The sequence below is a fragment of the Allobosea sp. 2KB_26 genome, from assembly GCF_052115715.1.
Lineage (GTDB): Bacteria > Pseudomonadota > Alphaproteobacteria > Rhizobiales > Beijerinckiaceae > Allobosea.
This window is the reverse complement of sequence record NZ_JBFRHE010000015.1, coordinates 1-55,426: the sequence shown is the minus strand read 5'-3', so window position 1 is coordinate 55,426 and position 55,426 is coordinate 1. Positions and strand designations below refer to the sequence as shown.

Here is a 55,426-nt window from a genome sequence, read left to right as displayed (position 1 = left end):
CCTCAATCGAGCCCATCTGTCGCTTCGATCGACGAAGCCCAAATGAACGCATTCCTGGACGGCCCATACAAGGCCCTCTTCGATAACGGGCCTTGGGCTGCGACCTGGTCGAACGCCTCCAATCAATCGATCACGAGCCAGATCTCGACATCGGAAGTGATCGAGACCTCGGTCAGTGCGAACGAGAGTGCCGTCCGCCAGCTCGCGATGGGCTACTCGATGATCCTTGAACTCGGGATCTCGAATTTGGGAGCGGACGTCCGGGAAACCCTTTTGGCGCGCGCGATCAAAACGATCGGCGAAGGCGGCAGCGCTATGTCCGACCTTGAGGCGCAAATTGGTATGTCTCAGGAGAAAATCGAACATGCCAACTCGCGGATGGATATCCAAAAGGACGTCTTCAACGAGAAACTGTTCGGCTTGGAGGGCGTCGATCCACTCGAAGCCAAGACGCGCATCGATCATCTGACGACGCAGATCCAGACGTCATTTTCTTTGACCGCTCAGCTCCGCAATCTGAGTCTCATCAATTTCATTTGAGAGAGCCCCCATGAGTTTTGCCGCCTATTTTGAGATGGCCGACGATGATCCGATGGAGTGCCGAAAGCGCGAACGGGACATTTTCGACAGCGCAATCGAGAAGCTGAGGTCGATTGAGCACTGCAATTCGGTATCGGACGAGGTCGTGTCGGCAGTCGCCTACGTCCAGAAGCTCTGGATAGCACTCATTCAGGACCTCAAGACTCCCGGTAATGCCCTTTCGGACAGCCTGAAGTCGAACCTCATTTCAATCGGCATGTGGGTGGTCAATGCCACAACCACGATCGTTCGAGGCGATTTTTCGAAGCTGGAAGAGATCATCAGGATCAACACTCTGATCAGGGAGGGCTTGGAATGAAAGCGAAGATGCGATTTTCGCTGAAGCCGGGGGAGCGGATTTTCATCAACGGGGCTGTGATCTGCGTCAGTCAGAAAGTGACGCTGAGCCTGCTGAACGACGCATCGTTCCTCCTGGAATCGTACGTGATGCAGTTTGATGATGCGAACACGCCGCTCCGGCAGCTGTATTTCATCACGCAGACCATGATCATCGATCCCAGCTCTCGGTCTCAAATGAAGGCTGCGTTCCTGGAGCGCTTCGCGCTCATCGCCGGGGAGTATGCCGCGGCCGAAGAGGCACGGTCACTGCAGGCGGTCCACGATCTCGTCACCGGCGAACGCTTCTTCGATGCCCTGAAATTGCTGCGGACGATGTTCCCCATCGACGACGCGAAACGTCCGGTTGACCGCTCGGGCACTGCCCTTCGCGCCGCTTGAATTACGAGGTTTAGCAACGATGGACGTCTCTTCGATCGTCACTGGAATGTCCGCTCCGCAGCAGCGCGGCCCCACTGAAAAAGGCTCATCTGCGGTGAGCTACGACGCTTTCCTCGGCCTTCTCCTGACCCAGTTGAAGAATCAGGACCCTACAGCACCAATGGAATCGACCGATTACATGGCGCAGCTGGCGAGCTTCTCGCAGGTCGAGCAGCAGACCAAGACCAACGGCAAGCTGGATGCTCTCTTGACGTCGTCCGCGCTCTCCCAGGCTGATACCGTGATTGGTCGCACAGTGACCTCGGCCGACGGAAAGGTCACTGGTGAGGTGGCATCGGTGAAGGTCTACTCCGATGGACTCGTGGCTACGACGGTCGACGGCAAGGAGATCATTCTAAGTCCCGGCATTACGGTGAAGTAATGACCGCAGTTGATGCACTGGAGATGGTTCGGGCAGCGATCTGGACCATCATCGTCGGTGCGGGCCCCGCGGTCGTTGCAGCTATGCTTGTTGGCATAGTAATCGCCCTGGTTCAGGCCCTCACTCAGATCCAGGAGGTCACACTGACCTTCATCCCGAAGATCATTGCGATTTTGCTGGTGACGCTTGTCACCGGCACATTTGTTGGATCCCAGATCTTTTCATTTACAGAGGCAGTCTACGGAAAAATCGCTACCGGCTTTTGAGCTCCGACGTCGTCCCTTTTTCCAAGGAAGAGAGCTTCGCGCAAGCTACGTAGTCCAAGAACGATCCGAAGCATTTTTGTTTTCGGATATATTGGCATGAATTCCAATCAGGCTGCTAAATCGGATCGCGGCCGTGACATCGCATTTGCTGGCGGTGTCGTTGCGATCCTGGCGATTTTATTTCTGCCCATTCCAGCGATTCTTATCGACATGGGCCTCGCCCTTTCGATTGCCCTGTCCGTACTGATCCTGATGGTGGCGTTGTGGATCCACAAGCCACTGGAATTCTCGGCCTTCCCTGTCGTCCTACTCATTGCAACGCTATTGCGGCTCGCATTGAGTATTGCGTCCACGCGATTGATCCTCGCCGACGGGCACAAGGGGGTCGATGCAGCCGGGCATGTGATCGCGGGTTTCTCGCGGTTCGTGATGAGCGGCGACTTTGTCATTGGCATCGTGGTCTTCATCATTCTTGTGACCGTCAACTTCCTGGTCATCACGAAGGGTGCGACCCGCATTGCGGAGGTTGGAGCGCGCTTCACCCTCGACGCGATCCCCGGCAAGCAGATGGCAATTGATGCCGATTTGAACGCAGGTCTGATCGACGAGAAGGAAGCGCAGCAACGTCGCCGCGAGCTAGAGGAGGAGAGCTCGTTCTTTGGCTCGATGGACGGTGCCTCGAAATTCGTCCGTGGCGAGGCAATCGCCTCTCTCATCACGATCGCCGTCAACATTTTCGGCGGCATCATCATCGGCGTAACCCGTCATGGGATGCCTCTATCGAAGGCGGCGGATGTATTTACGCAGCTTTCAGTCGGTGACGGCCTCGTCAGCCAGATCCCGGCCCTTATCGTGTCCCTGGCAGCGGGTCTGCTGGTGTCCAAGGGGGGAACGCGGGGCCAGGCGCAGCAGGCCGTCCTCGGGCAGCTGAGCGCCTATCCGAGGGCCCTCTGGGTGGCGTCCGCACTGATGATGGTGTTCGCCATCATGCCAGGTCTTCCATTTGTGCCGTTTATGGCCCTGTCGCTCATGATGGCGTTTGTCGCCTACACGATCCCGAAGCGCATTGCGGAAGAAGCAGGACGAGTGGCTGCCCAGAAGCAGGAAGCTGACAGGGTAAAGCAGATCGAGGCGAAGGAGTCCGTGAGGGAGTCCCTGAAGACCGCCGAAATTGAGCTCTGCCTTGGCCAGCATCTGGCTTCAATGCTGAACCATTCCCGAGCGGAGTTGCCGCACCGGATTGCGAAAATGCGCCGGCGGTTTGCGCAGGATTACGGCTTCGTCGTTCCCGACATCAAGCTCTCGGACAACCCCTTGATGTCGGTGAAGAGCTACCAAATTCGGATCCACGGGACGATTGTAGCGTCGCATGAGCTGCGACCTGGCGAGGTTATGGTTCTGACGGGTGACGGCCCGGTTCCGGACGTGCCTGCTGAAGAGACGCGGGAGCCCGCTTTCGGATCAAAGGCCTATTGGGTGACGGAAGCCCTTGTCGGTGAGGTGAAGCGACAGGATTTCAAAACGGCCGACTGCAACTCAATTCTTCTCACTCACCTGAGTGAGGTAATCCGGAACAATCTCCCGCAATTCCTATCCTATCGGGACATGCGAACGCTGCTGGACCGCCTGGAGCCCGAGTACAAGCGCCTTCTGGACGATATCTGCCCCTCTCAGATTTCATATTCTGGACTGCAGGCTGTCTTGAAGCTGCTTCTGGCGGAGAGAGTTTCTATCCGCAATCTGCATCTCATCCTCGAAGCCGTCGCTGAATTTGCGCCGCATGCCAGGCGGGCGGAGCAACTCGTGGAGCACGTTCGTACCCGAATTGCCCAGCAGATATGCGGCGATCTCGCTGAAGGCGGGCCGCTCAACATCCTGCGTCTGGGAAACAAGTGGGACCTCGCCTTCCATCAGGGGCTCAAGCGTGATGCCAAGGGAGATGTGATCGAGTTCGATATCGATCCGCGCCTGATCGAGCAATTCGGCCAAGAGGCCTCAGAGGTGATCAAGCAGACATTCGTAAAGGCCAAAAAATTCGCGATCGTCACCTCTCCGGACTCCCGTCCGTATGTGCGGATGATTGTGGAGCGAATGTTCTCCTCGCTGCCAATCCTCTCGCATCTCGAGATTGCGCGGGGCGTTGAAGTGAATTCGCTAGGGGCTATCGCGTGAGCTCATATAGCTCCGATACACTTCTAACCGTATTTCTTATCTTTTGCCGTGTCGGAGCGGGAATGATGATGGCTCCTGGCTTGTCCAGTAGCCGCATCCCAATGAATGTCCGCCTCTTCCTTGCGCTCACCGTCTCTCTGGCAGTCTCTCCGCTTATCATGGGCCGCTTTGCCCAAGGTGTTGGAGCGCTGCCGCCAGCTACTCTTTTTGGTCTCATCGGGACGGAGCTTCTGACCGGGATCGTGATCGGCCTTCTAGGCCGGGTGTATTTCTTCGCTCTTCAAACGATGTCGAACGCCGCGGCCATGGCGATCGGTTTTGGAAACATCCCCGGAGCTCCCTTTGACGATTCAGAGCCCCTCCCCGCGATCACGACGATGATCATGATGGCAGCGACGGCCATGCTGTTCATGATGGACTTGCATCTTGAGCTCATCAAAGGCGTCGTCGCGTCCTATGACCAGTTGCCACCGGGCCAATGGTTCGGTCCGCGAATGTCCCTGATGCGAATTGTCGACCAATCGACCGCAGCCTTCGTCCTCGCTCTCCGGATCAGCGCGCCCTTCATCGTCTATTCGATTGTCGTCAACCTCGCGGTGGGCTTGACCAACAAGCTCACCCCGCAGATCCCCATCTTCTTCCTGGCGACGCCCTTCGTGATGATGGGGGGGCTGTTCATGGTCTATTTCTTGATCTCCGACTACCTGACGCTCTTCCTTGAAGAATTTGCCTCGTGGTCGGTTCACGGATGACCGCGAAATGAAGGATCGCATCAGGAAAATTGAGAGAATTCGGCAGGTGCAGCAGCATATGCATCGTGTCGCCGAACTCCGAATGTCGGGTCTGGAAAATTCCCGTCGGATTAATCAGAGCGAGCAACTCGATTTAATTTCCGCGTTAAATGAAGACAGCAGCTTTCAAGGGCTCTTCGTTGACGCAACGGCCAGACGCCTGAAGTCGCTGGCGCATCAGGGCGACCAGATCGCGACGGAATGTCTGGCCCAACGCACTGTGGTGATTGAACGCGGCCTGCAGCTCAAGCGAACAGAGAAAACCTGCGACCGACTGAAGGAGCAGGATCGGCGAGAAACCGAGAAGCGGGAGCTGCAGAACATACTCGAGCAGATCATTTCTCGTTCACACAAGCTTCCCGCAAGCTAGGGCGGTTACAAGCGCTGAACCGACGATAAGAGGTCACCCAGCAATGGCAATTAGCCCTCCTTCCGACATCATTGGCGATGTTGCGCGGGCTGCGGATCCGGCTCGCGTCCAGGCTGCTGCTCAGAAGCTCAGCGAAGGCGCCAGTTTGGTGGCTGGCGCAGATTTTGGCGACGCACTTAAAGACGCTGGCTTTTCAGCGCCTTCGGGTGGGTTCGATCCCTATGCCTTCCGAACCTCGCTGAAATCGAGCTCTACGCTGGGCGGATCAGCCGAACCCTACAGGAAGTTCGAGTCCTTCGTACTCCAGACGTTCATCGAAGCCATGTTGCCTAAGGACGCAGCGACAATCTACGGCAAGGGCACGGCTGGCTCGATCTGGAAATCGATGATGGCCGAGCAGCTCAGCACCCAAATTACCAAGGCCGGTGGAGTTGGAATTGCGAACCAACTTGCAGCCAAAGCCCTTTCCGCTCGCACTGATATTTAAGGAATACCAGCATGCTTACCGCTTGCCTTGACCGCCTCGAGGAGACAATCGACGCCGAGATGAAAGCTATTCAGGCCCGCGATCTCACCGTCTTGCCGGAGATGACACGGCGGAAATCGCAGTCCCTCCTGGAATTGACGCGACTTCACCGTTCGGTCCTCACTGACCACGAAAAGCACCGAGCCTTCTCTGAGCGTATGTCGCGCATGAAAGTGAAAATGGACGAAAACCTCGCCCTATTGGCACTCCAGGTGAGAGCCACGCAGGAGATCTCATCGATCATCAACCAGGCGATCGTCCAATCCCAGTCGGATGGCACGTACGAGGCGCCGGCGATGGGCGTGCGGGCCGCCACGCGATGATCCGGAACATCGCGACCGGAGCCTGGGTGTGCACCCTTGCATTGGGGGCCTGCTACATGGCGGCCTCCTATGCCGTCGGCAGCCAGTCAAAGGATGAGCAGCCTCAGCATCAGCTGATCGGGGTGCAGTACAAGAAGCTGCCAGCGGTGAATGTGCCGATTATCGCGGACGGGGCCGTTAAGGGATACATCGTCGCCCAGATGGTGTTTACGGCGGATGCGGACACGCTTCGAACCCTTTCCGTGCCGGCCGATGCGTTCATTCGTGATGAGGCGTTCCGCTACATGTATTCGGACACGCGGATCGATTTCGCGAACCTCTCCCGGTACAACGTCAATCAGATGATTGCTGACGTGCGAAGCAATGTGAACAAGCGGCTTGGCGCCGCGGTCGTGAAGGAAATCCTTCTTGAAGGGATCAACTTCGTCGACAAGGCTGATATTCGCCCGTGATCGGAGCGCGGCTAATATTCCGAAAATCGAAATAACAAAAATAATCGACGCCGCGCCCAAAATTCGCTTGACGATATTTTTCGGACCTAATATTCCTCAATTGTCGCCGGTCGGACCATCGACTGGCGCCACGCACGACGGAGCCCTTCCAGGGTTGGCATGACGCCTTCTGTCGTTCCGGAACTGAGCCCGGATATTCCATGAACAGTGAAGCGATTTACCTCGCGGCATGATGCCTTTTTCACTGGGTCGGTTGAATTCCGACATTTCCACGTCTCGTGAAAATTCAAGCTAGGAATATTTAAAATGTCGTCCATCAACACCAACATCGCTGCTATGTCGGCCCTTCAGAACCTGAAGTCGACGCAGACGGCTCTCAACAAGACGCAGGGCGAGATTTCGAGCGGCCTGCGTGTCGGCGAAGCGGCGGATAGCGCCTCTTACTGGTCGATCGGCACGAAGATGAAGTCCGACGTTACGTCGCTGGGCGCGGTGAAGGATGCGATCAGCCAGTCCAAGGCTATGATCGACACCTTCTCTTCGGCAATGGGCAAGGCACTCGATTACCTCAACAAGATGAAGACCGGCGCGATCACTGCCATGCAGCCTGGCGCCGACAAGGCCGCGATCCAGACCGAATACTCCGCTTCGGTGTCGGGTCTGAAGAGCTCTGCGGGCTCGGCTGCGTTCAACGGCCAGAACTGGCTTGCGGGCACGGCTGCCACTGTCAAACTCGTTACGTCATATGACGGCAACGCGAAGACCGTGGGCAAGCTCGACATCGACACGTCGAAGACGATCCTGTTCGCCGACGCAACGGCTGGTACCGGTGGACTGCTCGGCGCTGCTGCAGCGATCGATATTTCCACCAGCACGGACCTCGATGCGGACCTGACCGCGATCGATGCAGCGATCACCGCTGTTACGACTGCGGCTTCAATGCTCGGCGCGAACAAGGCTCTGCTGGGTGCGCAGACCGAGTTCATCCAGGTCATGTCGGACTCGCTGAACGGTGGCGTTAGCGCCTTCGTCGACGCGGATATGAACGACGCATCGACCCGTCTTCAGGCGCTGCAGACCAAGCAGCAGCTGGGCATCCAGGCGCTGTCGATCGCGAATCAGAACTCGCAGAGCATCCTGAAGCTCTTCCAGTAAGAGCCGGCCTCAGGCCTATCCAAACAAGGGCTCCGCCTCACAAAGGCGGGGCCTTCTTTCTGAGGTGGATGTTCGAATGACCGCGAGAGTTTTGACCGCCTCTATCGCCTTCCTTCTTGCCGGTTCCCCCGCCGTTGCAGGGACCGATGCCGGCTGGGCCTACACAGTGAGGGTTGGCGAGGATGGCAAGCCAACGATGGCACTTGCAGGCCTACGCAACCCAAGCGGTGAGACCTTGTGGCTCACCTGCGCCCGCTCCGTTCAGCCAGGAGCAGTTGTGCGCGCGGCGGTTTCCGGTCCGCGCTATCTCGGTGCCGGGGCGATGATCTCGAGAGCAACGGTCATCCGTTTTGATAAGGCGACGCCTTCCGTTGACTACTGGACTTATGGCGAGCGTTCAGGCCGCCTGATGGATAGTGCCAGCGCTCGTGTCTTTGTTGGACGGCTGGCGGAGTCGAGCCAGGTGGCGATCGATCTGTCGAATTACCGACTTGAGACCTCAACAGCAGTTTTCCGTCTTGATCCCGCCGAAACCAAGAATGTGATCGGCCGGTTGGACAGCGACTGCCGGCGCATTGCAGCGGCTCAATCCTAACGGGCGCGGAGATCGGGACATGATCAGCACGACAACGCGATATCAGATTCTGACGTCCAATCCGGTCCGGACGCGTTCGACGATCGAGAATGATCCGGTCGTGAAACGCGACACCGAATATTATCGGGCGAACATCGGGAAAATTAAGACGGTCGACGAGTTCATGAAGGACCACCGTCTTTTTAGCTACGCCATGAAGGCCTTTGGCTTGTCCGACATGATCTACGCGAAAGCGTTCGTCAAAAAGCTCCTGACAGAGGGGCTGGCCAAGCCCGACAGCATGGCCAACAAAATGACGAACGCGCTCTACAAGGAATTTGCAAAGGCATTCGATTTCGCCGGAAAGGGTGACAAGGCCACATCGCAGCCGGGCGCCACCACGGAGACAGTCGATCGTTACGTGCAGCAAACCCTCGAAACGAACGAGGGGAAAGAGAATGAGGGCGTACGATTGGCGCTCTATTTCAAGCGCAAGGCTTCAACGATCACGTCGCATATGGGCCTGTTGGCCGACAAGGCTGTTTTGACGTTCGTTCAGACGGCTTTCGGCATCCCGAAGGAATCCTCCGGCGCTGACCTGGATGCCCAGGTCCGTCAGCTCAAGAAGCTGATCGACGTCGAGGACCTCCAGGATCCGAAGAAGGTCGAGAAGCTGATCCAACGCTTCTCTGCCATGTGGGACATGAATAATGTGAGCGCAGCATCACTGAACCCGGTGCTCAATCTCTTCGGCGCTGGCCAGGGAGAGATCGGCTTCAGCATGGATCTCATGATGAGCATCACCAAGTTGCCGCGAGGGGGCTTCTGAACGGAGTATGCCAAACTGCTGGCCTGAGATCGTTTGAGCCTGATTCTGGACCGATCCTTATCAGGATTATTACCTGAATAATTCTCCCAGGCCGCTTCCAGTCGCGCCAACTTCTCCGCGGCTACAGGCTAGGTCTGCCCGAGCCTGCTCCAGGTGGGCGGGCCCGGTGTTCACGACGTATCGGCTGTGGCAAACGCCGCAGTCAGCCGGGCGCTCAGCGACATATGCTTTGACGGCAGGAGTCGGAATGACGACTGGTGCCCTTTGGGATAAATCCGACCTCGCTCAGTCCTATCGACCGTCAAGAGATAAGAGCGGAGAAGGCCCCGTGTGTTTCTCGAAAGGCAACTTCATCACCCACGGATACAGCGCGATAATAGGCCTCGATCGCTCCGACAGATTGCTCACCGCAGGGGCGACTGGATTGCTAAATCTGCAAGTGACTGATCCCAAATGTGCCGAACCGAGCTCCTGGCGTGCGATACCTAAAGGGTTTTGGCGGGAGCGCTAGGAGCGAACTCCGGGTACAACATCGATTGTGACTTCGCGGGTTTTTCGCGGATCGACGGGGCGCACAAAATTCCCCTCGCATGTCGTTGTGACCGGCCGGATTGCGGTCCGCTTATTGTCGACGCCAGTTAGATAATTGACCTCGTAGTACCGTTCGCCGCCAATGAATCGCGTCTGCGCGCTTTCGTAGACGTAACCCTGTGTGGAGCGAGAAACGCGTGTCACGGGTCGTGGGTCGCTTTGTTCAGCGACGACGGCCGGAACCGGATTACCGATGTACTCACTGCAAGCGAGCGCAAAGGTCTTGTCGGCTGCGCAGCCGCCCAGGAATGGTCCAGCGACAAGCGCCAGCATCAGAAAAGGCAGTTTCGCCATCGTCATCTTCATTCGCGTAGATAGGCTCTCTGGTCTCAGCCACTCACCCCCTTCGAGATGACAGATTGCCCCGCCTCTGTGAGGCGGTTCTCGAGAGAGAAGCTGATATAGACGAGCCGAGATTGGACAAGCTTGGTGAAGCCAGACGTGCTGGCATTTAGCTTCTTACCGTCCGCGACCATTTTCAGCAATTCGAGATCGGTGTCTGAAAGGGCTTCGTCGAATCTTGCGATCGCTTCGTCACCCTGTGCTGCGCGCTTGTAGCCGTGCCCTGTCTTGGAAATATCCCCCGCGGTCGCGAGTTTATTGAGCTTTGCCTTTGTTGGGCCAGCAGCCGGCGTTTGACGTCCTGTGGGTGGGGCTGCGGCATAATTTGACGGGCTCACTTTGGCTCCGACTTTGCGCCGCACAATCGGTCTTATGGTTGACAAATTATGGATAGAGAATTCGGTTAAAGGTTAATTCAATATCCCCGGGGTCGAAAATAGCGCGCAATCGAATCAGGCAACGCGGCATCGCCAATGGGGGCTGGGCAATTTTTGCCGAGTTCGGATATCTTCTGCGAAAACAAGGACACGGCAAATCGCAAGTGTTCACCGGGACAACTTGCGTTTAAACGGTACGAATTCATGAGTTCGGATCGCGTTCGGCATCGACCAAGCCGCGCTTATCTCTAGATTGACGTCGAAGTTGCGAAGTGTTTATTACGTCGATCCGTATGGTTAAGGGAGATTATGAGTCACAAAGCCGCAACACGCGACCAAATGTTCTATACCGGGGCCTAGCTTTCGATTCAGATGTGCCATTTATAGACCTGAGGCAGGCGTAGCAGCTTGTGTGGCGACAGTGAGGCACGTTGATGTTGACCCCGTCTTTCGATCGGCTCGAGGAGGCGATCGATCAGATTACGAGTGCGCTTTTGGCGCGCGATCTGGAAGGGCTCCCGACTCTGAATGCGGCGAGTGATGGTCATCTTGCGGTTCTCTTCACACAGATTTCTCGTATGAATAATGCGGGGATCCGGCTCGATGAAGTAGAGCAGGATCGCTACAACGACCTGCTCGGCAAGATGGAAGTCAACCTCGAACTCGTTCGCGAACATATGAGCGAGACTGCCCAGCTCAAGGATGTTGTGGCGGCGGCCAAGTCCTGGGACGATGTTGCTCATCTCTGCTCGGTTGTGCCGGCGATGCTCGAGGTCGCGTAAACTCGGGACTTCATCTCTAAAGCTATTTCTTGGATTGCAGCTTGCCAGTTCCTAAGGCAAAGCGAATTTATTTGTGAAAATGCCTCGTAAAATCCGGCCGCTGATCGACCCGGAATGCGGAGCTTTCGACATACGCGCGCATCACGTCAGACGCGATATATCGGTGGCCGAGGTCGAGGGCGACTTTGCCAGTCGTGTTCGACCCGGCCATGGGATCATATACGGTCTGACGAGGTTCTGTGGTCAGGGATATGATCCGTCGTGGAACCTCTTCGGGATACCGCGGGGGTGGGCGGTCACTCCGTGTTCACGGAACAGATCGCACGTCGCAAAGGGCGAAAGGTTATGCAGAGAACAGCATCTGCGCGCTCGCGTCTTCTGAAATGAATAGGAGTTGAACGGGCTTTTTGTGAACAGCGAGTCGCCGGACCTATCGTTTTAATGTTCTTTGGTAGCGCATTTGGGTCTGGTCAACGCATCTAGAAAATGTCATGAATTCGCCACTTGTCAATGGATAGGATTTGCTTGCGTCGCACGATATTCATGGCTGTTGCCACCTGATTCGCAACAAAAAGAAGACCTTCGGACCACCAGAATGAATCTAAGATTGAGCTCAGACAATGGGTCGAAGGCTGCGCCTGGCGTACGCCGTCAGCCGGCTTTCCCGGCAATAATTGTCAGAGCCGGTGGTCAAGTCACCAAAGCGACGTATCACGTCAAGTGCTCACGTTGTTCACGGACCGCGCAGAACGACGCCTCAAAAATCAGATCCGACAGCCTCGTATCAGAAAAATTCCAGAAGCGGGGTTGGATTCTCGGGAAGACGCGGGCGGCTGATGTTTGCCCGTCATGCGCAAGTGGAGATCCAACGAAGCCTGCCGATAATCAGATTATCAATAATCCGGGTGAAGTGGTGCTCTCCCTGGGACAGCTAGCGGAGCAATTATTCATGCCCGATAGAAAAGGGGATACTGGCAGGGTGGTGGTTGAGCAGCGGGGGCGTCCAATGTCCCGTGCGCGGCAACAAGCCGAGGTGGTGGCCAGTTCAATTTTCGCGCAGCCCGCGGAACGGCCGATTTTGGGCCTTGGTGGCGCCAGGTCTCCCGCTCCGCCGAATGCGGCCACGGAAGGCGCAAATCCTGCGCCTCAGCATAAGACAGCGACTTCGGTTGAAGGTCAGCGCGATTCTGGCTTCGAGCGGCGAGTTGAGGCTGTTGTCGAAAAGCTGGCAAACGGGATGTCGGCCCTAACTGGGTCGATGGAGGTTCTCGTTGAACAGATGAATAAGATGGCCACGCTGCAAGCCAGCCTGCTCAATGTGACCACCGCGACCAAGGATCAAAGCGCCGAACAGGCCAAGCTTGCCAAACTGAACAATGAGGCGATCGCGCGTTTGGCGCCGATGGTGTCGAACACAACCGATGTCATCCTGGGAAATGTTCGGGAGGCTGTCTCGGATATGCGCCAATTGGCGCAAACGGTGGCTAAGACGAAGGTTGAGACCACTCCTGGCGAGGAGCCTGCTGTGGTCGCTCGTCAAGAGCGGGATGATGTAACCGCCCATGCTGCTCCGTCTTTGCCTGACGTGGTAGGGCGAGCCGCGAGTGAGGGTGCGGCTACTCCTCAAAAGTCGAGATCCCGCAGGACGAAAGCGGAAATTGCAACAGCCCGGGCCGTTGACGAAAGGCTTGTTGCGCTGGGCTTGAAGCGCGGTCGTGGGCGTCCATCGAAGGACGCTCTCACCGACGTAGAACTCGCGGAGGTGCTCGCGAGCACGTCTCCTGAGGCAACCCTTGCGGAGATCAGGAGCCGGCGGGAAGAGGCGGCCGCGGCGGAAACGGCGAAGGCTGCTGGAGAGCCGGCGGCGCCGCTTGTTGCCCGCAAAGGTGATCGGAAGGCGACGACGGCGGAGACGGTAGCCTCGGAGGTTCAGGCCGCGCCAGAGCGGGGGAGTGATCAACCATCTACGGATCAACCTGCAGCTGAGCTGTTTGCACTCGGGGAAGAGTCGACGTCTGTGTCAGCTGACGAGTCGGCTGTTTTGACAAGGCGCCGCAGGACTAAAGCTGAAATTGAGGCTGCGGCGGCGCTGGAGGCGAAGCTTGCTTCACTTGGGCTCAAGCGTGGGCGAGGCCGTCCGGCTAGGGACGCCCTGACCGCGGAGGAGCTTGCTGAAATTGGCGCGAGCTCGCGTCCAAAGGCGACGCTCAAGGCGATTCTTGATCGCCGCGCTAAAGCTCAATACGCGGCTGTCGCGGTACCGGTCGAGTCAGCAGCAGTACCTGTCGCCAAAGTCCCGACGCCGTCCGAGGACAAGCCAAAGCACGGCTGTCCGAAGAAGAATGCTGAGGCGGCTTCTGTCTCCTCGGAGCGTTCGGCGCCTGAAGCCACGCAAGCAGTCCTTGCTCCGGCCGAGCCGGTTGCTGAAAAGCCTAAGCGTGGTCGTCCGAAGAAGAGCGTTGAGGCAGTAGCGCAGCCGGACATCGTTCCGGCCGCTCCGGTAGTCGATAAGCCTAAGCGCGGTCGTCCGAAGAATGCTGAGAGCGCTCCTGCAAGCCTGGCTAAGTCAGTCTCTCAGGTTGCTCAAATTCCCGTTGCCGCGGCGTCGGCTTCGGTGGAGGAGCCTGCGAAGAAGAAAAGGGGGCGGCCTAGGAAAGACGCTACGCCAGCTATTCAGGTGAAGGAAGCGGCGAGGCCGAAGACCACGAAAGTCGAACGGTCGAAGCCCTTGAGCGACGTGGATTGGAGCAGGGTGTCCCAATCTCATGACGTGATGGTGCTGACGATGGAAGGCATCACCACCTTCCAGATAGACCGGTCTGTATGGAATGAAGCGGGCTTTGCCGCCGAAGATAAGATCGGGGTGGAAATCAACGGCGAGGAGTTTCGCCTCTCCAAGTCGGAGACTGGTGTGAAGCCTGCGACGATCTCCAGCGCCTTCGTGGTGGTGAGCTTCTCAGGTCTGGAAGTGCCTTCACTCTGGAAAATCCAGCACGTGACAAAGGATGGGATACTCCTCTTGAAGGGTGCGAAGGCGCTTTGAACCAAAAGGGGGCGCCCGGAAGGCGCCCTTTTTTCATGGCCTGCGGCTCTTGGCCCGGTAGGAAGCAGGATCCTCAAAATGGCCTGACCAGATTCCGGTGTTGTCACGTTAACTGCTGGCCGGCGCCATGAGGCGCATTTGTCCCGGTGAGAGGCTCAGGCGGTGACGCCGGCCACGGCTTTCCAGTGCGCCATGGCGCGCAGACGATGCAGATGGGTGGTGGACCGGGGCGGGACGAACAGATTACGGGCGGCGGTGAACACGGCGACGAAGCGCTGCAGGCCTCCCGGGGTGCGGCATCATCCTTTCCGGAATCGAGATGGTCGCCATGATACACAAACGACAGGCGAGGTTTGCCTTCAATCCGGCCCCGTCCCTTGCCAAGCAATTCGCGGTCCTGGCCGCATAACGCGGCCACATCAGACGGCATCGCGCGTACCCAGGATAAATTCGCGACAGAACCTGTCGAATTTGGTCGACCAGGTGCTAGTTGTGGGACGCTGCGACGAGCTCCGCCGCTTTCTCGGCGATCATCACCGCCGGGGCATGGGTGTTGCCCGAGACGATCGTTGGCATGATCGAGGCATCGGCGATACGCAAGCCCGCGACGCCGTGCACACGCAGCTCGGGATCGACCACCGCCATCGCGTCGACGCCCATCTTGGCGGTTCCGACCGGATGGAAGATCGTCGTCGCGATGTCGCCCGCCGCCTGCGCCGACGACATCCGCCGCGCGCGCAGGCCCCGTACTCATCAGCGCTCCAACCGACGGGCTACATAGAGCTGGGAGGGAACGACGACGACCAACAGCGCAGCCATCAACAGGATAGCCAGGGCGGCCGCGCCCGGCAGGTCCGGGAACTGCCAGAGGTTCCAGAGGGTGGAAGCCGCGACGAGGTTTCCGGTAGACATCAGCATTAGCGGCACAGTTAGATCGCGGGCGCTATGCGCGAACACCCAGAGCCAGCCATTGACGATCTGCGGCCAGACGAGCGGGAAAACCACCTTGCGCAACGACGTCAGCCAGCTTGCGCCGCTGATCAGCGCCGCGTCTCCGAGCTCCTTGTGGATCTGGATCAGCGCGCTGCTCATCGTCCTGACGCCGAACGCGATGTAGATCGTCACATGCCCGAGCACGAGGATCCAGATCGTCCCGTAGAGCGGCGTGTCGAGATAGAGCAGCAAGATCGCCAGCACGAGCACGATCGGCGGGATCGCCATCGGCAGGAAGGACAGGGCGTCGAGGAGCTTGCCCGCCTTGCTGTTCGAGCGAACCGTGAACCAGCCGATCAGGCACGAGATCACCATCACGATCGTTGCGCTCGAGACGACCAGGATGATCGTGTTGAGCACGGCGCGCGAGATCATCGGATTGGTCAGCAGGCGACGGTAGATGTCGAAGGACAGGCCACCGAGCGCCGACAGGCTGGGCGTGGTGTAGGCAGATTGCAGGCTGACCCAGAACAGGATCAGCAGGGGCAGCATCATCACCGCGCAATAGCCGAATGTGAAGGCGAGCGCGGCGAAACGCCAGCGGCCGAGCTTGATCCGTCTTGGTCGAAAGGCCTTCCCCGTCACGACACGGAAGCGCTCGCCGAGACGCGTCGCCCGCATATAGGTCCACATCAGGCCGCCGGCGACAACCAGCAGCAGCACGCCGAAAGCCGAGGCCAGGCCGTAATTGGGCAACCCGTTATCGGGGGACGAGAGCAGGTAGACGCGCGTCGACAGCACGGCCACATCGGCCGAGAGCCCGATGATCAGCGGCAGGTCGAACGCCTGGACCACCGCCATGAACATGTAGATGCCGATGGAGAACAGGCCGGGCGTCAGCAGCGGCAGGGTCACCCTTGTGAGCGTGGCCCAGGAATTGCCGCCATGAACGCGCGCCGCCTGCTCGAGATAGGGATCCATGTTCCTGAGCAAGCCGCTGATCATCACGAACGCGGTCGGTACCACGGCGAAGGAGGTCACGATGATCAACGACCAGAAGGAGTAGATTGTCAGGACCGGACGGAGGAATCCGAACAGCTCCCGGAACATCACGTTGAGGGCGCCATTGCCGGGGTTCAGCAGCAGGATCCAACCGAAACCGACGACCAACGCCGGCACCATCATCCAGGCGAACATCAGGATCCGCACCACGATGCGACCCGACATGTCGGTGCGTTCAGTGCACCAAGCGATAGCGGTGGCGATGGCGACGCCGATGGCCATGCTGGAGAGAGCGTAGACGCCGGTGTTCCAGATCATCGTCAGCGTGCGCGGACTGCTGAGCAATTGCGCATAGTTGAGCAGCGTGACGTCCAGCGTCTCCAGCGGCATCGACTCGGCGGGCGCAAACGACGCCCGGATCAGAACGAGGACCGGCCCGAGAACCAGGATGCTGACGGCCAGCAGAAGCAGGACCAGAACCAGCTTCTGCTGATCGAACCTTCCGCCGGTGCGGCGGGCGGCTGCGACTGAGACGGTGTTCATTACCGGTTCCGCCCGGAAGCCGGTTCGGCCACCGGCACAATGACGCAGCGCTCCGGCGGCAGCTCGAGGACGAGTTCCTGCCCGACCGACAGCGAGGTGTAGGGATCGAGCATCAGCGTCAGCTTCCGCCCGCCGGTCTCCACCTCGGTCTCGACGACATCGCCGAGGAAGGTCATGGCGTCGACGCGCGCCTTGAAGCGATTGGGGCCCTCAACAGTTTCGATGCCGGGAGCGATCACGATCGCCTGCGGGCGAACCACGACCATGACCTGTTCACCGGGACGGAGCTCCGGACCGGCGACGCCCGAGATCGGCCCGATCCCGGTCTGGGCGCGAGCCGTCGCACCGCCATGTTCGAGCGCGCCGGGCAAGAGATTGCTCCGACCCATGAAGTCAGCAGTGAAGACGCTGTTCGGCCTGAGATAGATGTCGCGCGGCGAGCCCTGCTGGACGATCTTGCCCGCCTTCATCAGCACGATCTGGTCGGACATGCCGATCGCCTCGACCTGATCATGCGTGACGAAGATCGTGGTGATGCCCAGCGACTTGACGAGATTGCGGATCTCAGCGCGCATCGTATCGCGCAACTTCGCATCGAGATTGCTGAGCGGCTCGTCGAGAAGCAGCAGGCGCGGCTCGTGCACCAACGCCCTGGCAAGCGCGACGCGCTGCTGCTGGCCGCCGCTGAGAAGCGGCGCCGGCCGCTCGGCGAGGTGACCGAGCTCGACCATCTCCAGCGCCTGCAGCACACGCGGCCGGACCTCATGGCTCGGAGTTCGTTTGACGCCATAGACGAGCGGAAAAGCCACGTTGTCGAAAACTGTCATATGGGGCCAGATCGCATAGGACTGGAAAACCATGCCCAGTTCACGACGATTGGCGGGGACAAGCAGGTTCTCCCGCGACGAATAGACGGTGCTGTCGCCCATCCGGATGATGCCGGTATCGGGATTCTCCAGCCCGGCAATGCACTGCAGCGTCGTGGTCTTGCCGCAGCCGCTCGGCCCCAGCAGCGTGAAGATCGAGCCCTCATCGACCTTGAAAGAGACATCCCTGAGAGCCTGCACCCCGTCCTGGCCATGCTGCCCTGGATAGGATTTGACTAAATTCTCGATCACCAGCATCGGGATTCCCGGCTTTCCGTCGGAAGGATTTGCACGGGAAGGAGCAGAGCCCCTCCCCGTGTTGGAGGCCTGCGCTCAGCGGGTCATCAGGTCGGCGATAGCGTTGCGAACCGAGAGGGCCTGCTTCGTGTCCTCGAGCGAGTTCTCGGTAAGGATCTTGGCACCGGCCTTGACCCGCTCGGCGATCATCTCGGTGAGCGGCGAGCCCTTGTCTCCGGCGCGCGGCAGCGGTTCCTGGGCGTTGGCAACCGTAATGCCCTCGGTCGTCAGCCATGCCGCGAACAGGCGCGCGGCGTTTGGGTTCGGCGCGCTCTCCGGCACGTAGATGTAGAGGTTGTTCAGCGGGATATAGTCGGTGAACAGCTTGAACTTCACGCCCTCGCTGCGGCCGGCGATATGCAGCGAGGAAACGCCGACGGGCGCCTGCCCGACCGAGATCGCCCGCGTCGCCGCCGCCGTGCCGCGCTCGAGCACCGGTTTATTGTCGAGGACGGCCTTCGCCATCTTCAGCGCCTCGTCCTTGCCGAGCGCGAAGGAATAATAGTCGAGCGGGTTGAGCGAAAAGGCATTGATCGCGACGCGGCTGCGCCAATCGCTCTTCAGCAGTTCAGCCCAGGTGTTGGGCACGTCCTCGTCCTTGATCAGCTTCGGATTCCAGCCGATGCCATAGGTCGCGTCGAGAATCGGCAGTGCTGCGCCGCGGAGGTCCTTCATCACCCGGTTGGTGACTTCCTCCATCTGCGGGAACTGCTTGCCGAACACCGCAGCCCATGGGTAGGGCTTGAGGATCTGGCGCTCGAATAGGACCGACGCTTCCTGAGCGCCGCCCGCGCCGACAACATCGACCGATCCACCGGCGCGGCCTCGCTCGGCGATCAGCTTGGTGCCGGTCTGGACCGGGTTCGCCGCGTTCCACTCCACGGTGATATTGAGGCCGAAACGCTCGTTGAAAGCCTTGGCGATCGCGGCGTGCGCCTGCGGCGTCCCCGGACTACTGACCGCCACGAAAAGGCGCCCCTCCTTGCGCGCGCCCTCGAGAATCTGTTCGTAAGTCGGCGTCTGTGCATGCACCGCGCCGGCCGTCAGAATTACTGCCGCCGCCGCGGTTGCTATCGTGAATAGAGCGCGAACCGTCGCCATTGTTTCCTCCTTCGCAGGGTGCGACCCCTGATGGCTTTCCGTATAATTCCATTAAGTGGAATTCTTTATTTTCGTTGATGCGGCGTATCAGGCGCACTTTCGAGTGCGCAGAAAAATTGCGAGAATTAACTCCACAATATGGATCAATAAATCTCGATCAGGCCGGCCGCCCCCATCCCGCTGCCGACGCACATGGTGGCAACCGCGCGCCTGGCGCCGCGGCGGCGCCCCTCGAAGAGCGCATGGCCGAGCATTCGCGCACCCGACATCCCATAGGGGTGACCGACAGCGATCGCGCCGCCATCGACATTCAGGCGGTCGGCGGGCAATCCCAGCTTGTCGCGGCAATACAGGACCTGCACCGCGAAGGCCTCGTTAAGCTCCCAGAGGTCGATGTCGGCAACCGAGAGGCCGGCACGCGACAGAAGCCGCGGCACCGCGAAAACCGGGCCGACGCCCATTTCATCGGGCTCGCAACCGGTGACGGCGAAATGCGACAACGCGCCGAGGGGCGACAGGCCGAGCTTTTCGGCGAGCTTCTCCTCCATCACCACGCAGGCGGCGGCGCCATCCGAGAGCTGGCTGGCATTGCCGGCGGTGACGGTGCCGCCAGTGCGGATCGGCTCCAGCTTCGCCAGGCCCGCAGCGTTGGTTTCCGGCCGGTTGCCCTCGTCCCGGCTGAGGCGCACCGCCTCTTCAGTCGTCGCCCCCGTCGCCTTGTCGGTGATGCTCTTGATGCTGTCCATCGGCGCGAGCTCGGCATCGAAGCGGCCTGCCTCCTGCGCGGCGGCGGTCCGGCGCTGGCTTTCCAGCGCGTAGACATCCTGCGCGTCGCGGCCGATCCCGTAGCGCTTCGCCACGACCTCGGCCGTGTCGAGCATCGGCATATAGACGTCGGGCCGGTTCTTCGTCAGCCACTCGTCATGGAAGCGGTAGCTGTTCTTGTGCTCGTTTTGGACGAGGCTGATGGTTTCTACACCACCCGCCACGACGGCTTGCGCGCCGCGGCTGACGACGCTGTCGACCGCCATGGCGATGGCCTGCAGGCCCGAGGAGCAGAAGCGATTGATGGTAGCTCCTGCCGTGGTGACCGGCAGCCCGGCCCGCAGCACCGCCTGGCGGGCGATGTTGTAGCCGGACGCGCCTTCCTGCATCGCGCAGCCAAGGATCACGTCCTCGATCAGCGCCGGTTCGACCTTCGCCCGGGCAACCGCCTCTGCGATCGCATGGCCCGCGAGGGTCGCCGCATGGGTATTGTTGAAGGCGCCGCGATAAGCACGCCCCATCGGGGTCCGCGCGAACGAAACGATAACTGCCCTGCGCATCACGCCCTCCCCGCGCCGGTTTCGCGCTGCCACAGATCCATCAAGAGTTCGTCCCCGCCTTCAGCGGATTCGAGACGCCGCAGGCCATGCGGGTCGATCACCTCTCGAATCACCCGCAACTCCTTGGCGCTCGGCGGCGGCGTGGTCGAAATCTCGCCTTCGGCATGGACAGCGAAGCCGGTCTTTTCCTGGACTCGCTCCAGCGTGACGCCTTCATGCAGGGATACGACGCGCATCGAGCCGCCCGGCCCCTCGAAATCGAAGACACCGAGGTCAGTTACGACGAGGCCCGGTCTCGCACGGCGCACCGGGCGCCCCGGACCGCCGCCATCCTCATTGCCACGGCCGCAGACGAAATCGACCTTGGCTACGATGGTGCGGGGCGTATGCCGGCGAATGTGATAGCAGAGCGTCTCGCAGCCCCATAGATCGTCGGGGACGCCGCGCGCGCCAACGAGCTGCGCCTTCGGCTTCGCCCAGGAGCCGATCACCGAGATGTTCGAGGCGCCGTACTGGTCGAGCTGGACGGTCCCGATCCAGATCTGCAGCTTGCCGTGGGCAATGAGATGAAACATCTCCTGCCAGCTGAGATTCATCCGGCCCGATTTGGCGAGAGTCCACTCATCCGCCAGCGTCTTGGCGTGCACGTCGCAATCCGCCACCGCGCGCGAGGCTGTGGTCAGAAAGAGATCGGGGACATAGAGCGCCTTGGCGAGACGGGCCGAAAGATCGGACAGGATCGTCGCGCCGACGCCCATCGCATTGCCGCGAAACTCCTTCGCCATGCGGCTGATCAGGAGTTCTTCGAGAGTGTAATCGCTCATGGTCACTGCTCCCGAATCCACGCGGAGAACCATTCGGGATCGGTCGCCCGTTTCTGATATTCCAGTACAGCCTGCAGATCGAAGCGGTAGTCCGGATAGACCGCCGTCATGCCGCCGCCGTCCGGAGCCTCGATCACGCCATCGATCCAGAGGCGCGAGAGGAAGGTTCCGCCAGCGATTTCGGCATCATCCGGTAATTCGTCGACGATCCTCTCGACGGTCACGAAGGTGGTCTTCGCGGCCTGAACCAGCAGCGGGTCGGCATAGCCGTCGCCGATGATCACAGCGTTGCCGTGCCGGTCGGCGATATTGGCGTGGACGAAGGCCACGTCCGGCCTGAGCGCCGGAACCGCCAGAAGCTCCTCGCCGCTGAAGGGACAGGCAATCCTGCGGAACGGGGCAGTCGGGGTGGTGAGGATGTCGGTGTCGAGCCCGAAGCGCGTCGGCAGGAACGGCAGGTTCTTGGCCCCGGCCTCGAAGGCGGCGATGATCGTCGCCTCCGAATACTCGACCACGCTGATGCTGCCTGCCTCACGAGCCCGGCGGAAATGCGGCGCCAGGCCGAAGGCGTCGAAGCCGACGAAGGCGAATTGCAGTTCGCGGACCTTTCCGGCACCGATCAGGAGATCGACATCCGGCCCACCCAGCATCGCCACGACCGTCAGATCGCCGACATCCGCCCCGGCCAGAGCCCGCGCCGCATCCATCGGTTTGCGCTGGATGCCGCCGCCGCCGAACGCGACGGAGCTTCCAGGCGCGACCGCCGCAAGTGCCTTCTCGAGAGTGGTCGTTTTCGTCATTGCTATTTCCCAGTCTGGCGCAGGTCGAGCAGGCGCCGGGACTTGCCGGTGCTTCCGACCTGCGTGAGCGGCAGCAGGCTTGCCGGCGGCACGATCTCGACGGCGACCCGCACGCTCAGATCGCGATGGAGCGCCACCCCGAGGTCCGCCGCAAACTCCGCATCGTCGATCTCGTCCGACTTCTTCTCGACCCGGACCGTCATCTCCTCCCGGCGCGAGAGACCGTTGCCGGAATAAGCGACAACGCAAAGGAACTCGCCGGTCGCGCGCGAATCCGCTGTAACCGCGCTCTGGCACGCCATCGGATAGACGTTGGTTCCGCGCAGCTTCACCATCTCGTCGCTGCGGCCAAGGAACATCGAGAGCTTGCGGGTGCACAGGCCACAGGAACACTCCTTGCGGTCATAGGCGACAAGCAGGTCCCGCAGGTCGTAGCGGATGATCGGCGGGGTGCTGCGGTGGAGGCTGGTCACCACCAGATTTCCACGCCCCCCAGATCGCAGCACCGCCCCGGTCTCGACATCGGCCGTCTCGATATAGACCGTGTCCTCGCTGATATGTTTGCCGTTCTGGGCCTCGCATTCGAACGCGATCTGGCCGATCTCATGTGTGCCGTAGTTGTCGTAGACCGGGCATCCCCAGGCCTCCTCGAGCTGCCGGCGCAGATGGCCGTCGACATCGGGGCCGAGGAAGGAATGCAAACGCCTGGTCTTGAGCGCGCGCAGGTCGAAATTGGTCTCGCGCGCCACCTGGACGAGGCGCGCCAAATATTCGGCGCGACCGTACCAGGCGGCGGTGCCGATCTTGAGCGCGTATTCGAGCTGTCGCTCGCTCGGCGTCACCACGCCCGAGCCGGTTGTGACCGGGATCGCGCCGAGCCAGTGCAGGCAAGCATAGAGCCCGCAATAACCGGCATTCGCCATCGCCAGCGTGTAGGTGATCTGCACCGCGTCGCCGGGCCGGGTGCCCTGCGCGTAGAGTGCCCGCGCCGTCTGGATCGCCTGCACTTCCAGCGCCACGGGGTCGAACAGGGTCAGGCGCGGGAACCCGGTGGTCCCCCCGCTGGTATGGACCTTGAAGGGGGTGCGAGCGAGGTCCTCGGCTGTGACCGGCTGATGGCTGCCAAAGGGCGGAGCGTCCGCAATCGCTTCCTTGAGATCGTCGCTGGTAAATGTCGGCAGCTTCTCGATGTCGTCGAGGCTGCGGATATCGCCCGGCTCGATCCCAGCAGCGCGCCAGCGCGTATCGTAGAACGGCGTGCGCCAGGCATCTTCCACGCGCGCCAGAAAGCGGACGTTCTGCAGCGCACGCAACTCCTGATCCGACATCCGGCCGGTCGTCTGCTGGAAATGCGGCGGCGGCGGATAATCCCGCATCAGCCCGTCCCAATCGACGGACTTCCAGTAATAGGGGACCGCCGGGGCGCTTTCCTCGTCTGTCCGAGCGGGCTTCACCTCGTTTCGCGACACTAGACTACCTCTTCTCTAACCACGCCGGTTTCGCTGACCCCGGCGCTGCCCGTCCTCAAAAGGGTTTCGATGAAACGGTCGCCGGCGCGCTTTCGCAGGGCTGCGGTACCGCCGAAGCTGGCGTGAAGCCGTCGCGCGCGCTTGAGATAGAAATGCGCGTCGGTCTCCCACGAGAACCCCATGCCGCCGTGAAGCTGGATGCAGTCAGCCGTGATCTTCATCGCCGCATCGGCCGCGATGACGCGGGCAATCTGTGCGGCATCGATATCGCCGGGTCTCTGCACCGCATCGGACACGGCGAGCCGCGCATGCGAGAGCAGCGTATAGCCGTCGGCCAGCCGATGCTTGATCACCTGGAAGCGCCCGATGACCTCACCGAATTGCTTGCGCTGCCTGACATGCGCAACCGCCCGGTCGAACGCGGCCCTGGCGATGCCGACCAGTTCCACCGCCGTGAGGATGTGGATGGGCAGCAGGGCCCGCTCGGCCTCGTCATGGCTGCAAAGCGCCCGCGCGATCTCGGCGCCGGGGGAAAGCGTCACGCAAGCGATGGGCGTCGTCGGGTCCATCGCCTGAAGCGCCTCGAAAGTCGCCCCGGCGGCGCGATAGAGGACGAAGCTAATACCCACCGCCTCCCGCACCAGGCAAAGAATATGGCTCGCCCCGGTCGAATGCTCGACCAGCGGCAGGACCGAACGCCCACCGGGTCCCGGCCGCATCTCCATTGTGGCGAGCCCGACCCGCACCGCCCCCTCGGCCAACCCGCGCAGCAGCTCGTCGCCGACCGAACCGAACCGAGATGCGAGCCCGGCCAAAAGCACCGCCGAGAGGGTATAGGGACCGCAGAACAGCTGCGCGCCCATCTCCTCGACGATATCGGCCGCTTCCGGAATGCCGAGCCCAAGACCGCCGTGGCTCTCGGGGACCGCGATCCCGGTCCAGCCCATTTCGGCCGCGAGCTGCCAATGACTTCCGGCGAAGGCAGCGGACACGTCCGCACCCTGAACCAGGGCCGCGTTTGGAGCGGCTTCTGCGAGCGCGCGGGCCGCGGCATCGCGCAGCATCTGGTCGGAATAGGCCGATGAGGCGCGCTGTGTCATCGCGGCAGCTCCAGGCCGCGTTCGGCAATGATGTTGCGCTGAATTTCGGAGGTGCCGGCCAGGATGGTCTCGGCGCGGGTCCAGAGATAGTCGCGATGCCAGAGGCCCTGGGCCGGCGCCACCTTCTCCTGCGGTCCGTATTGGAACTCGGGGCCCAGAACGTCCATGGCGAGATCGAAAAGACGCTGGTGCGTCTCGCTCCAGAGCAGCTTCACGGCCGAGCCCTCGACGCCCGGCGGCACGCCCGCCTCCGCCTGCTTCAGCATCCGGTCTGCATGCAATCGCAAGGCATGGGCGTCACAGAACAAGCGGGCGATCGCGTCGCGGATCAGGGGGTCCTGGATCGCCGGGCGTCCGTCGCGCAAGGTCGCCGCAGCCAGCCGCACCAGATCTTCCAACTCCGTCTGGAGGCGCACGATGCGCGGGATGAAATAAGTGCCGCGCTCGAAATTGGCTGCCGCCATGGCGATGCCCCACCCGGCATTCTCCTCGCCGAGCCGGCAGGCGACGGGCACCTCGACATCATCGAAGAAGACCTCGCCGTAATCAGCCTCGCCGGTGATCTGGCGGATCGGGCGGACGCGAATCCCGGGTAGGCGCATGTCGACGAGGAACACTGAGATGCCGCGCTGGCGCGGCCCCTCGGTCGAGGTCCGGGCCAGCAGGAAACACCAGTCACCGAGATGGGCGAAGCTGGTCCAGATCTTCTGGCCAGTCAGGACGTAGACTTCGCCACGGCGCTCCGCCCGGGTCGCAAGCGAGGCGAGATCGGAGCCCGAATTCGGCTCGGAATAGCCCTGGCACCAGATCTCCTCATTGCCGAGGAGCTTCGGAATGAAGCGGTCCTTTTGCTCCGGGGAGCCAAAGGCGATCAGTGTCGGACCGACGATGCCGTGACCGATCAGGTTGACTGCGAGCGGCGCCTTCGCGCGCGCATATTCCTGATGATAGATCGCCTGGCGGGTCAGCGAGAGCGGACGGCCACCGACCGCTTCGGACCAGCCGAGGCCGGACAGGCCGGAGTGGCAAAGATGGTCCTCCCACTCGCGGCGGAAGGAGAGCCGCTGCATTTCAGCGGTCCCGTAGCGCCTGCCCGCCAGACGCGGCAGCTCTCGCGCGAACCAGGCCTTAATCCCGGCGCGGAAGGCATCGTCGCTCGGAGCCGCGAGGATGGCCGGCGTCGAGAGATCCGCGGCCTCAGTGGAAAGACTAGCCATGGCGATGCTCACCGGCGTCCGCGCTCGATCGCGCTGGCCATGCCGCTGCCGCGCATCTGCGCGAATTCGGCCGAGACATGGGACAGCTGGTGGCTGTCAAAATGCGCCGAAAGCGCATTACGGAAGCCCTGCATGTCCATGGTGCGATTCAGCGAGCGCTTGATGAGCCGGAGCGCGAAAGGCGGCGCCGCGGCAATCCGGTCGGCCATCGCCTGCGTCTCACTCTCGAGATCGGCGCGGGCGACGACGCGGTTCACCATCCCGGCCGCAAGAGCCTCCTGGGCGGTGATCCGGGCACCTGTGAACAGGAACTCCTTCGCCCGCCGCGTACCCATCACCCAGGGATGGACCAGGACCTCGACCGCGGCCGCGCCCATCGAGTGGCAGACCGGGTCCGCGAAGAAGGCATCATCCGAGGCAACGATCAGATCGCAGAGATTGGCGACCATGAATCCGCCTGCAATGCAGGCGCCCTGCACCTGCGCAATCGTCGGCTTCGGGCAATCCCAAATGCGCAAGGGGTAAGCGAAATAGCGCAGCTGTTCATAGTCCCAGCGCTCCTCAACGGTAAAGGATTGCCGCTTGGCTTGCGCCTCCTTGAGGTCATGCCCGGCCGAGAAATGGTCACCCTGCCCGCCGATCACGATGACCCGGACGCTGGCATCGGCAGTGGCAGTAGCAAGGGCCGCATCCATCTCGTCCAGCAGGAGCTGGCTTTCAGCATTCCGGGCGCCTGGCCGCGCATGCAGGATGCGGGCGACCGCCCCCGACACGCTGTACTCGATCTCGCTGAATGCCATGCCGATATTCCAATATATGGATGTCAATTGACAGTGGTCGCAATTTATCTAACCAAAATGCCCGGTCAATAGAGAAATCAAAGGAATTGATATTCCACTAAGTGGAACAATAATACACCCACTCCGACAAACAGGCGCCAGCATGCGCACATCGTCCAGCCCGGCATATCGGCCCGGCGATCCGGCAGTGCGGCCGCAGCTGCGCACCCCCTCCCCACATCACGGACACCGGAGGACACTCAATGGCGCTAAGATGAGCCCAATCGACCAGCGATTTATCGGCGATGCTGACGGTAAAATCGCCACGAGCCGCGATGTTTCGCGCTGCGTCTCTCAACCCGCCGCAGCGACGCATGACGGCGATTCCGATCAGAGGGAACGCCGTCGAGAGGTAGGCGAGCGCACCGAGCTGAGCCAGCTTCGCCACCCCCCTCCGGTGACAGACTCGTCACCCAGGCGATCGGGTGGGGAATGATTGGCACGGCGCCTGCCTGCATGCATGCGATTCTACAATATGGAATATCCACTCAGGAATTATCCCATTGTCCGTTGCTATTGGCAATCTTATGCCGCTATCGTCTCCTTCATATTTCCATATTATGGCGTTCCTAGATCGAAAATGACTGAAAGCCTGCTCCCCACCGTCGCCGAAGTGCTTGCCGCCGAGCTCCAGCAGGCCGGCATCGACCTGATCTTTGGCCAGGGCTCGCCATCTGCCCTCACCCTGGCGGCCGAGCGCCTCGGCTTTCGGCAGATCGGCTTTCGGACGGAGAATGCCGGGACGGCGATGGCTGACGGCTTCGCCCGGGCCTCCGGCCGCCTCGGCTGCATCGCCACGCAGAACGGAGCCGCCGCGGCGCTCGTCGCCGCCGGGCTGAGCGAGTCCTTCAAGGCTTCCGTTCCAGTGCTCGTCCTGGTCCAGGATGTCGAACGGGCCCATGTCGACCGCAATGCCTTCCAAGAGTTCGATCACGCGGCGCTATTCGCCTCCTGCACGAAATGGTTCCGCCGCCTCGACGACGGCGCGCGCGCCCTGGAGTTGCTGCGCAAGGCGATCATCGTGGCGACGAGCGGACGGCCGGGGCCCGTGGCGCTTGCTGTCCCCGCCGACGTGCTCGCCGAGCGCGCGCGCCAGCAGCGCGCGCCCCGCTTCGTTCCGGCCGTTTTCCCGTCGCTGCGACAGCAGCCCGAGCCGGCAGCCATCGCGGAGGCCGCCCGCCTGCTCTCCAATGCCCAGACGCCGATTATCGTCGCCGGTGGGGGGGCCCACAGTTCCGGCGCGCAGGCCGAACTCGCCAATCTACAGCAGCGCTTCGCGCTTGGCGTCGCGACGACGATCATGGGCAAGGGAGCCGTCAGCGAAGGCGATCCGCTCTCTCTCGGAGTGGTGGGCAGCGCGATGGGGCCGGGGAGCCCGTCGCGGGCGATGCGCTCGCTTATCCGCGCGGCGGATGTGGTAATGTTCGTCGGCAACCGCACCAACGACAACGGCACAGCCTCATGGAGCCTGTTTCCGGACAGTGCCGAGTTCATCCATATCGACGTGGCGGTGGACGAGGCGACGCGGAACTATCCCTCGCTACCGCTGATCGGCGACGCCCGCACGACATTGCAGGCGCTCGGCCTCGCGATGGCTGATCTTGCCGATGCCGAGAGCTGCGCGGCGCGCCGCCGGTCTTTGCTCGCGGACGCCATCGCCCAGGCTCGTGCTGCCACCGCAGATGAGATCTCGGCCCTGACGCTGCGATCCAGCGATCCGCTGCGGCCAGAGCATCTGATGCAGGTTCTGCAGGATCGCGCGCCCGGCGATACGGTCTTCGTGGCCGATGCGAGCTATTCCAGCCTCTGGGTCTCGCAATATCTGCAGGCACGCCAGCCCGGCCGGCGCTTCCTGTTCCCCCGCGGGCTTGCCGGGATAGGCTGGGGGTATCCGCTCGCGCTCGGAGCGCGCCTGGCCCTCCCTTCCACACCCGTGGTCGCGGTGGTCGGCGATGGCGGCTTCTCGCATTCCTGGTCGGAGCTCGAATGCGCCGTGCGGCACGGCATCGACGTCAAGCTGATCGTGCTCAACAATGCGTCTCTCGGCTTCCAGCGCCATGCCGAGATGGTGCGCTTCGGGCAGGCAACAAAAGTGTGCGCGATCACCCGGATCGACCACACTATGATCGCCCGCGCAGTCGGCTGCGCCAACGCCACGGTCACCTCCGCCAGCGAGCTCTCCGCCGCGCTCGGTGAGATGTTTGCGGAGAAGGGTCCCTATCTGCTCGATGTCCATGTCGATCCGGACGCCTTTCCGCCGATCGCTGGCTTCGCCAAGCTACTGGCCCACTGAATGGACCAGGCAGATCGCGCCGAGGCCTCGCAGGAACGCCGCACGGACCACGAACGGCTTGCGCCACGAGGCGGCTGCCCTTGTTCGAACGCCGCCACTCGGATCCCCAAGGTGCACCTTCTCAAGGCACTGGCGGAAGGTTATGTGCTCGGTGAGGGCGCGCTCTTGCGCATGGTCCGATGAAGAGACCGGATTCGATCGTTCGAGGCCCCGGCCCTTCAATGGGCAGGCGAGGAAGCGGAGACCTTCGACAAATGGCGCAGGATGGCGAGAGCACGGCGCGGGAGCCCGGCCAGGGGACCCAGGTCATCGACCGCGCCATCTTCCTGCTTCGCTCGATCGCCGGCAACGGCGGGTCCGCGCGGCTCACCGATCTGGCACGCGACGCCGACCTCGCGACCCCGACCGCCCGGCGCATCCTTAAGCGCCTGGTCGACCATGGCATGGTCGGGCAGGATCCCGAGACGCAGCGCTACCATTTGGGCACGCTGGCCTATGAGCTCGGCCTCGCGGCGAGCCACCGGGTCGATGTCGCGGCACGGCTGAAACCGCTGATGCGGCGCTTGGCGGAGCTCTCCGGGGACACCGCCTATCTCGTGATGCGGCAGGATTTCGAGGTCGTCTGCATCGATCGCGTCGAGGGCAACTATCCGATCAAGACGCTGACCCTCAAGGTCGGGGATCGGTATCCGCTAGGCGTCACGGCCGGCAGCCTCGCCCTGCTCGGAGCCCTGCCGAAAACCGAGGCTGACGCTATCGTCGAAGCCAACCGCGCGATGTTTTCCGAGCGCGGGCACCTTACGGTCGAGCAACTGCGCGACGATCTCGAGAAGACGCGGCAGCGCGGATACGCCCTGCGGCGCGACGCGATCACCGATGGCAGCATCGGCATCGGCCTCGCCGTTCCCAACGGATCCCTGCCACCCTACGCCGCCATCAGCCTCGCGATGGTTCTCGAGCGACTGACCGACACTCGACGCGAACAGCTACTTGCGATGATGCGAAGCGAACTGGCGGTCGTTATCGCGAGCGTTCAAAGCTGATCTAGCGGCGGGCGACAACTTGGCCATCCGCATACCTCAAAATGTCGGCAAAGTGGGCTTCTCGCTTGAACAAGAGCGGGAGAGCGCATGGTTTAATGAGATCTCGTCCTAACCGCGGGAGGGCGGAATGTAGAGATCAAGCATCGACATGACTACGTGCGTTGGCCCCGAGAATGCGCTGCGACAGAACCCGTTCATCTCCCAGCTTGCGTCACGGCCACCGCGGCCATGATCATGTCAGGGAGCTTGCCTCCAACTCTGAGATAAGCCCGATTACGAATACTTTAGGAGGTCCAGCTGGCCATCGGCCGTGCAGCACGCTTGAAAACCAATCCGCATCCGCAAGAGCCGATATCTCAACAATCGGATCGAACAGGATCATCGGCGCATCTGATCCATGCTCGGCTTCAGGTCGGTGGTGAGCGCCTAGGTGATCCAGTCCTGCATCGAGACGGTCCACATGATGCGCAAAAGACAGGCGAGATTTGCCTACAATCCGTGCCCGTCAATTCACGAGCTATTCAAATTGCTCGCTGCCTGATCTGTGCCCTCGGGCTCCGCTCTTCCCGTCCAATTTCCGGAATGGCGACAGAGCTCATTTCAAGGTGTTGTGAAAAATGCTGCAGGGAATGTGTGGTGGCGCATCTTCGCGGCGATGTCGAACGATCCGGACATCGAGTATCTGATCGCCGATCCGCGACCATCCGCGCTCACCAGCATGCGCCGGGCGCAAAAATGGAGGCCTGAAGATCAGGCCCTTGGCCGTTCCCGCGGCGGCCTGAGCACCAAGATCCCTATGGCCGTCAGAAGCCTTGGCTGCCCTGTGCGCTTCGTCCTGACCGCCGGCCAACGCGGTGACTGTCCGCAGGCTCACAGGCGCCGGCCGTCCAAGCAAACCGTCTCCGCATCATCAAAGTCGTCTCGGCCTCGCCTTGGCTGAGTAATTCGATCCGAGTGGTCACGCGGCGTGGCGGGCAGCGAGGCGGATCGGCGCTGGCCTTGACACAGATCAAAATTGTATGATGCTATTAACATACGTCGTATTCATATAGAAGACAACATGGCTGTTCGCTCTCTCTCCACCACGCTCAAGACGCTCGCGGTCTGCGATGTCATCGCGGCATCCCCGAAGCCAATGCGACTGCCCGATGTCGTCAAGGCGACAGGCGACCAGCGCGCCGCGGTCTATCAGCGGCTGCGTACTCTGGTGGATGCAGGCTTTCTCGAGCAGACGGTCGAGGGCGCGTTCCGGCTCGCGCTACGCTTTCAGTTCTACGCAGTGCGTGCCCTCGAGCAGGCCAATCTCGGAGAACGGACGACAGAATTGCTTCAGGAGATCGTAGCCGAGAGCGGCGAAACGGCGACGATTTCAGTGCTCGACGGCTATCATGCGGTCATTATCAACCGGGTCGAATCGCATCAGGTACTGCGTGCCGATCTCCGGGTCGGCGCACGCATGGCGCTGGGCGCTAGCGCGTCGGGCTCCGTGCTCGTCGCCTTCGGCTCGCTGGAAATGCGTGAACGGTTGCGCGAGCAGGGCATCGCGCTCCCTGACGACATCGCGCTGGCAGAGGTTCGCGAACGCGGCTTTGCCCTCTTCGCACCGACGGACCCGCAATTCGTCGCGGCGGTTGCTGCACCGGTTTTCGACGCGGCCGGCCAATGCATTGCCGTCATCGCGATCTCCGGCCCGACCACGCGGTTCGATCACGCGAACTGCGCGCCGATTGCGGTCAGCGCGGCGCAACGCTTCAGCGCTCAATTCGGGAATGCATGACATGTCGGCCCTGCCATTCTCCCTCGCCTCCAAGCCCGGTCCCTGGCAGCCGCAGGCCCTGATGCGATCCACCTCCACGCTCATGCGACCGGAGATATTGGCCGCGATTCAGCCGTCACGGATCAGTGCATCGCGGACCCTGATGGCTCGCGCCTCACATCAGCGCTGGCAGATCACCTGTCAGGATTTCGATATCGACGCGCGCGGTCGAGGCACGGCGCGCTACGGCATCGAGGCCGATGGCTGGCACTTCACCTTCCCAATCTTTTCGTTCGAGCCCTCAGGTCGCGAGCGCACTGGCCGCATCATCGGCCGGTCCTGGGACATGATGGGCGGTTTGATCGAAGGCAAACTTTCGGCCGCCGGCATCGAGCAACTTAGACAGGAACTGCCGAAGCTCTATGAGGGCCGCGCTACCCCGCAGACCTTGACCTGGGCGCGCTCGAACCGCTCGGGACGGCTGTTCGACCTTGCCGTCGACCATCTCGCATCCGGGCAACAGCCGCCCATCGCCGAGCTCGGCCGCACCTGCTACTTCATGCGCAACACCGGCATCGACGGCAACGGCACCTTCGGCACCAAGTCCTTCCTTGCCTTCGCGCCGGACCATCCGCTGCGAGCCTCGCTGCAAGCGCAAATGCTCACCGCCTATATGATGCGCGTCTTTGCCGGCGATCTCGTCCAGCATTTTGCGCGGATGAAGGGCGGCCCGGCGGCAGTGGCGATGCAGCCCGAGTTGCGCCGCTTCCTGGGTGTCGGCAACGGCTCGGCGCTGGGGCTGATGTTCTTCGTCAATAACCATCCTCGCCTGATCGACCGTTGGCTGACGATCCACGAGGAGGCCATCGCCCATGGCCGGTTGCTGCGTGTCGGTCCCGATGCTGCCCCGCTGGTTCAATTGGCGGCACTGCTCGACAAGGCAATCCTGGCGCGGCGCCAGGATCGGGCCGAATATGAAGCCTTCGCGCCAAGCAGCATCGTCGCTGACGACCTCGCCATCATCCGCCGCGAACTCGGCCAGTTGATCGAGCGCGTGCGCGCCGGCTGCGCCGAGGCGACCCCACTCGTCGACTTCACCGCTTCGCTCGACGGCCGCGTCAATCGCGAGGCCCACGAAACGCTACTGTCTCTCATCATCGAACTCGTGCCCGAAATCGCCGATGGCCTGGCACAAACTCTCGTGATCGATGAGGATCTCGCCGGCCGCCCCGAAATGCCGATCGGACGGCTACAAGAGATCCTGAGGGCCGATTACAGCTGGGCCTTCGATCTCGATCTCGTCTCCGAGCGCTCACAGCGCTACGTCTGGTACAAATCGCGCTCGGCCGAGGAGCCGCGTCGTGGACCACGCGAAGAGATCGGCGCGGCTCATAATCTTGGCCTCGATCTGCCGCGCCTCGTCGTGGCACTCGATCGCGATCTCGCTGCCGCCGATCCCCGCCTCAGCGTCGCGCGCTTCCTCATGGCGCACCCATTGCACCGGCAGATCGTGATCCGCATCCAGGCGCTTGCTGGACTGCCCTATCACTCGCCGCATGCCGACATCATGGGCGAGGACTTCGTTCCGGCGCATATCACCCGGCTCTTGAACGTCGGCATCCACGGTATCGACAAGGCCCGCGACTTCCTGAACCGCAATCTGCGCGGCGTGATCTTCCACGGCGCCCCGACCCCCGAGGATCTCGCCTCGGGGAGCGCCGCTTCCCATTGGTTCTATCCCGCGGAGCCTCAGGCATAATGCTATCCGAAACGCTGATCCTGTCCGTGCGCGAACTCCGGCTAATTCTGGAGCGACTGGTTCAGGCCGCCGGCACGCCCGCTGGGCTATTACCCTCCGTGCGCGATTGCGCATTCTATTCCGCCGTGCTGCCGGGGCCAGGTCTGTCTGGCATCGCACAGCAGATAGAGCACGTGCGTGCGAGCGGCGTTGCCCCGCTCGCCGATATCAGCACTGACGGCGAATTGACGATAGACTGCGGCGGCCAGCATGCCTGGATGGTGGCCGAGACGCTGCTTGATTTGGCTGTCGAGCGCTTTCGGTTGACCGGCCGGGGGGAGGTTTTGGCGCTCAATCTCACAGAGCCCCCCGAATTGCGCGTCGTATCGGGGCTTGCTGAGCGTTTCGGCCTCGCGGCTATCGTCGAGCCTAAGGGCAACGGTGCCCAAGTGTCGTTGATGGACCGCCCCGCGGCGAAGCGCCGTGCCATCGACATGGTTCGCCATGACGGACTCTCCGCTGCGGCGTCGAGTTGGTGGCCGCTCTACAAGGCATCGCATGATGCCCTGATGCCCGATTCCTTCGAGAGCCGCCGACATGCTGGCACCGTGCGGGTCGAGGCAGACGGACGCGTCGTTGGTCGCAATGACGAGGACGAGACCGATCTATCGATGCTGACCGCCGATCCGTCCCGGCTTCAGCCCAATCCTGTTTCCTCCGCTTCGTAAAGGCGCGCCCCGATGCTGATAGACGGTTTGCAATGTGGTTTCTTTGACCGCGGCGTATTCGAAGATCTCAAGGCCGGCGGGTTCAGTTGCGTCACACCGACGCTCGGCTTTTGGGAGGGCGCGATCGAGTCCTTTGATTCTGTCGCGAAATGGCGCGATCTCGAGCGCGCCAATGCTGATCTGATGACGATCGTGCGGAAGACGGACGACATTCTCGCGGCCGAACGCGATGGCAAGGTTGCGATGTTGCTGGGTTACCAGAACACCAATTTGCTCGATGGCCGGATCCGTTATGTCGAGCTCTTCGCCGATCTCGGCGTCAAGGTCTTGCAGCTGACCTACAACAACCAGAACGAACTCGGCTCTAGCTGCTACGAGACGGTCGATCCTGGCCTTGCACGCTTTGGCCGCGAGGTTGTGCGGGAGATGAACCAGTGCGGCATGCTGATTGATCTCTCACATGTCGGCGACCGGACCACGCTCGATACGATCGAATGGTCGCAGAAGCCGGTCTCGATCACCCATGCCAACCCGGCCTCCGTCTTCCCGCACAAGCGCAACAAGACGGATGCAATCATCAAGGCACTAGCTGAAAAGGGCGGCGTTATCGGCTGCGCAGCCTATCGCAACATAACGCCGGAGCCGGCCTGCGACAGCGTCGATGCCTGGGCCCAGATGGTGGCGCAGACCGTCGAGATTGCCGGTATCGACCACGTCGGCCTCGGCACCGACTTTAGCCACCATTCCAATCAGGTCTACCTCGACTGGATGCGCTCGGGCCGCTGGACCCGCTCTGTGCAGTACGGCGCCGCCTCGGCGGCCAAGCCCGGCCCCAGTGCGAAGCCGGCCTGGCTCAAAAGGATCAGCGGCCTGTCCGATGTCGGGCCAGCGCTGGCGCGGGTCGGTTTCCACGCAGCCGAAGTCGAGAAGATCACCTCCGGCAACTGGCTTCGCCTCTATCGCGCAACGATCGGTTGAGAGGACAGCACCATGGCTAGGACAGTACTGGCTCCACCGCGGACCACGCGCCGCGCCCTGCTATCGATGTTTGGGAGCGGCGTCGTCGCGATGCCCTTCATCCGGAAAGCCCGCGCCGCCGAGACCCTCTATATCAACACCTGGGGCGGTCCCTGGGAAGAAGCAGCGCGCGCGATACTCTTCAACCCGTTCACGGCGGAGACCGGAATCGAGATCCGCACGATCGCGCCGGTCTCCTTCGCCAAGCTCGCGGCGCAAACGCGGACTGGTATCTATGAATTCGACGTGACGACGCTCGGCGTCGCTGAACTCGGCCGCGCCAATCACGCCAAGCTGATCGACACCTATGACGAGAGCAAGATTCCGGCTTCGTCGCTCTGGCCCGGCGCGGTGACACTGAACGGCATCAACTCCCATGCCTTCGCCAACATCATCGCCTACCGCCGCGATAGAATACCCCACGGCGGCCCGAGGAACTGGGCGGATTTCTGGGACACGACCAAATTTCCGGGTTCGCGCAGCCTGCAGAACTATCCCGCACGCGTGCTCGCCTTCGCATTAATGGCTGATGGCGTCGAGCCTGCGAAACTGTTTCCCTATGATCTCGACCGCGCCTTCAAGTCGCTCGACAGGATCAAGAAGGATGTCCGCGTCTGGTGGAGCCAGAGCCCGCAATCCCAACAATTGCTGCGCGATGGCGAGGTCGAATTGATCGGGATGTGGAACACCAGCGCGCAGACGATGGTCGACCAGAAGCAGCCAATCGAACTCGTCTTCGACCAGGCCGTGATCGATGTCGCGACCTGGGTGGTAGCGCGCGGTTCTCCGAGGGCGAAGAACGCTTGGCGTTTCATCGAGTTTGCCGTGGGGCCAGAGCGGCTCGCGCAGTTCGCGCAGAAGAACAATTACGGCCCGATGAACCCCGCTTCGTTCAAATACCTGTCGCCCGAGGTCATCAGCCATATGCCGACCTCCCCCGAGAACCTGCCGAAATCCGTCATCCTCGATGCCGAGAAGCTACTGCCCCAGCTCGACACAATGGCCAAGCGCTTCGAACAATGGCTCTCGACTTGACCCTATCACCCCCTGCGCAAGGCCGCGCCTGGAGCGCGGCTGGATGGGGCAAAGCCCTGTTCCGGCCGCCCTTCCTGCTCTATGCGCCGGCGACCCTGTTCCTGGCAGTGTTCTTCCTCGCACCGCTGGGCCTCGTCGTCTGGATGAGCGTGAGCGAACCGACGGTCGGCTTCGACAACTACGCTGAGTTCTTCGCCTCGAAATACGATCTCAACGTCCTCATGCGCACCTTCCAAACGGCACTGATCGTCACGATCACCAGCCTCGTCTTCGCTTATCCCGTGGCTTACGTCGCGGCCCGAAAGGGTGGCGCACTCGGCTCCTTCCTACTTGGCATCGTGGCGCTGAGCTTCTGGACGAGTTTTCTTGTGCGAACCTATGCCTGGATGGTGATCCTGGGCGCGCGCGGGCCTGTTGTCGGACTCCTGGTCGCGCTTGGCGTCACCCCGCCGCCGCGTCTGCTCTTCACCACTTTTGCTGCGACCTTCGCCATGGCTCATATGTTGGTACCGTTCATGGTCCTGGCGCTGTATGCCGTCATGAAGCGCATCGACGAGGTCTATATGCGTGCGGCAGCCAGCCTCGGCGCCCGGCCGCTCAAGGCATTCCTGACGGTTTATCTGCCGCAAAGCCTGCCCGGCGTCCTCAATGGTGCGACGCTCGTCTTCATTACCTGCCTCGGCTTCTATGTAACGCCGACGCTGATTGGCAGCCCGCAGGACAAGATGATCGCCGGCCGCATCGGCCAGCAAATCGAGCAGCTTCTCGAATTCGGCGCGGCTTCAGCAACCTCGATGGTCCTGCTCGCCGCGGCGGTGGCGCTCTTCGTGGTCTATGATCGCCTGTTCGGCATCGAAAAGATGTGGAGGTGAGATGTCGCGCTCCACGGTGATCATCGCGGTGGCCGTCGCGATCCTGCTAGCCGGGCCGATGTTCATCGTCGTGCCTATGTCCTTCAGCACCGCGCCATCACTTGAGTTTCCGCCGCCTGGCTACTGGCTCGGCTACTATCGGCGCTTCTTTTCCGATCCCAACTGGACCGGTCCGGTCTTGAATAGCTTCCTGATCGGGCTCGGCACCATGGTTTTGGCGATGCTGCTCGGCGCTCCCGCTTCCTTCGCGCTAGTGCGCTATCGGTTTCGCCTCCGGGGGCTGTTCCGGCTCATCGTGATGATGCCGTTGATTGTGCCGCATATCGTAATGGCACTGGGCTATTATAGCTATTTCGGTTCGCTCGGGCTGGTCCAGAGCATGACCGGCGTGATCCTCGCCCATGCCTGTCTGTCGATCCCGGTCGTGGTGTTGACCTTGACCTCGGCGCTGGTCAATTTCGATCGCCGGCTTGAGAACGCCGCGGCGAATCTGGGCGCCCGGCCGCTGACGACCTTCCGGTTGGTGACGTTTCCGATCTTGCGCCCGGCCTTCTTCGTGGCTGCGCTGTTTGCCTTCATCCATTCCTTCGACGAGGCAGTGATCGCGATCTTCATCTCCGGTCGCGACAGCGCGACCTTGCCTCGCCAGATGTTCAACAGCTTCCAGATGGAAGCCGACCCCGCCATTTCCGCCGCATCCTCGCTGCTGCTGGCTGCCGTTCTGGCCGCGCTCGGTGCGCAGTTCGCCGCCCGGCTCGTGCGTAAGCAACGGCCTGCGCACTCCTGAGACGCTGGAGCCTTCCGATGGAAACCGCCCGTTCGCTGTCGCTGAAATCGGTGACCAAGAGCTATCTGCCAGGGCAAAATGCGGTCGAGGCCATCGACCTCGATGTCGCGCCTGGTGAGTTCATCTCCTTCCTTGGCCCCTCCGGTTCCGGCAAGACGACAACGCTGATGATGATCGCGGGATTTGCGCGACCGACGCGAGGCGAGATCAGCATCGCCGGGCGCCAGATCGATGCAGTCGAGCCCTACGACCGCAATATCGGGATGGTATTCCAAAATTACGCTCTGTTTCCTCATATGAACGCGGCGCAGAATGTCGGCTTTCCCTTGCGCATGCGTGGCGTCGCCAAAGTGCCGGCGCAAGCCAAGGTTACGGCCGCGCTCGCCATGGTCGGCCTCGCCGAATATGCTGGCCGGGCCCCGGCCGAGCTTTCCGGCGGCCAGCAGCAGCGCGTTGCATTAGCGCGCGCCCTCGTCTTCCAGCCTGACCTCGTTCTTCTCGACGAGCCCCTGGGAGCGCTTGACAAGACTTTGCGGGAACAAATGCAGATGGAGTTGAAGCGCATCCACCGCGAGCTTGGCGTCACGATGGTCTACGTGACCCACGATCAGACCGAGGCAATGGCCATGTCGGACCGCATCGCTGTGTTCAACCGGGGTCGCATTGAGCAGATCGGAACGCCGAGCGAGGTTTACTTCACGCCGAAGACGCGCTTCGTCGCCTCCTTCGTCGGGGATAGCAATCTACTCTCGGGTAAGACACGCGAAAGTGGCCTCGTCGATGTTGCCGGCATCGGCCCGATCGCGACCAGCGCCGAGCACGTTACGCCTGGCAAAGACGTCAGCATACTCGTCCGCCCTGAAACAATCCGGCTCAGCTCCGAACGTGCGGAACTATCGCCGTTGCGAAATTCAATCACCATCGCGGAGATAGTGAACTATGGCGATAGCGTCCTTGTCCTCGGGCGCAAGGCCGGCCAGGAACTGCGGATCCGGGTCCCCAGCATGGAAATGCCGGACCTGCGTCGGGGCGATGAATGCGACATAGAATGGGCCCCCACCCGCATCCATGTGATCGAGCACTGACGCCGCAACGATTGCTATGTAGCACCGTGTAGCTCGGCTCAGGATCGGATGATCTGCGATTTTTAGGGATGAGAGAGGATGCAGCTGTGCTCATGCCTGTCGTGCGCGAGCAAGTTGGCGCGGACACCTCGGCACTGCCTGCTGCCAGAGGGTTTTTGCTGATGGAGAACCGGGATATGAGGCCTTCGTCGTCTGGCATTTGATCTGCCAACAAAGCCAAGATCGAGGGGAGCGCTCGAGGATCGATCGCAGCTTCGTTGATTTAGCTACGCGTGTGTCGGGTAAAATACCGCAGGGATCGATCTCCGGCTCCAGGCTGAACTTCGCCTGTACCAATGCATTGGTCCGGATCGCGCTAATTCCGGTCATTGAGAGATCGCCCGGAACATTTATGCGCCATTTGATTTGCGAACTGAAGGCAAAGGGAAAGAGAAGTGACTATTTGTCGCTTCTGACGGAAGCGGATATTCGTTGGATCCTTGGCCGTGCTGCTATGCACGTGAATGCGCTTCGACGAGCGGGATGCTCTTGGTCACGACAAAGGTGTAGTATCGCTCGATCCCGATCGCGGGGTCGAGCAGCCTGTCGATCAGACGCTGATAGCTGTCAATGTCTGGCACGACCACGCGCATGATGTAGTCGATGCCTCCGCCGGTGGCATCGCAAGCGACGATGGCCGGTTCCCTCGCCACCGCCTCCTCGAAGCGACGGAAATCCGCCTGCTGATGGCTCTTCAGGCTGATCTCGACGATCACCGTGGTGCGCGGCGCCTCCACCCCGAGATCGACGATGGCGGTATAGCCCTTGATCACGCCGGCCTCTTCCATCCGGCGCAACCGCTCCCAGCAGGCCGCCGGCGACAGCGCGACCGTTTCGGCGAGTTTGAGCTTGGTCATGCGGCCGTCACGCTGCAGGGCTGCGACGATCTTGAGATCGATGGGATCGAGCTTCATCTTCGGTGACCGCACGTGCATAATGTCATGAATTCTGACTCCTAAGAACGAGACAATCCCATGTTCCGTCAAGCCGCGCGGCCTTCCGGCAACAGGCTTTCTCCGGTTGTGGAGAAGGCCGTCGAATGGCACCCGGTCCTGACGAAGCAGAGGGGGGCGACCAAGCATGCCGCGCTGACCGAGCGCATCATCGGCGACATAAGCGCCGGCGTTCTGAAGCCGATGGACCGGATGCCAACCCATCGCGACCTCGCCCGCGAGCTCGGCATCTCCGTCCAGACCGTCAGCCTCAGCTACAAGGAGGCCGAGCGACTCGGCTATCTCAGCGGCGAGGTCGGGCGCGGGACCTTCGTGAAGAGCCGTGTCACCGAGCAGGCAGGGCGGCTGATGCTCGACCGCAGCCCGACGCAGATCGTCGACCTCTCGATCGTGCGCGGGGTATATCTCGATGCGCATGAGGCGGCCTCGCGCCAGGTGCTGGCCGCGTTGGCCGAGGGCGACACCAGCGCCTTCATGCGGCCGTGCCGGCCGATCGCGGGCCTCGACCGCCATCGCGAAGCGGCGCGGCTTTGGCTCGGGCCGCTCGGCGTGGAGACATCAGCCGAGCGCATCCTGATCACGAACGGTGCCGCGCACGCGCTCTTCCTGGCTCTCGCCTGCGTGGTCCGCGCCGGCGACCTCGTGCTGACCGAGAACCTGACCGATCACGGCGTCATCGGCCTCGCCAATGTTCTCGGTTTCAGCCTCAGGGGCCTGCCGACCGATGAGGAAGGCGTTCGCCCCGATGCGGTCGAGGCAGCGTGCCGTGCTGGCGGTGTGCGTGCGCTGGTCCTCATCCCGACGCTGAACAATCCGACGAGCCATGTCGCTGGCCCCGAGCGCCGCCGCGCCATTGCCGAGATCGCGCAGCGCCACGGCGTCTTCGTCGTCGAGGACGAGGTCTACAAGCCGCTCATACCCGAGCCGCTCCCGTCGATCACAGCGATGCTGCCGGATCTCGGTTTTTTCCTCACCAGCTTCACCAAGACGGTGCTGACCGGCCTGCGCGTCGGCTATCTGGTCGTGCCGCCGCAATACTCGATCCGCGCTGCCTCGATCCTGCGCGTGACGAGCTGGAGCGGCACCTATCTGCCAGCCGAGATCGCGACGCGCTGGGTCGAGGACGGTACGGCGGAAAGGCTGCTTGCCGTCCAGCGCGAGGAGGCCAAGGCGCGCCAGCACATCGTGACGGAGACACTCGGGAGCCACGTCGCCTCGAGCCATCCGCTCTCGCTCTGCGCCTGGCTCAAGGTGCCCACGCATTGGACCGAAGACAGCCTGGTGCGCTCGCTCGCCGACCGGCGCGTGGCGGTGACGCCGTCCGATCCCTTCGTGGCCGGCGTCGGCCATGGCGGCGGCATCCGCATCTGCCTTGGTGGGCGCATGAGCCATGAGCTGCTGACCCGGACGCTGACGAGTGTACGCCAGACTTTCGAGCAGCTTCCGCCGGTCTTCGATATCGGCGCGATCGGCTGAGAGCTGCGGCCGCAAACGGCACGGTCTTCTTCGCGTCATTGCCGCGTGCGGGCTGCTCCCGTTATGATTGAATCATTACAATATAATAATTGACATGAAATTTTCTCCCTCGCAGCATGACAAGCGAGAGGGAAATGAAGGTGATTAAACCGCATCTTGCCACTGCCGAAGCAGATCGGCCGGCCGCTCCGCCGGCCTCCCTGGCCTTGCCCGACATCGAAGCCGCAGCGGCGCGTATCGCCGGCCGGGTGGCGCGCACGCCGCTCGTCGCCTCGGCCTTCCTGAGCCGCCTGTGCGGCCAGCCCGTCCATCTAAAGCTCGAAACCCGCCAGCCGATCGGCGCCTTCAAGCTTCGCGGCGCGATGAACGCGGTGCTGGCTTTGGACGAAGATCAGTGCCGGCGCGGGCTCGTGACCGCGTCCACCGGCAATCATGGCCGCGCGGTCGCCTACGCTGCCCGGGAGCTCGGCGTTGCCGCCACGATCTGCATGTCGACGCTGGTGCCGACGAACAAGGTCGAGGCGATCCGCTCGCTCGGCGCCGAGATCCGCATTATTGGCCATTCTCAGGACGATGCGCAGGTCGAAGTCGAGCGTCTGGTCGCCGAGCACGGGTTCACCCCGATCCCGCCCTTCGACGATCCTGACGTCGTTGCCGGCCAGGGCACGATCGGGCTCGAACTGATCGAGGATCTGCCCTCGCTCGCCTGCGCACTGGTCCCGCTCTCGGGCGGCGGGCTCGCAGCCGGCGTCGCGGTGGCAGTCAAGGCGCTGCGGCCTTCCGTAAGGATCGTCGGCATCTCGATGGAGCGCGGCGCCGCCATGGCCGCGGCGATCGTGGCGGGCCGGCCGGTCGAGATGGCCGAGGAGGAAACGCTGGCGGATTCACTCGGCGGCGGCATCGGCCTCGCCAATCGGGTCACCTTCGCCCTGTGCCGCGATCTCATCGACGAGGTCGTGCTGCTGAGCGAAGCGGAGATCGCAGCCGGCATCCGTCACGCCGCACGCGAGGAGGGCGAGGTTGTCGAGGGGGCCGGGGCGGTCGGCATCGCCGCCCTGCTCGCCGGCAAGGTCAGCCCGCCAGGCCCGGCGGCGCTCATCGTCTCCGGCCGCAATATCGATGAAGCCGCGCACCGGCGCATCGTCTCGGGAGCCACCGCATGAGCCGTATGCTCGTCCTCACCGAGGCGGAATTGCGCCGCGTCGTCAGGCTCGATGCGAGCGCGGTCGCTTGTGTCGAGGAAGCCTTCGCAGCGCTCGCCACCAAGCCCGTCGCCATGCCGCCGATCCTGCGGCTCGACATTCCCGAGCATCGCGGCGAGGTTGATGTGAAGACGGCCTATGTGCCGGGCCTCGACGGTTTCGCGATCAAGGTCAGCCCCGGTTTCTTCGACAATCCCAAGCTCGGCCTGCCCAGCCTCAATGGGCTGATGATCCTGTTCAGCGCCCGCACCGGCCTCGTCGAGGCGCTGCTTCTGGACAATGGCTATCTCACCGATGTGAGGACGGCCGCCGCCGGAGCCGTCGCGGCGCGTCATCTTGCTCGGCCCGATGCTGCGGTCGCCGCGATCTTCGGTGCCGGAATGCAGGCGCGGTTCCAACTCGAAGCGCTGGCGCTGGTGCGGCCGATCCGCGAGGCGCGGATCTGGGCACGTGATCCGTGCAAAGCCGGTGAGGCCGCGACGGACCTCTCCCGGAAGCTCGGCTTTTCCGTCACCGCCGTGGCTGATCCTCAGGCCGCCGCGCGCGGTGCCGATGTCATCGTCACCACGACGCCGGCGCCACAGCCGATCCTGCTGGCAGACTGGCTCGAGCCCGGCCAGCATATCACCGCGATGGGCTCCGACAGCGAGCACAAGAACGAGATCGATCCGGTCATCTTCGCCCGCGCGACCTATGTTGCCGATCGCCTCAGCCAGACTCGGCGCCTCGGCGAGCTCGCATCTGCGATCCGCGCCGGTCTGGCTACGAGCGACCAGAGCTTCGCCGAGCTCGGCGAGGTCATCGCCGGCAAGCGTCCCGGCCGGTCGCGTACCGACGAGATCACCTTCGCGGACCTGACCGGCACGGGCGTGCAGGACACCGCGATCGCCAATCTTGCCGCCGCCCGCGCCCGCGATGTCGGCGTTGGGCAGACCATCGACACCAAAGCCGAAGCGGGAGACGCCGCGTGACCGTGACCCTGAATTTCACCCGCGAGGAATATGCCGAGCGCCTCGCCAAGGCCCGCGCCGCCATGGAGCGGGCTGGCGTCGAGCTGATGATTGTCACCGACCCGTCCAACATGCATTGGCTCACCGGCTATGACGGCTGGTCGTTCTACGTCCACCAATGCGTGCTCGTGCCGCCGACGGGCGAGCCAATCTGGTATGGCCGCAAGCAGGACGCGAATGGCGCGAAGCGCACCGCCTATCTCGCCCACGACAACATCATCGGCTATCCCGACCACTACGTTCAATCGACCGAGCGCCACCCGATGGATCTGCTCGCGCAGATCATTGCCGAGCGCGGCTGGGACAGGCTTCCTATCGCGGTCGAGATGGACAATTACTACTTCTCGGCGGCGGCGTTCGCCTCGCTGCGCACGCACCTGCCGAATGCCCGTTTCAAGGATGCCGGCGGGCTGGTGAACTGGCAGCGCGCGGTCAAGAGCAAGACTGAGCTCGACTACATGCGCAAGGCCGGCCGCATCGTCGAGCTGATGCACCAGCGCATCGTCGAGGTCGTCGAGCCCGGCATGCGCAAATGCGACCTCGTCGCCGAGATCTACGATGCCGGCATCCGCGGCACGGCCGAGTTCGGCGGCGACTATCCGGCGATCGTGCCGCTGCTGCCTTCGGGCGCCGACGCCTCAGCTCCGCACCTGACTTGGGACGACAAGCCGATGCGATCAGGCGAAGGCACTTTCTTCGAGATCGCCGGCGCCCATAAGCGTTACCACTGCCCACTGTCGCGCACCGTCTTCCTGGGCAAGCCGACACAGGCTTTCCTCGACGCCGAGAAGGCGACGCTCGAAGGCATGGAAGCCGGCCTCGCCGCAGCGAAACCCGGCAACACCTGCGAGGACATCGCCAACGCATTCTTCGCGGTGCTGAAGCGGTACGGCATCATCAAGGACAACCGCACCGGCTACCCGATCGGTCTGTCCTATCCACCCGATTGGGGCGAGCGCACCATGAGCCTCAGGCCCGGCGACCGGACCGAGCTCAAGCCCGGCATGACCTTCCACTTCATGACCGGCCTCTGGCTCGAGGACATGGGGCTCGAGATCACGGAGAGCATCGCGATCACGCAGACCGGCGTCGAGTGCCTGTCGAACGTGCCACGCCAGCTCTTCGTCAAGGGGTAAGGGCATGTCGATCGCCTCGCCCCGTCCCTCGCCAGTGACGCCTACGATCGATCTATCGGCGAAGGGCGTTCAGCACGGCCATCTGCGTCTGCCCTATAGCCGCGATGACAGCGCCTGGGGCTCGGTGATGATCCCGATCTGCGTCGTCGCGAGCGGGGAGGGGCCGACCGCGCTTTTGACCGGCGCGAACCATGGCGACGAATATGAGGGCCCGGCGGCACTGTTCGAGCTGGCGTGCACGCTCGACCCGGCGACAATTTCGGGCCGGGTCATCATCCTGCCGGCGCTGAACTACCCCGCCTTCCGCGCGGGGACGCGGACCTCGCCGATCGACAAGGGCAATCTCAACCGCAGTTTTCCGGGCCGCCCGGATGGCAGTGTCACCGAGAAGATCGCCGACTATGTCACGCGCCATCTCGTGCCGCTCGCCGATATCGTGCTCGACTTCCATTCGGGCGGAAAGACGCTCGACTTCCTGCCCTATGCGGCGGCTCATGAGCTGCCGGACAAGGCGCAGGAGGCGCGCTGCTTTGCGGCGGTTGCCGCCTTCTCTGCGCCGTACTCGATGAAGATGCTGGAGATCGACGCCGTCGGCATGCTTGACACCACGGTCGAGGAGATGGGCAAGGTCTTCGTTACGACCGAGCTCGGCGGCGCCGGGACGGCAACTGCCCGCAGCACCGGCATCGCCCGGCGCGGTGCCGGGAACCTGCTCAGGCATGCCGGCATCCTCGCAGGAGCGCCCGAGACGGCGCCGACCCGCTGGCTCGACATGCCCTCCGACGACTGCTTCACCTTCGCGCAGGATGACGGGCTGATCGTCTTCCAGCACGATCTCGGCGAAGCCGTGCGGGCCGGCGAAGTGATCGCCCGGGTTCATCCCGTTGGAAAAACCGGGCTCGCCCCGGCCGAGTACCAGGCTGCCATGGATGGCATCCTCGCCGCCCGTCACATCCCCGGGCTGATCAAGGCGGGCGACTGCCTTTGCGTCCTCGCCGCGCTGCGGGAGGCACCCTGACCCGTTCGGCCGGGCGACCGGCCCAAGCCAAGCCGCCGGCGCGAAGACGCCAGAGAAGCCGAAGCAATCGGCATGCGGAGAAACATCAACCAGAGGAGAATGCAGATGCCGTTTCTGAAGATTGCCGGAATCTCCGCCATGGCTCTCGCCATCGCCCTGTCCGCGGCTGGCGCCACCAGCCTCAAGGACGTCAAGGACCAGGGCTATATCCGCGTCGCGACCGCCAACGAGCTGCCCTATTCCTACATGAAGGATGACGGTACCTCGGCCGGTATCGGCCCCGACGTCGCCAATGCCGTGCTGAAGAAGCTCGGTGTCGCGGAGGCCAACTGGTCCGTCACGCCGTTCGGCACTCTGATCCCCGGCCTCAAGGCCAAGCGCTTCGATTTCGTCGCCGCCGAGCAGAACATCTCGCCGGAGCGGTGCAAGCAGGTCTCCTTTACCGAGCCGAACTCCTCCTATGGCGAGGGTTTGCTGGTGAAGAAGGGCAACCCGAAGAAACTGACGACCTATGCCGATATCGCCAAGGATCCGTCGCTGAAGGTCGCGGTCGTGTCCGGGGCGAACAATATCGACTTCCTGCGCGCCGTCGGCGTCAAGGACAGCCAGGTGATCTTCATCACCGCCAATGCCGACGCGCTCGCCACCGTACAGAGCCGCGCCGACGCCTATGCCGCGACCGAACTCACCGTCGCCTCGCTCGCCAAGGGCCAGGCCAATGTCGAGCAGGTCGCGCCCTTCAGCGACCCTGTGGTCAACGGCAAGCCGGTCCGCAATTTCGGCGGCTTCGCATTCCGGTCCGAAGACAAGGAGCTGCGCGACGCCTTCAACGCCGCCTTGGTCGAGTTCCGCAAGACTGACGATTACAAGAAGATCCTCGGCACTTACGGGCTGTCGGAAGCCAGCATCAAGGCTGCGGCGGAGCGCAAGGTCGAGGACCTCTGCGCCGGCAAGTAAGGCTAGCTGACATCGTTCCGCCCGCCCCGATGGCGGGTGGAGCTCCACACCTGTTAAACGATTTCGCGGAGCCTACTGGATGGAGTGGCTGTCCTATCTGCCCGCATTGTCGCGCGGCGCCCTCGTCACTGCCGGGATCACCTTGTCGGCGATCGCGATCGGCGCTGTCGCCGCCTTTGCGGCCGGCATCGCCCGCGTCGAGGGCGGGCGCGTGCTGGCGACGATTGCCCTTTGCTACACCGAGCTCTTCCGCGGCACCTCGCTGTTCGTCCAGCTGTTCTGGTTCTACTACGCCCTGCCGCTCTTAGGGATAAGCTTTGAGCCGGTCGCCACCGGTATCCTCGTGCTCTCGCTACATGTCGGCGCCTATGGCTCCGAGATCGTCCGCGGCGCGCTTCAATCGGTCTCCGTCCAGCAGCACGAAGCGGCGCGGGCGCTGAATTTCGGCCGCACCCAGACGCTTCTTCACATCACCTTGCCGCAGGGGCTGGTCGAGATGATGCCGGCCTTCGGCAATCTCGCCATCGAGACCCTGAAACTATCCTCGCTGGTGTCGCTGATCTCGATCGCTGACCTGACCTTCCGGGCGCAATCGATCCGCAACCTCACCCTCGATAGCGCCGGCGTCTACAGCCTGACGCTCGTCGGCTACTTCGCGATGTCGCTGGTGCTGATGTTGATCATGCGGCTGATCGAACGGCTGGTCCGGCGCGGCGCCGCCTTCCCGCGCGCGGCCCATTCGTGAGGCTGATGGCATGATGTACGGCTTCGAATGGGATACGACGACGCCGCTCACCTACGGGTCCTCGATCCTGCCGATTATCCTGATCGGCCTGACGGTGACGCTGCAGGCGGCTGCTGCAGGCTTTGCGATCGCGCTGGTGCTCGGCCTTGTCTTCGCGCTGCTGCGCCGCAGCCGTTTTGTGGCCGTGTCCTGGACGACGGCCATCGTCGTCGAGTTCCTGCGCGACACGCCGCTCTTGGTGCAACTCTTCTTCCTCTACTACGTGCTCCCGGACTATGGCGTCACGCTCCCGGCCTTCCTCACCGGGGCGATCGCGCTCGGGTTGCAGTATTCGGCCTATACCTCCGAGGTCTACCGCGGCGGTATCGAGGCCGTGCCGCGCGGGCAATGGGAGGCGGCGACCGCGTTGAACCTCTCCCGGCTGCAGACCTATCGCGACATCGTCGTGCCGCAGATCGTGCCGCGCATCCTGCCGGCGATGGGCAACTATCTCGTCGCGATGATCAAGGAGACGCCGGTGCTCTCTGTCGTCACCGTGCTTGAGATGATGGGGCTCGCCAACATGATCGGCGAGCGCACCTTCGAATATCTGGTGCCGCTGACCCTGGTCGGCCTGATCTTCCTCCTCCTCACGCTGATCTGCTCGGCCGGCCTGCACCGGCTGCACAAGGCGCTGCCGAAAGCAGGGATCCCGCTGCGATGACCGAGACCTCTCAGGCGCCCATCATCGAGTTCGCCGGCGTCACCAAGCGCTTCGGAGCATTGACCGTGCTCGACGACTTCAACTTCAGCGTCGCCCGTGGGGAGAAGGTCACGCTGATCGGCCCGTCGGGCTCGGGCAAATCGACGGTGCTGCGCATCCTGATGACGCTGGAGCCGTTCCAGGAGGGCCGGCTGACGCTTGCAGGCATGCCCTATCACGAGCCGAAAGCCGGCGGACCATTCAAGGCGTCGGACGGGCATCTGCGCCAGATCCGCAGCCATGTCGGTATGGTCTTCCAGAGCTTCAACCTGTTCCCGCATATGACCGTTCTGCGCAATGTCGTCGAAGCGCCAGTGCGCGTGCTCGGCCTGCCGCGCGGCGAGGCCGAATGCCGGGCCGTCGACCTGCTCGCCATGGTCGGGCTCGCCGACAAGAAGGACCATTATCCTGCACAGCTCTCCGGCGGCCAGCAGCAGCGCGTCGCCATTGCCCGCGCGCTGGCCATGCGTCCCCGTGTGCTGCTCTTCGACGAGCCGACCTCGGCACTCGACCCGCAACTCGTCGGAGAGGTTCTCTCCGTCATCCGCGGCCTCGCCAGCGAACACGACCTCACCATGCTGCTGGTCACTCACGAAATGCGCTTCGCTCGCGAGGTCTCCGATAGGGTCTGCTTCTTCGACAAGGGGCGCATCTGCGAACAGGGGGAGCCGGAGCGCATCTTCAGCGCGCCCGAGCAGCCTCGCACACGCGAATTCCTGGCCTCGGTGCTGGGCTGAGCCGGCGCCGACACTCTATCGGCGCCGGCCTGAACTTCCGAGACTTTTTCGGCGCGAAACCGAGACTTCGAAGACAGTCTCGCCAGTCCTTCACCTAACCTCGTCGTCAACCGAGGGAGGATGATCATGAACGCAATGACGAGCACGGCAAGGCGGGAAACTGCAATCGCCAAGCCTGCGGAGCATCCCGGACTGTCGCGCCTCGCCGATCGTCGCCTGCTACGGCAGCTCGCCTATATCGACGGGCGCTGGACCGCTGCTCGCGACGGCAAGACCTTCCCGGTGAGCGACCCCGCGACGGGCGCCCTCGTCGCGCAGGTCGCAGCGCTCGGAGCGGCTGAAGCGACGCAGGCAATCGAGGCGGCGCATGCTGCCTTCCCGACCTGGAAAGCGCTGCTGCCGCAGGCGCGCGCAGCACTGCTGCGGCGCTGGCATGCCGCGATGTTTGCGGCTGCCGAGGATCTCGCGCTTCTAATGACGCTTGAACAGGGCAAGCCGCTGGCGGAAGCGCGCGGCGAGATCGCCTACGCCGCCGACTTCATCACCTATTACGCGGAGGAAGCGCTGCGCGTGAATGTCGAGAGCGTGACCAGCCATTTGCCGGGTGCGCAGATGTCGCTGTCGCGCGAGCCGGTTGGTGTTGCAGCCTTGCTCACCCCGTGGAACTTCCCGTCCGCCATGCTGACGCGCAAGGCCGCGGCAGCCCTCGCCGCCGGCTGCACCGTCGTCGCTCATCCCTCGTCGCACACGCCACTGTCGGCACTGGCACTGGCGGAGGTCGCCGACCGCGCCGGGCTGCCGGCTGGCGTCTTCAACATCGTTACCGGCGACGCCGCGCCGATCGCAGAAACCCTTTGCGCCGATGCTCGCGTGCGTGCCGTCAGCTTCACCGGCTCGACCGAGATCGGCCGGATCGTCGCCCGCAACGCTGCGGCAACCGTCAAGCGCGTGGTCATGGAGCTCGGCGGCCATGCGCCGCTGATCGTCTTCGACGATGCCGATCTCGACCGGGCTGTTGCGATCGCCATCGATGCCAAGTTCGCGACGTCCGGCCAGGACTGCCTCGCCGCCAACCGGATCTATGTGCAGCGTGGTCTCTATGAGCGCTTCTGCGCTGCCTTCGCCGACAAGGTCTCGGCGCTGCGGGTCGGGTCCGGCCTGGAGCGCGAGGTCGAGATCGGCCCGTTGATGCACGCGGCTGCCAAACGCAAAGCCGAAGCCCAGATCGCCGACGCTTTGGCGCGCGGCGCGCGGCGGCTGACGCCGGAGCGCGCCATGCCGGGCCCGCTCTTCCTGGCGCCGACCGCCCTCGCCGACGTGCCCGACGAGGCGCTGATCATGCGCGAGGAGACCTTTGCCCCAGTGGCGGCCATCGCCCCGTTCGGCAGCGAGGACGAGGTCATCGCCCGTGCCAACGATACCGAATACGGCCTCGTCGCCTATCTCGTGACGTGTGACGGTGCGCGGGCCGCACGCATGGCCAGGGCGCTCGAATACGGCATGGTGGCGGTCAACCGGGTCAAGATCACCGGCGCGCCGATCCCCTTCGGCGGGATGAAGCAATCCGGCTTTGGTCGCGAAGGCTCGCGCCACGGCCTCGAGGCCTTCACCGACTTCAAATATGTCTGCCTCGATCTGAACTGAGGCGCCGCTTGCCGTTTCCACGAAGGATTCCTGCGATGCTCGACCATCACGCCCGCACCAGCAACGAACTGGACGCCTGGGACCGCGACCACGTCTTCCATCCCTCGACCCATATGGGCCAGCATGCCCGTGGTGAGGCCCCGAACCGCATCATCGCCGGTGGCGAGGGCGTCTATATCGTCGACCGCGAGGGCAAAACGAGCCTCGACGCGTTCGCCGGCCTCTATTGCGTCAATGTCGGTTATGGCCGAAAGTCGATCACCGATGCGATCGCCGAGCAGGCGGCGAAGCTGCCCTATTACCACGCGTATGTCGGCCACGGCTCCGAGCCCTCGATCAAGCTCGCCAAGATGGTGATCGAGCGCGCGCCCAAGGGCATGAGCCGCGTCTTCTTCGGGCTGTCTGGCTCGGACGCCAACGAGACCAACCTCAAGCTGGTCTGGTACTACAACAACGTCCTGAAGCGGCCGGAGAAGAAGAAGATCATATCGCGCTGGCGCGGCTATCACGGCTCGGGCGTGATGACCGGGAGCCTCACCGGCCTTGCCGCCTTCCACACTCTCTTCGACCTGCCCAGGGCCCCGATCCTCCACACCGAAGCGCCGTATTACTACCGCCGCGAGGACCGCAGCCTCAGCGAGGAGCAGTTCTCGCAGCATTGCGCCGACAAGCTCGAGGAGCTGATCCAGGCCGAGGGACCGGAGACGATCGCCGCTTTCATCGGCGAGCCGGTGCTCGGCACGGGTGGCATCGTGCCGCCGCCCGCCGGCTACTGGGCGAAGATCCAGGCGGTGCTGAAGAAGCACGATGTCCTACTGATCGCGGACGAGGTCGTCACCGGCTTCGGGAGACTGGGCAGCATGTTCGGCTCGGACCATTACGGCATCGAGCCCGACCTCATCACCATCGCCAAAGGGCTGACCTCGGCCTATGCGCCGCTCTCGGGCGTCATCATATCGGAGAAGCTCTGGCGGGTGCTGGAGCAGGGCTCGGATGAATACGGCCCGATCGGCCATGGCTGGACCTATTCCTCGCACCCGCTTTGCGCTGCTGCGGGCGTCGCCAATCTCGAACTGGTCGACGAACTCGATCTCGTGCGCAATGCCGGCGAAGTCGGCGCCTATTTCAATGCGACGCTGCAGGATGCCGTTGGCGGCCATCGCCATGTCGGCGAGGTCCGTGGCGAGGGCCTGCTGGCGGCGGTCGAGTTCGTCCGCGACAGGGATGACCGCGTCTTCTTCGCTACCTCTGAAAAGGTCGGCCCGCGCATTGCCGCCGCCCTGCTGGAACAGGGCGTCATCGCCCGCGCCATGCCGCAAGGCGATATCCTGGGCTTCGCACCACCGCTATGCCTCACAAGGCAGGAGGTCGACCAGATCGTCGACGCGACCCGGCGCGCCGTGGCGGCAGTGCTTTAGCGCCAATGATCCCATGAACCTAGTCGCGTTGGCGCTGTTGCGCCAGTTAGGGACGTTGGGCCCTCGCCCGGGAGCGGACATTGATTGCCCGTGAAACGGCGGTCGGTTGCGACCAAGGTTGTGTGCAAACGGGCTGACCCGCTGGCGCTGGTCAGCAGTGCCTTGTCCGCTCCGCCCGTCGACCGATCAGCGCCTGTTCCCGGCGTTCGAGGATCAACGGGCGGCCCCCTCCCCGGCCATGAAGCGCGTTTGCGCGCAGGATCTCCAGCGTGACATGCATGGAGCTGACCACAGGTGGCGAACGGATGTTGCTGGCGCGAGCCGGTTGTCGACGCGCTGGCGACGGACGCGCAGGAGCTGGATTTTCGCCGCACCTTCGAGGATCGGGAGGGCGAGACCACGGCGCGCGGGCGGCGGCGCGTTCCTGAGAAAGCTGGCTTGTACCGGGCCCGTGCTCTGCCTGGGTGGCCTCATCGTCTTGGGTCGCCCGAGCCGAACCGGGCCGCGAGGGGAAGGCGATGCTGGGCATCGACGAGAACGCCGAGGGCGCGACCCTGATCCGGCGGCTTGGCGACCGTGCCACTTGTAGCTATGGCGATATGCCCCTATATCTAAGGCATATCGCCAGGGAGATCGGCCATGACCACAGTTACCGCACTCGAAGTCGTTGGTGGGCGCGACCTAATCGGCGCCCCCATCAATAGCAGCCGCGATCTCATTAGCGCAGTTCGGCGAGGCTTCCCGGTCCAGACCGTGGAGTACGTCATCAGCAGTGGCCGCATGTCCCTCGCCGAAATTGACCTGGTTGTCATTCCTCGCAAAACCCTCAGCCACCGGCGCAAGATTGGCACCCTGACATCCGAACAATCTGACCGCCTGATCCGGGCTGCGCGCGTCCTTGCCGAAGCTGAGGAAACGTTCGGATCTCAGCAGAAGGCAGCCAAGTGGCTGCGCCGACCAACAACCGCACTCAGCGGCGAAAAGCCCATCGATCTCCTCGACACCTCGGAGGGAGCAGACCAGGTCGAGGCGCTGCTCGGCCGCATCGGCCACGGCATCGCCGCCTGATATGAAAGTCTGGCGTGTTTGCCGTTTACCGTTCGCCGATTTGAACGGCGAGGGGGCTCGGATCTACGGCGGACGGTGGAACACTCCCGGACGCCCCCTGCTGTATACGGCCGAAAACCCGGCACTCGCAGTTCTTGAGGTAAGAGTACATCTCGACCTCGAGCCTGACCTGATCCCAGACGATTACGTCCTCATGGAAATCGAGTCAGGCTCAGCTGTAATCAAAGAGATTTTGGACCCAATTGAAGCACCGGCAACTGTCGGTGACCGCTGGCTCGCCACAATGGAAACCCCGATCCTTAAAGTTCCATCCTTTGTGGTGCCAAACAGCTTCAACTTGCTGATCAACCCGGCGCACCCCGGAGCCGCGAGCATCAGCATCCAAAGCACAAAACCATTTGATTTCGACAGGCGGCTCTGGCTCCCCCTCACATACATGCCTCCGTGAGGAGAACCTGCCGATCGGCGGGACAGATCACCCATCTGGCTGGTTGAGGCACGGGCTGCTCGATCCACTTCTTCATCTCATTGAAAGACTCATCGGCCGAGCCCGCGCGCCTGGTTGAACTCATCGATGAAAAGCCTCTTCGCTGGCTCGGCTCATCATGCTGGCTCAATTCCGTCCGTCGCGCCCCGATCATTGGCGACGCCGTCACGTTCCGCGTCGCCCTCCCCGTCGTCGGCGCCGCTCGTCGGGATCTCTTCAGCCAGGAGCGAGTCCTTGGTCAGCAGGCCGGCATCCTCGAGCTTTTCGAGATCCGGCAGGTCGCGCAGGCTGGCGAGACCGAACACCGACAGGAATCTGTCGGTCGTGACATAGGTATAGGCCGCCCCCGGCTCCGGCCTGCGCGGTCCGGCCGTAATCACGCCGGCGCGTTTTAGCGCCGCAACGCTGTCGCGGCTCATCTCCTTGCCAAAGACTTTGCCGAGCTCGCTGCGTGTGATCGGCTGCAGATAAGCGATCCGGACGGAAACAGCATCTCAGTCGGCGACAAGCCGGCGGTTGGTTGCGGCGCTCCGGACAGCGCCCGGATCGCCGGCCCAAAAGCGCCGCGCGACCGGTGCTGCCAGCCCCCGGCGACTGCGACCAGGTCATAGGGGCGGCCGCGCAGCTCCTCGCGGATGTCGGCAATGATCAGATCGATCGCACAGTCGCGACCGACCACCTGCGCCAATTGCCGGAGCGCCCGTGGGCGTCGACCTCTCGTTAGGGCGGTCCACTGATCATCTCACCAAACGCATGTTCAGGCGGCGCGAGGCGAGGCTCTGGCGTGCTCTTGCGGGCAGCGCGGGGCGCTCGCCCGTGGACGAGCCTCGCGCATCTTTGGCGGCATTGTCACGGGAAACTCGACGAGCCGGATTTCGCTCTGTGCAATGCTGTACTTACGCGGCGGTGGTCGCGTTTTGCCACTGCTGCGCGGCCGCGGCTCGGAAGAGCCGCAGCGTCGGTCGGGAGATCAGATGGCGCTCGAGGTTGAAGATATTATGGATGGCAGCATGAACGGAGAGAAATCGCTGCGCCGACATTGGCGACTTGAAGCGCTGCATCTTGCGCTCACGTCGTCGGATTAGCTGGTGTGAGTTCTCCGCCCGATTGTTTCGGCGCAGGCCCTGCTCGTGGCGCCCCGAGAGCCCCAGGTCTCGCCGTGCGGCCGCGTAGGAGCGCAATTTGTCCGTCACCAGCACTTTGGGGGCAAAGCCATGCTTTTTGAGCAGTTTGCGCATCAGCCGCGGGGCGGCCCCCTTGTCCCGTCTGGATTGCACCAGCACGTCGAGGATCTCGCCCTCGCTGTCGACGGCTCGCCAAAGATACAGGCGCCGGCCCTGGATGCGGATCACCATCTCGTCCAGGTGCCAGATGTCTGCCGGTGCGGGCCGGAGCCGGCGCAGGTTGCGGGCATAGCTGCATCCAAATTTGAGTACCCATCGCCGGATCGTCTCGTACGAGATGTCGAGGCCGCGCTCCGCCAGCAGTTCCTCGACATCGCGGTAGCTCAAGGTGAACCGCAGATAAAGCCACACGGCGTACCGGATGATCTCAGGCGGGAACTGGTGACGGGCGTAAGAAATCGGCTGCATGCCCCTACCCTACCGGAGCAGGCTCAGATCGCACCATTCCCGTGACAATGCCCGGCCAAGCCCTCCGCGCCCTTGCGGAAGTCGACCGGCTTCGTCGCGATCATGACGCGGACCGCGCCGGTCGGGCCGATCACGAGCCGGCCTTCAACGCACCCAGCACCGCCGCGATCGTGGCCGGGGAGGCCCCGTTTTCGATCGTCA

Annotated in this window: 55 protein-coding genes and 5 pseudogenes (1 of these 60 cut by a window edge); 42 read left to right on the top strand and 18 right to left on the bottom strand. The window is 62.7% G+C overall.

The features are described from left to right. From AB4099_RS28150 to AB4099_RS28085, 14 genes are all read left to right on the top strand, one after another. Positions 1 to 540 carry the 3' portion of a flagellar hook-associated family protein gene (locus AB4099_RS28150; protein WP_441480520.1) on the top strand. Its footprint begins 510 nt before the window's first position, so 540 of the gene's 1,050 nt are visible here — the last part of the coding sequence; its start codon lies off the left edge, out of view; it ends in the stop codon at positions 538 to 540. A gap of 10 nt (positions 541 to 550) precedes the next feature. After that, positions 551 to 898 (top strand): flagellar biosynthesis regulator FlaF, encoded by a 348-nt coding sequence (flaF, locus tag AB4099_RS28145; RefSeq protein ID WP_441480519.1) that lies wholly within the window; start codon positions 551 to 553, stop codon positions 896 to 898. After that, entirely contained in the window at positions 895 to 1,317 is a 423-nt protein-coding gene (gene flbT, locus AB4099_RS28140; RefSeq protein WP_113516752.1) for a flagellar biosynthesis repressor FlbT, read from the top strand. Before flaF ends, flbT begins: the two co-directional genes overlap by 4 nt. 19 nt (positions 1,318 to 1,336) lie before the next feature. Next, a complete protein-coding gene (gene flgD, locus AB4099_RS28135; protein WP_441480518.1) occupies positions 1,337 to 1,738 on the top strand; it encodes a flagellar hook assembly protein FlgD in 402 nt (133 codons plus the stop codon). Then, a complete protein-coding gene (locus tag AB4099_RS28130) occupies positions 1,738 to 2,004 on the top strand; it encodes a flagellar biosynthetic protein FliQ (protein ID WP_441480517.1) in 267 nt (88 codons plus the stop codon). Before flgD ends, AB4099_RS28130 begins: the two co-directional genes overlap by 1 nt. A 96-nt stretch (positions 2,005 to 2,100) precedes the next feature. Then, positions 2,101 to 4,176, top strand: coding sequence for a flagellar biosynthesis protein FlhA (gene flhA, locus AB4099_RS28125; protein ID WP_441480516.1), 2,076 nt, complete (start codon positions 2,101 to 2,103; stop codon positions 4,174 to 4,176). Between the two features lie 62 nt (positions 4,177 to 4,238). After that, positions 4,239 to 4,928: a flagellar biosynthetic protein FliR gene (locus AB4099_RS28120; RefSeq protein ID WP_441480515.1), complete on the top strand. Its 690-nt coding sequence runs from the start codon at positions 4,239 to 4,241 to the stop codon at positions 4,926 to 4,928. Between the two features lie 7 nt (positions 4,929 to 4,935). Continuing rightward, a complete protein-coding gene (locus AB4099_RS28115; RefSeq protein WP_441480514.1) occupies positions 4,936 to 5,337 on the top strand; it encodes a hypothetical protein in 402 nt (133 codons plus the stop codon). A gap of 43 nt (positions 5,338 to 5,380) precedes the next feature. Further along, positions 5,381 to 5,824 (top strand): rod-binding protein, encoded by a 444-nt coding sequence (locus AB4099_RS28110; RefSeq protein ID WP_441480513.1) that lies wholly within the window; start codon positions 5,381 to 5,383, stop codon positions 5,822 to 5,824. A gap of 11 nt (positions 5,825 to 5,835) precedes the next feature. Next, positions 5,836 to 6,186: a flagellar protein FlgN gene (locus AB4099_RS28105; protein WP_441480512.1), complete on the top strand. Its 351-nt coding sequence runs from the start codon at positions 5,836 to 5,838 to the stop codon at positions 6,184 to 6,186. Between the two features lie 56 nt (positions 6,187 to 6,242). Then, the gene (locus tag AB4099_RS28100; protein WP_441480511.1) at positions 6,243 to 6,638 is read left to right on the top strand and encodes a hypothetical protein; all 396 of its coding nucleotides are present in this window, start codon (positions 6,243 to 6,245) and stop codon (positions 6,636 to 6,638) included. A gap of 306 nt (positions 6,639 to 6,944) precedes the next feature. Then, positions 6,945 to 7,793, top strand: a complete 849-nt coding sequence (locus AB4099_RS28095; protein WP_113516761.1) for a flagellin N-terminal helical domain-containing protein — start codon at positions 6,945 to 6,947, stop codon at positions 7,791 to 7,793. Between the two features lie 76 nt (positions 7,794 to 7,869). Further along, entirely contained in the window at positions 7,870 to 8,388 is a 519-nt protein-coding gene (locus AB4099_RS28090) for a hypothetical protein (protein WP_441480510.1), read from the top strand. 19 nt (positions 8,389 to 8,407) lie between these two features. Continuing rightward, positions 8,408 to 9,196: a DUF1217 domain-containing protein gene (locus AB4099_RS28085; protein WP_113516763.1), complete on the top strand. Its 789-nt coding sequence runs from the start codon at positions 8,408 to 8,410 to the stop codon at positions 9,194 to 9,196. Positions 9,197 to 9,703: 507 nt separating this feature from the next. On the opposite strand, the gene AB4099_RS28080 is transcribed toward AB4099_RS28085, so the two are convergent. Further along, positions 9,704 to 10,081 (bottom strand): hypothetical protein, encoded by a 378-nt coding sequence (locus AB4099_RS28080; protein WP_441480509.1) that lies wholly within the window; start codon positions 10,079 to 10,081, stop codon positions 9,704 to 9,706. A gap of 35 nt (positions 10,082 to 10,116) precedes the next feature. Further along, positions 10,117 to 10,467 carry a hypothetical protein gene (locus AB4099_RS28075; protein ID WP_441480508.1) on the bottom strand — a complete coding sequence of 117 codons (351 nt, stop codon included), beginning with the start codon at positions 10,465 to 10,467 and terminating at the stop codon, positions 10,117 to 10,119. Positions 10,468 to 10,940: 473 nt separating this feature from the next. Here AB4099_RS28075 and AB4099_RS28070 point away from each other — a divergent pair, with 473 nt between their 5' ends. After that, a complete protein-coding gene (locus AB4099_RS28070; protein WP_441480507.1) occupies positions 10,941 to 11,288 on the top strand; it encodes a hypothetical protein in 348 nt (115 codons plus the stop codon). A gap of 67 nt (positions 11,289 to 11,355) precedes the next feature. Here the strand turns inward: AB4099_RS28070 and AB4099_RS28065 are convergent, their stop codons facing one another. Continuing rightward, the gene (locus tag AB4099_RS28065) at positions 11,356 to 11,535 is read right to left on the bottom strand and encodes a DNA methyltransferase (RefSeq protein WP_441480581.1); all 180 of its coding nucleotides are present in this window, start codon (positions 11,533 to 11,535) and stop codon (positions 11,356 to 11,358) included. A 213-nt stretch (positions 11,536 to 11,748) separates the two neighbouring features. On the opposite strand from AB4099_RS28065, the gene AB4099_RS28060 reads away from it, so the two are divergent. After that, positions 11,749 to 14,331 (top strand): hypothetical protein, encoded by a 2,583-nt coding sequence (locus AB4099_RS28060; protein ID WP_441480506.1) that lies wholly within the window; start codon positions 11,749 to 11,751, stop codon positions 14,329 to 14,331. A 155-nt stretch (positions 14,332 to 14,486) separates the two neighbouring features. Here the strand turns inward: AB4099_RS28060 and AB4099_RS28055 are convergent. Further along, positions 14,487 to 14,627: pseudogene (locus AB4099_RS28055) on the bottom strand (IS6 family transposase); the annotation flags it as partial. Positions 14,628 to 14,629: 2 nt separating this feature from the next. Here AB4099_RS28055 and AB4099_RS28050 point away from each other — a divergent pair. Further along, positions 14,630 to 14,740 (top strand): annotated as a pseudogene (locus AB4099_RS28050) (IS6 family transposase); the annotation flags it as partial. A 77-nt stretch (positions 14,741 to 14,817) separates the two neighbouring features. Here AB4099_RS28050 and AB4099_RS28045 read toward each other — a convergent pair. The 11 genes and pseudogenes from AB4099_RS28045 to AB4099_RS27995 form a co-directional block, all read right to left on the bottom strand. Then, positions 14,818 to 15,039 (bottom strand): annotated as a pseudogene (locus AB4099_RS28045) (GMC oxidoreductase); the annotation flags it as partial. Positions 15,040 to 15,084: 45 nt separating this feature from the next. Beyond that, complete coding sequence (locus tag AB4099_RS28040; protein WP_441480505.1) at positions 15,085 to 16,809, bottom strand: ABC transporter permease; 1,725 nt, start codon at positions 16,807 to 16,809, stop codon at positions 15,085 to 15,087. After that, a complete protein-coding gene (locus AB4099_RS28035; protein WP_441480504.1) occupies positions 16,809 to 17,927 on the bottom strand; it encodes an ABC transporter ATP-binding protein in 1,119 nt (372 codons plus the stop codon). Before AB4099_RS28035 ends, AB4099_RS28040 begins: the two co-directional genes overlap by 1 nt. 81 nt (positions 17,928 to 18,008) lie before the next feature. Then, positions 18,009 to 19,073, bottom strand: coding sequence for an ABC transporter substrate-binding protein (locus AB4099_RS28030; protein WP_441480503.1), 1,065 nt, complete (start codon positions 19,071 to 19,073; stop codon positions 18,009 to 18,011). Positions 19,074 to 19,216: 143 nt separating this feature from the next. Beyond that, positions 19,217 to 20,398, bottom strand: coding sequence for an acetyl-CoA C-acyltransferase (locus tag AB4099_RS28025; RefSeq protein WP_441480502.1), 1,182 nt, complete (start codon positions 20,396 to 20,398; stop codon positions 19,217 to 19,219). After that, entirely contained in the window at positions 20,398 to 21,222 is an 825-nt protein-coding gene (locus AB4099_RS28020) for a CoA-transferase (RefSeq protein WP_441480501.1), read from the bottom strand. Before AB4099_RS28020 ends, AB4099_RS28025 begins: the two co-directional genes overlap by 1 nt. Before the next feature lie 2 nt (positions 21,223 to 21,224). Further along, the gene (locus AB4099_RS28015) at positions 21,225 to 22,022 is read right to left on the bottom strand and encodes a CoA transferase subunit A (protein ID WP_441480500.1); all 798 of its coding nucleotides are present in this window, start codon (positions 22,020 to 22,022) and stop codon (positions 21,225 to 21,227) included. 2 nt (positions 22,023 to 22,024) lie between these two features. Further along, a complete protein-coding gene (locus tag AB4099_RS28010) occupies positions 22,025 to 23,491 on the bottom strand; it encodes a phenylacetate--CoA ligase family protein (protein WP_441480499.1) in 1,467 nt (488 codons plus the stop codon). After that, complete coding sequence (locus AB4099_RS28005; RefSeq protein WP_441480498.1) at positions 23,491 to 24,591, bottom strand: acyl-CoA dehydrogenase family protein; 1,101 nt, start codon at positions 24,589 to 24,591, stop codon at positions 23,491 to 23,493. The genes AB4099_RS28010 and AB4099_RS28005 overlap by 1 nt, the downstream gene beginning before the upstream one ends. Further along, the gene (locus tag AB4099_RS28000) at positions 24,588 to 25,808 is read right to left on the bottom strand and encodes an acyl-CoA dehydrogenase family protein (protein WP_441480497.1); all 1,221 of its coding nucleotides are present in this window, start codon (positions 25,806 to 25,808) and stop codon (positions 24,588 to 24,590) included. Before AB4099_RS28000 ends, AB4099_RS28005 begins: the two co-directional genes overlap by 4 nt. A gap of 8 nt (positions 25,809 to 25,816) precedes the next feature. Further along, on the bottom strand, positions 25,817 to 26,608 hold the full coding sequence (locus AB4099_RS27995; protein WP_441480496.1) for an enoyl-CoA hydratase: 792 nt from the start codon (positions 26,606 to 26,608) through the stop codon (positions 25,817 to 25,819). Between the two features lie 514 nt (positions 26,609 to 27,122). Here AB4099_RS27995 and AB4099_RS27990 point away from each other — a divergent pair. From AB4099_RS27990 to AB4099_RS27935, 12 genes and pseudogenes are all read left to right on the top strand, one after another. Further along, the gene (locus AB4099_RS27990) at positions 27,123 to 28,940 is read left to right on the top strand and encodes an acetolactate synthase catalytic subunit (protein ID WP_441480495.1); all 1,818 of its coding nucleotides are present in this window, start codon (positions 27,123 to 27,125) and stop codon (positions 28,938 to 28,940) included. A 254-nt stretch (positions 28,941 to 29,194) separates the two neighbouring features. Then, complete coding sequence (locus AB4099_RS27985; RefSeq protein ID WP_441480494.1) at positions 29,195 to 29,983, top strand: IclR family transcriptional regulator; 789 nt, start codon at positions 29,195 to 29,197, stop codon at positions 29,981 to 29,983. A gap of 325 nt (positions 29,984 to 30,308) precedes the next feature. Then, a pseudogene (locus AB4099_RS27980) lies at positions 30,309 to 30,524 on the top strand (IS6 family transposase); the annotation flags it as partial. A 21-nt stretch (positions 30,525 to 30,545) separates the two neighbouring features. Then, positions 30,546 to 30,854 (top strand): annotated as a pseudogene (locus AB4099_RS27975) (IS5/IS1182 family transposase); the annotation flags it as partial. 189 nt (positions 30,855 to 31,043) lie between these two features. Further along, a complete protein-coding gene (locus AB4099_RS27970) occupies positions 31,044 to 31,760 on the top strand; it encodes an IclR family transcriptional regulator (RefSeq protein ID WP_441480493.1) in 717 nt (238 codons plus the stop codon). 142 nt (positions 31,761 to 31,902) lie between these two features. Next, entirely contained in the window at positions 31,903 to 33,498 is a 1,596-nt protein-coding gene (locus AB4099_RS27965; protein ID WP_441480492.1) for a hypothetical protein, read from the top strand. 26 nt (positions 33,499 to 33,524) lie between these two features. Continuing rightward, complete coding sequence (locus tag AB4099_RS27960; protein ID WP_441480491.1) at positions 33,525 to 34,205, top strand: hypothetical protein; 681 nt, start codon at positions 33,525 to 33,527, stop codon at positions 34,203 to 34,205. 12 nt (positions 34,206 to 34,217) lie between these two features. After that, positions 34,218 to 35,183: a dipeptidase gene (locus tag AB4099_RS27955; protein ID WP_441480490.1), complete on the top strand. Its 966-nt coding sequence runs from the start codon at positions 34,218 to 34,220 to the stop codon at positions 35,181 to 35,183. Positions 35,184 to 35,195: 12 nt separating this feature from the next. Next, positions 35,196 to 36,257 carry an ABC transporter substrate-binding protein gene (locus AB4099_RS27950; protein ID WP_441480489.1) on the top strand — a complete coding sequence of 354 codons (1,062 nt, stop codon included), beginning with the start codon at positions 35,196 to 35,198 and terminating at the stop codon, positions 36,255 to 36,257. Next, positions 36,254 to 37,129: an ABC transporter permease gene (locus tag AB4099_RS27945; protein WP_441480488.1), complete on the top strand. Its 876-nt coding sequence runs from the start codon at positions 36,254 to 36,256 to the stop codon at positions 37,127 to 37,129. Before AB4099_RS27950 ends, AB4099_RS27945 begins: the two co-directional genes overlap by 4 nt. Before the next feature lies 1 nt (position 37,130). Continuing rightward, positions 37,131 to 37,916, top strand: coding sequence for an ABC transporter permease (locus AB4099_RS27940; RefSeq protein ID WP_441480487.1), 786 nt, complete (start codon positions 37,131 to 37,133; stop codon positions 37,914 to 37,916). 17 nt (positions 37,917 to 37,933) lie between these two features. Next, positions 37,934 to 39,001 (top strand): ABC transporter ATP-binding protein, encoded by a 1,068-nt coding sequence (locus tag AB4099_RS27935; RefSeq protein ID WP_441480486.1) that lies wholly within the window; start codon positions 37,934 to 37,936, stop codon positions 38,999 to 39,001. Between the two features lie 491 nt (positions 39,002 to 39,492). Here AB4099_RS27935 and AB4099_RS27930 read toward each other — a convergent pair whose 3' ends face one another. Beyond that, the gene (locus AB4099_RS27930; protein WP_441480485.1) at positions 39,493 to 39,954 is read right to left on the bottom strand and encodes an Lrp/AsnC family transcriptional regulator; all 462 of its coding nucleotides are present in this window, start codon (positions 39,952 to 39,954) and stop codon (positions 39,493 to 39,495) included. 60 nt (positions 39,955 to 40,014) lie between these two features. On the opposite strand from AB4099_RS27930, the gene ehuR reads away from it, so the two are divergent. The 13 genes from ehuR to AB4099_RS27865 all read left to right on the top strand — a co-directional run bounded on the left by ehuR (position 40,015) and on the right by AB4099_RS27865 (position 53,594). Continuing rightward, positions 40,015 to 41,469, top strand: coding sequence for a MocR-like ectoine utilization transcription factor EhuR (gene ehuR, locus AB4099_RS27925; RefSeq protein ID WP_441480484.1), 1,455 nt, complete (start codon positions 40,015 to 40,017; stop codon positions 41,467 to 41,469). Positions 41,470 to 41,603: 134 nt separating this feature from the next. After that, entirely contained in the window at positions 41,604 to 42,632 is a 1,029-nt protein-coding gene (eutB, locus tag AB4099_RS27920) for a hydroxyectoine utilization dehydratase EutB (RefSeq protein ID WP_441480483.1), read from the top strand. Then, positions 42,629 to 43,642, top strand: coding sequence for an ectoine utilization protein EutC (gene eutC / locus AB4099_RS27915; RefSeq protein WP_441480482.1), 1,014 nt, complete (start codon positions 42,629 to 42,631; stop codon positions 43,640 to 43,642). Before eutB ends, eutC begins: the two co-directional genes overlap by 4 nt. Beyond that, positions 43,639 to 44,817: an ectoine hydrolase DoeA gene (gene doeA / locus AB4099_RS27910; protein WP_441480481.1), complete on the top strand. Its 1,179-nt coding sequence runs from the start codon at positions 43,639 to 43,641 to the stop codon at positions 44,815 to 44,817. Before eutC ends, doeA begins: the two co-directional genes overlap by 4 nt. A 4-nt stretch (positions 44,818 to 44,821) precedes the next feature. Next, positions 44,822 to 45,835: a N(2)-acetyl-L-2,4-diaminobutanoate deacetylase DoeB gene (gene doeB, locus AB4099_RS27905; protein ID WP_441480480.1), complete on the top strand. Its 1,014-nt coding sequence runs from the start codon at positions 44,822 to 44,824 to the stop codon at positions 45,833 to 45,835. A gap of 105 nt (positions 45,836 to 45,940) precedes the next feature. Further along, positions 45,941 to 46,792 (top strand): ectoine/hydroxyectoine ABC transporter substrate-binding protein EhuB, encoded by an 852-nt coding sequence (gene ehuB / locus AB4099_RS27900; protein WP_441480479.1) that lies wholly within the window; start codon positions 45,941 to 45,943, stop codon positions 46,790 to 46,792. Between the two features lie 79 nt (positions 46,793 to 46,871). After that, on the top strand, positions 46,872 to 47,537 hold the full coding sequence (gene ehuC / locus AB4099_RS27895; RefSeq protein WP_441480478.1) for an ectoine/hydroxyectoine ABC transporter permease subunit EhuC: 666 nt from the start codon (positions 46,872 to 46,874) through the stop codon (positions 47,535 to 47,537). Between the two features lie 10 nt (positions 47,538 to 47,547). Further along, on the top strand, positions 47,548 to 48,240 hold the full coding sequence (ehuD, locus tag AB4099_RS27890; protein ID WP_441480477.1) for an ectoine/hydroxyectoine ABC transporter permease subunit EhuD: 693 nt from the start codon (positions 47,548 to 47,550) through the stop codon (positions 48,238 to 48,240). Beyond that, positions 48,237 to 49,016, top strand: a complete 780-nt coding sequence (gene ehuA, locus AB4099_RS27885; RefSeq protein WP_441480476.1) for an ectoine/hydroxyectoine ABC transporter ATP-binding protein EhuA — start codon at positions 48,237 to 48,239, stop codon at positions 49,014 to 49,016. Before ehuD ends, ehuA begins: the two co-directional genes overlap by 4 nt. A gap of 135 nt (positions 49,017 to 49,151) precedes the next feature. Further along, positions 49,152 to 50,660 carry an NAD-dependent succinate-semialdehyde dehydrogenase gene (locus AB4099_RS27880; RefSeq protein WP_441480580.1) on the top strand — a complete coding sequence of 503 codons (1,509 nt, stop codon included), beginning with the start codon at positions 49,152 to 49,154 and terminating at the stop codon, positions 50,658 to 50,660. A 35-nt stretch (positions 50,661 to 50,695) separates the two neighbouring features. Further along, positions 50,696 to 52,078 carry an aspartate aminotransferase family protein gene (locus tag AB4099_RS27875; RefSeq protein ID WP_441480475.1) on the top strand — a complete coding sequence of 461 codons (1,383 nt, stop codon included), beginning with the start codon at positions 50,696 to 50,698 and terminating at the stop codon, positions 52,076 to 52,078. Between the two features lie 639 nt (positions 52,079 to 52,717). Beyond that, positions 52,718 to 53,146 carry a type II RES/Xre toxin-antitoxin system antitoxin gene (parS, locus tag AB4099_RS27870; RefSeq protein WP_441480474.1) on the top strand — a complete coding sequence of 143 codons (429 nt, stop codon included), beginning with the start codon at positions 52,718 to 52,720 and terminating at the stop codon, positions 53,144 to 53,146. A 1-nt stretch (position 53,147) separates the two neighbouring features. Beyond that, complete coding sequence (locus tag AB4099_RS27865; RefSeq protein WP_441480473.1) at positions 53,148 to 53,594, top strand: RES family NAD+ phosphorylase; 447 nt, start codon at positions 53,148 to 53,150, stop codon at positions 53,592 to 53,594. A gap of 155 nt (positions 53,595 to 53,749) precedes the next feature. Here AB4099_RS27865 and AB4099_RS27860 read toward each other — a convergent pair whose 3' ends face one another. Next, positions 53,750 to 54,052 (bottom strand): SMC-Scp complex subunit ScpB, encoded by a 303-nt coding sequence (locus AB4099_RS27860; protein ID WP_441480472.1) that lies wholly within the window; start codon positions 54,050 to 54,052, stop codon positions 53,750 to 53,752. A 477-nt stretch (positions 54,053 to 54,529) separates the two neighbouring features. Then, positions 54,530 to 55,225: an IS6 family transposase gene (locus AB4099_RS27855; RefSeq protein WP_441480471.1), complete on the bottom strand. Its 696-nt coding sequence runs from the start codon at positions 55,223 to 55,225 to the stop codon at positions 54,530 to 54,532. Between the last annotated feature and the right edge of the window lie 201 nt (positions 55,226 to 55,426).

What these genes read in the sequence shown, in the direction of transcription:
- AB4099_RS27950 (WP_441480489.1), top strand. Translation starts at nt 35,196, where the DNA reads ATGGCTAGGACAGTACTGGCTCCACCGCGGACCACGCGCCGCGCCCTG.
- AB4099_RS27930 (WP_441480485.1), bottom strand. Translation starts at nt 39,954, where the DNA reads ATGAAGCTCGATCCCATCGATCTCAAGATCGTCGCAGCCCTGCAGCGT.
- doeB (WP_441480480.1), top strand. Translation starts at nt 44,822, where the DNA reads ATGTCGATCGCCTCGCCCCGTCCCTCGCCAGTGACGCCTACGATCGAT.
- AB4099_RS27935 (WP_441480486.1), top strand. Translation starts at nt 37,934, where the DNA reads ATGGAAACCGCCCGTTCGCTGTCGCTGAAATCGGTGACCAAGAGCTAT.
- AB4099_RS27995 (WP_441480496.1), bottom strand. Translation starts at nt 26,608, where the DNA reads ATGGCATTCAGCGAGATCGAGTACAGCGTGTCGGGGGCGGTCGCCCGC.
- ehuA (WP_441480476.1), top strand. Translation starts at nt 48,237, where the DNA reads ATGACCGAGACCTCTCAGGCGCCCATCATCGAGTTCGCCGGCGTCACC.
- AB4099_RS28105 (WP_441480512.1), top strand. Translation starts at nt 5,836, where the DNA reads ATGCTTACCGCTTGCCTTGACCGCCTCGAGGAGACAATCGACGCCGAG.
- AB4099_RS28030 (WP_441480503.1), bottom strand. Translation starts at nt 19,073, where the DNA reads ATGGCGACGGTTCGCGCTCTATTCACGATAGCAACCGCGGCGGCGGCA.
- flbT (WP_113516752.1), top strand. Translation starts at nt 895, where the DNA reads ATGAAAGCGAAGATGCGATTTTCGCTGAAGCCGGGGGAGCGGATTTTC.
- AB4099_RS27970 (WP_441480493.1), top strand. Translation starts at nt 31,044, where the DNA reads ATGGCTGTTCGCTCTCTCTCCACCACGCTCAAGACGCTCGCGGTCTGC.
- ehuC (WP_441480478.1), top strand. Translation starts at nt 46,872, where the DNA reads ATGGAGTGGCTGTCCTATCTGCCCGCATTGTCGCGCGGCGCCCTCGTC.
- AB4099_RS27940 (WP_441480487.1), top strand. Translation starts at nt 37,131, where the DNA reads ATGTCGCGCTCCACGGTGATCATCGCGGTGGCCGTCGCGATCCTGCTA.
- eutB (WP_441480483.1), top strand. Translation starts at nt 41,604, where the DNA reads ATGAAGGTGATTAAACCGCATCTTGCCACTGCCGAAGCAGATCGGCCG.
- AB4099_RS28080 (WP_441480509.1), bottom strand. Translation starts at nt 10,081, where the DNA reads ATGGCGAAACTGCCTTTTCTGATGCTGGCGCTTGTCGCTGGACCATTC.
- AB4099_RS27880 (WP_441480580.1), top strand. Translation starts at nt 49,152, where the DNA reads ATGACGAGCACGGCAAGGCGGGAAACTGCAATCGCCAAGCCTGCGGAG.
- AB4099_RS28090 (WP_441480510.1), top strand. Translation starts at nt 7,870, where the DNA reads ATGACCGCGAGAGTTTTGACCGCCTCTATCGCCTTCCTTCTTGCCGGT.
- flgD (WP_441480518.1), top strand. Translation starts at nt 1,337, where the DNA reads ATGGACGTCTCTTCGATCGTCACTGGAATGTCCGCTCCGCAGCAGCGC.
- ehuD (WP_441480477.1), top strand. Translation starts at nt 47,548, where the DNA reads ATGATGTACGGCTTCGAATGGGATACGACGACGCCGCTCACCTACGGG.
- AB4099_RS27990 (WP_441480495.1), top strand. Translation starts at nt 27,123, where the DNA reads ATGGAATATCCACTCAGGAATTATCCCATTGTCCGTTGCTATTGGCAA.
- AB4099_RS28040 (WP_441480505.1), bottom strand. Translation starts at nt 16,809, where the DNA reads ATGAACACCGTCTCAGTCGCAGCCGCCCGCCGCACCGGCGGAAGGTTC.
- AB4099_RS27860 (WP_441480472.1), bottom strand. Translation starts at nt 54,052, where the DNA reads ATGAGCCGCGACAGCGTTGCGGCGCTAAAACGCGCCGGCGTGATTACG.
- AB4099_RS27985 (WP_441480494.1), top strand. Translation starts at nt 29,195, where the DNA reads ATGGCGCAGGATGGCGAGAGCACGGCGCGGGAGCCCGGCCAGGGGACC.
- AB4099_RS28095 (WP_113516761.1), top strand. Translation starts at nt 6,945, where the DNA reads ATGTCGTCCATCAACACCAACATCGCTGCTATGTCGGCCCTTCAGAAC.
- AB4099_RS28070 (WP_441480507.1), top strand. Translation starts at nt 10,941, where the DNA reads ATGTTGACCCCGTCTTTCGATCGGCTCGAGGAGGCGATCGATCAGATT.
- AB4099_RS28000 (WP_441480497.1), bottom strand. Translation starts at nt 25,808, where the DNA reads ATGGCTAGTCTTTCCACTGAGGCCGCGGATCTCTCGACGCCGGCCATC.
- AB4099_RS28130 (WP_441480517.1), top strand. Translation starts at nt 1,738, where the DNA reads ATGACCGCAGTTGATGCACTGGAGATGGTTCGGGCAGCGATCTGGACC.
- flhA (WP_441480516.1), top strand. Translation starts at nt 2,101, where the DNA reads ATGAATTCCAATCAGGCTGCTAAATCGGATCGCGGCCGTGACATCGCA.
- AB4099_RS28005 (WP_441480498.1), bottom strand. Translation starts at nt 24,591, where the DNA reads ATGACACAGCGCGCCTCATCGGCCTATTCCGACCAGATGCTGCGCGAT.
- AB4099_RS27875 (WP_441480475.1), top strand. Translation starts at nt 50,696, where the DNA reads ATGCTCGACCATCACGCCCGCACCAGCAACGAACTGGACGCCTGGGAC.
- AB4099_RS28085 (WP_113516763.1), top strand. Translation starts at nt 8,408, where the DNA reads ATGATCAGCACGACAACGCGATATCAGATTCTGACGTCCAATCCGGTC.
- AB4099_RS28020 (WP_441480501.1), bottom strand. Translation starts at nt 21,222, where the DNA reads ATGAGCGATTACACTCTCGAAGAACTCCTGATCAGCCGCATGGCGAAG.
- AB4099_RS27855 (WP_441480471.1), bottom strand. Translation starts at nt 55,225, where the DNA reads ATGCAGCCGATTTCTTACGCCCGTCACCAGTTCCCGCCTGAGATCATC.
- eutC (WP_441480482.1), top strand. Translation starts at nt 42,629, where the DNA reads ATGAGCCGTATGCTCGTCCTCACCGAGGCGGAATTGCGCCGCGTCGTC.
- AB4099_RS28115 (WP_441480514.1), top strand. Translation starts at nt 4,936, where the DNA reads ATGAAGGATCGCATCAGGAAAATTGAGAGAATTCGGCAGGTGCAGCAG.
- AB4099_RS28025 (WP_441480502.1), bottom strand. Translation starts at nt 20,398, where the DNA reads ATGCGCAGGGCAGTTATCGTTTCGTTCGCGCGGACCCCGATGGGGCGT.
- AB4099_RS28100 (WP_441480511.1), top strand. Translation starts at nt 6,243, where the DNA reads ATGGCGGCCTCCTATGCCGTCGGCAGCCAGTCAAAGGATGAGCAGCCT.
- AB4099_RS27865 (WP_441480473.1), top strand. Translation starts at nt 53,148, where the DNA reads ATGAAAGTCTGGCGTGTTTGCCGTTTACCGTTCGCCGATTTGAACGGC.
- AB4099_RS28110 (WP_441480513.1), top strand. Translation starts at nt 5,381, where the DNA reads ATGGCAATTAGCCCTCCTTCCGACATCATTGGCGATGTTGCGCGGGCT.
- AB4099_RS27965 (WP_441480492.1), top strand. Translation starts at nt 31,903, where the DNA reads ATGGCTCGCGCCTCACATCAGCGCTGGCAGATCACCTGTCAGGATTTC.
- parS (WP_441480474.1), top strand. Translation starts at nt 52,718, where the DNA reads ATGACCACAGTTACCGCACTCGAAGTCGTTGGTGGGCGCGACCTAATC.
- AB4099_RS27955 (WP_441480490.1), top strand. Translation starts at nt 34,218, where the DNA reads ATGCTGATAGACGGTTTGCAATGTGGTTTCTTTGACCGCGGCGTATTC.
- ehuR (WP_441480484.1), top strand. Translation starts at nt 40,015, where the DNA reads ATGTTCCGTCAAGCCGCGCGGCCTTCCGGCAACAGGCTTTCTCCGGTT.
- flaF (WP_441480519.1), top strand. Translation starts at nt 551, where the DNA reads ATGAGTTTTGCCGCCTATTTTGAGATGGCCGACGATGATCCGATGGAG.
- ehuB (WP_441480479.1), top strand. Translation starts at nt 45,941, where the DNA reads ATGCCGTTTCTGAAGATTGCCGGAATCTCCGCCATGGCTCTCGCCATC.
- AB4099_RS28015 (WP_441480500.1), bottom strand. Translation starts at nt 22,022, where the DNA reads ATGACGAAAACGACCACTCTCGAGAAGGCACTTGCGGCGGTCGCGCCT.
- AB4099_RS28120 (WP_441480515.1), top strand. Translation starts at nt 4,239, where the DNA reads ATGATGATGGCTCCTGGCTTGTCCAGTAGCCGCATCCCAATGAATGTC.